The sequence below is a fragment of the Vibrio tetraodonis genome (assembly GCF_003350295.1).
Classification (GTDB): Bacteria; Pseudomonadota; Gammaproteobacteria; order Enterobacterales; family Vibrionaceae; genus Vibrio; species Vibrio tetraodonis.
Genome location: NZ_QLYY01000028.1, coordinates 1 through 57,671, shown reverse-complemented (window position 1 = coordinate 57,671; position 57,671 = coordinate 1). Strand labels below are relative to the sequence as shown.

The 57,671-nt window shown below is 42.8% G+C and carries 57 protein-coding genes, 1 tRNA gene, 1 pseudogene and 1 riboswitch (1 of these 60 running past the window's edge); of the genes and pseudogenes, 22 read left to right on the top strand and 37 right to left on the bottom strand.

Annotation, left to right across the window (positions count from 1 at the left end; genetic code table 11):
* On the bottom strand, window positions 1-1,681 hold the 5' portion of the coding sequence (locus DPF90_RS19290; protein WP_114787933.1) for a DNA topoisomerase III. The gene continues 269 nt to the left of window position 1, outside the view; 1,681 of the gene's 1,950 nt are visible here — the first part of the coding sequence; it begins with the start codon at window positions 1,679-1,681; the stop codon falls past the left edge of the window.
* 90 nt (window positions 1,682-1,771) lie between these two features.
* The gene (locus DPF90_RS19285; RefSeq protein WP_114787932.1) at window positions 1,772-2,110 is read right to left on the bottom strand and encodes a Grx4 family monothiol glutaredoxin; all 339 of its coding nucleotides are present in this window, start codon (window positions 2,108-2,110) and stop codon (window positions 1,772-1,774) included.
* Window positions 2,111-2,378: 268 nt separating this feature from the next.
* On the opposite strand from DPF90_RS19285, the gene sodB reads away from it, so the two are divergent.
* The 3 genes from sodB to DPF90_RS19270 all read left to right on the top strand — a co-directional run bounded on the left by sodB (window position 2,379) and on the right by DPF90_RS19270 (window position 4,464).
* Window positions 2,379-2,963: a superoxide dismutase [Fe] gene (gene sodB, locus DPF90_RS19280; RefSeq protein ID WP_114787931.1), complete on the top strand. Its 585-nt coding sequence runs from the start codon at window positions 2,379-2,381 to the stop codon at window positions 2,961-2,963.
* Between the two features lie 130 nt (window positions 2,964-3,093).
* Entirely contained in the window at window positions 3,094-3,603 is a 510-nt protein-coding gene (locus DPF90_RS19275; RefSeq protein ID WP_114787930.1) for a VC2046/SO_2500 family protein, read from the top strand.
* Window positions 3,604-3,801: 198 nt separating this feature from the next.
* On the top strand, window positions 3,802-4,464 hold the full coding sequence (locus tag DPF90_RS19270) for an SDR family oxidoreductase (protein WP_114787929.1): 663 nt from the start codon (window positions 3,802-3,804) through the stop codon (window positions 4,462-4,464).
* 20 nt (window positions 4,465-4,484) lie between these two features.
* On the opposite strand, the gene DPF90_RS19265 is transcribed toward DPF90_RS19270, so the two are convergent.
* Entirely contained in the window at window positions 4,485-4,946 is a 462-nt protein-coding gene (locus DPF90_RS19265) for a low molecular weight protein-tyrosine-phosphatase (protein ID WP_240314546.1), read from the bottom strand.
* Window positions 4,947-5,036: 90 nt separating this feature from the next.
* Here DPF90_RS19265 and cobO point away from each other — a divergent pair, with 90 nt between their 5' ends.
* Entirely contained in the window at window positions 5,037-5,642 is a 606-nt protein-coding gene (cobO, locus tag DPF90_RS19260) for a cob(I)yrinic acid a,c-diamide adenosyltransferase (RefSeq protein WP_114787928.1), read from the top strand.
* A 64-nt stretch (window positions 5,643-5,706) separates the two neighbouring features.
* Here cobO and DPF90_RS19255 read toward each other — a convergent pair whose 3' ends face one another.
* The 3 genes from DPF90_RS19255 to apbC all read right to left on the bottom strand — a co-directional run bounded on the left by DPF90_RS19255 (window position 5,707) and on the right by apbC (window position 9,970).
* Window positions 5,707-7,848: an AsmA family protein gene (locus tag DPF90_RS19255; protein ID WP_114787927.1), complete on the bottom strand. Its 2,142-nt coding sequence runs from the start codon at window positions 7,846-7,848 to the stop codon at window positions 5,707-5,709.
* Window positions 7,849-8,000: 152 nt separating this feature from the next.
* Window positions 8,001-8,642 carry a uridine kinase gene (gene udk / locus DPF90_RS19250; RefSeq protein WP_114787926.1) on the bottom strand — a complete coding sequence of 214 codons (642 nt, stop codon included), beginning with the start codon at window positions 8,640-8,642 and terminating at the stop codon, window positions 8,001-8,003.
* Between the two features lie 254 nt (window positions 8,643-8,896).
* Window positions 8,897-9,970, bottom strand: a complete 1,074-nt coding sequence (gene apbC / locus DPF90_RS19245; protein ID WP_114787925.1) for an iron-sulfur cluster carrier protein ApbC — start codon at window positions 9,968-9,970, stop codon at window positions 8,897-8,899.
* A 157-nt stretch (window positions 9,971-10,127) separates the two neighbouring features.
* Here apbC and metG point away from each other — a divergent pair, with 157 nt between their 5' ends.
* On the top strand, window positions 10,128-12,203 hold the full coding sequence (gene metG / locus DPF90_RS19240; protein ID WP_114787924.1) for a methionine--tRNA ligase: 2,076 nt from the start codon (window positions 10,128-10,130) through the stop codon (window positions 12,201-12,203).
* 110 nt (window positions 12,204-12,313) lie between these two features.
* On the opposite strand, the gene udp is transcribed toward metG, so the two are convergent.
* The 11 genes from udp to moaA form a co-directional block, all read right to left on the bottom strand.
* A complete protein-coding gene (gene udp / locus DPF90_RS19235; RefSeq protein ID WP_114787923.1) occupies window positions 12,314-13,078 on the bottom strand; it encodes a uridine phosphorylase in 765 nt (254 codons plus the stop codon).
* A gap of 250 nt (window positions 13,079-13,328) precedes the next feature.
* Window positions 13,329-15,632: a zinc/cadmium/mercury/lead-transporting ATPase gene (locus tag DPF90_RS19230; RefSeq protein WP_114787922.1), complete on the bottom strand. Its 2,304-nt coding sequence runs from the start codon at window positions 15,630-15,632 to the stop codon at window positions 13,329-13,331.
* A gap of 57 nt (window positions 15,633-15,689) precedes the next feature.
* Window positions 15,690-17,156 (bottom strand): MATE family efflux transporter, encoded by a 1,467-nt coding sequence (locus DPF90_RS19225; RefSeq protein ID WP_114787921.1) that lies wholly within the window; start codon window positions 17,154-17,156, stop codon window positions 15,690-15,692.
* A gap of 78 nt (window positions 17,157-17,234) precedes the next feature.
* Window positions 17,235-17,651, bottom strand: coding sequence for a CBS domain-containing protein (locus DPF90_RS19220; RefSeq protein ID WP_114787920.1), 417 nt, complete (start codon window positions 17,649-17,651; stop codon window positions 17,235-17,237).
* Between the two features lie 150 nt (window positions 17,652-17,801).
* Complete coding sequence (locus DPF90_RS19215; RefSeq protein WP_162814066.1) at window positions 17,802-20,507, bottom strand: hypothetical protein; 2,706 nt, start codon at window positions 20,505-20,507, stop codon at window positions 17,802-17,804.
* A gap of 531 nt (window positions 20,508-21,038) precedes the next feature.
* The gene (nrtS, locus tag DPF90_RS19210) at window positions 21,039-21,242 is read right to left on the bottom strand and encodes a nitrate/nitrite transporter NrtS (RefSeq protein WP_114787918.1); all 204 of its coding nucleotides are present in this window, start codon (window positions 21,240-21,242) and stop codon (window positions 21,039-21,041) included.
* 38 nt (window positions 21,243-21,280) lie between these two features.
* Window positions 21,281-21,739, bottom strand: a complete 459-nt coding sequence (gene moaE, locus DPF90_RS19205) for a molybdopterin synthase catalytic subunit MoaE (protein WP_114787917.1) — start codon at window positions 21,737-21,739, stop codon at window positions 21,281-21,283.
* Window positions 21,740-21,744: 5 nt separating this feature from the next.
* Window positions 21,745-21,990 (bottom strand): molybdopterin synthase sulfur carrier subunit, encoded by a 246-nt coding sequence (gene moaD, locus DPF90_RS19200; protein WP_114787916.1) that lies wholly within the window; start codon window positions 21,988-21,990, stop codon window positions 21,745-21,747.
* Complete coding sequence (gene moaC, locus DPF90_RS19195; RefSeq protein ID WP_114787915.1) at window positions 21,987-22,466, bottom strand: cyclic pyranopterin monophosphate synthase MoaC; 480 nt, start codon at window positions 22,464-22,466, stop codon at window positions 21,987-21,989. Before moaC ends, moaD begins: the two co-directional genes overlap by 4 nt.
* A gap of 8 nt (window positions 22,467-22,474) precedes the next feature.
* A complete protein-coding gene (gene moaB, locus DPF90_RS19190) occupies window positions 22,475-22,987 on the bottom strand; it encodes a molybdenum cofactor biosynthesis protein B (RefSeq protein WP_114787914.1) in 513 nt (170 codons plus the stop codon).
* An 86-nt stretch (window positions 22,988-23,073) separates the two neighbouring features.
* Entirely contained in the window at window positions 23,074-24,060 is a 987-nt protein-coding gene (moaA, locus tag DPF90_RS19185) for a GTP 3',8-cyclase MoaA (RefSeq protein WP_114787913.1), read from the bottom strand.
* Window positions 24,049-24,185, bottom strand: a riboswitch (molybdenum cofactor riboswitch). It overlaps the preceding gene by 12 nt.
* Window positions 24,186-24,359: 174 nt before the next feature.
* On the opposite strand from moaA, the gene yvcK reads away from it, so the two are divergent.
* Entirely contained in the window at window positions 24,360-25,247 is an 888-nt protein-coding gene (gene yvcK / locus DPF90_RS19180) for a uridine diphosphate-N-acetylglucosamine-binding protein YvcK (RefSeq protein WP_114787912.1), read from the top strand.
* Here the strand turns inward: yvcK and luxU are convergent.
* From luxU to uvrB, 3 genes are all read right to left on the bottom strand, one after another.
* Window positions 25,233-25,571, bottom strand: coding sequence for a quorum-sensing phosphorelay protein LuxU (gene luxU, locus DPF90_RS19175; protein ID WP_114787911.1), 339 nt, complete (start codon window positions 25,569-25,571; stop codon window positions 25,233-25,235). The two genes, yvcK and luxU, sit on opposite strands and share 15 nt — an antisense overlap.
* A gap of 4 nt (window positions 25,572-25,575) precedes the next feature.
* Complete coding sequence (gene luxO, locus DPF90_RS19170; RefSeq protein WP_114787910.1) at window positions 25,576-26,973, bottom strand: quorum-sensing sigma-54 dependent transcriptional regulator LuxO; 1,398 nt, start codon at window positions 26,971-26,973, stop codon at window positions 25,576-25,578.
* A gap of 329 nt (window positions 26,974-27,302) precedes the next feature.
* Window positions 27,303-29,333: an excinuclease ABC subunit UvrB gene (uvrB, locus tag DPF90_RS19165; protein ID WP_114787909.1), complete on the bottom strand. Its 2,031-nt coding sequence runs from the start codon at window positions 29,331-29,333 to the stop codon at window positions 27,303-27,305.
* A gap of 548 nt (window positions 29,334-29,881) precedes the next feature.
* Here uvrB and DPF90_RS19160 point away from each other — a divergent pair.
* Together DPF90_RS19160 and DPF90_RS19155 are read left to right on the top strand one after the other, a co-directional pair.
* A tRNA-Asn gene (locus DPF90_RS19160) sits at window positions 29,882-29,957 on the top strand.
* 579 nt (window positions 29,958-30,536) lie between these two features.
* Complete coding sequence (locus DPF90_RS19155) at window positions 30,537-31,115, top strand: outer membrane beta-barrel protein (protein ID WP_114787908.1); 579 nt, start codon at window positions 30,537-30,539, stop codon at window positions 31,113-31,115.
* 49 nt (window positions 31,116-31,164) lie between these two features.
* On the opposite strand, the gene DPF90_RS19150 is transcribed toward DPF90_RS19155, so the two are convergent.
* The 12 genes from DPF90_RS19150 to DPF90_RS19095 form a co-directional block, all read right to left on the bottom strand.
* Window positions 31,165-31,638: a hypothetical protein gene (locus DPF90_RS19150; protein ID WP_114787907.1), complete on the bottom strand. Its 474-nt coding sequence runs from the start codon at window positions 31,636-31,638 to the stop codon at window positions 31,165-31,167.
* Window positions 31,625-32,350: a winged helix-turn-helix domain-containing protein gene (locus DPF90_RS19145; protein ID WP_114787906.1), complete on the bottom strand. Its 726-nt coding sequence runs from the start codon at window positions 32,348-32,350 to the stop codon at window positions 31,625-31,627. Before DPF90_RS19145 ends, DPF90_RS19150 begins: the two co-directional genes overlap by 14 nt.
* Window positions 32,351-32,612: 262 nt before the next feature.
* A complete protein-coding gene (locus DPF90_RS19140; protein ID WP_114787905.1) occupies window positions 32,613-33,053 on the bottom strand; it encodes a bactofilin family protein in 441 nt (146 codons plus the stop codon).
* Window positions 32,939-33,907 carry a M23 family metallopeptidase gene (locus DPF90_RS19135; RefSeq protein WP_114787904.1) on the bottom strand — a complete coding sequence of 323 codons (969 nt, stop codon included), beginning with the start codon at window positions 33,905-33,907 and terminating at the stop codon, window positions 32,939-32,941. Before DPF90_RS19135 ends, DPF90_RS19140 begins: the two co-directional genes overlap by 115 nt.
* A 170-nt stretch (window positions 33,908-34,077) precedes the next feature.
* The gene (locus DPF90_RS19130) at window positions 34,078-34,524 is read right to left on the bottom strand and encodes a flagellar export protein FliJ (protein WP_114787903.1); all 447 of its coding nucleotides are present in this window, start codon (window positions 34,522-34,524) and stop codon (window positions 34,078-34,080) included.
* A 9-nt stretch (window positions 34,525-34,533) separates the two neighbouring features.
* Window positions 34,534-35,880, bottom strand: coding sequence for a FliI/YscN family ATPase (locus DPF90_RS19125; RefSeq protein ID WP_114787902.1), 1,347 nt, complete (start codon window positions 35,878-35,880; stop codon window positions 34,534-34,536).
* Window positions 35,873-36,622, bottom strand: a complete 750-nt coding sequence (fliH, locus tag DPF90_RS19120; protein ID WP_114787901.1) for a flagellar assembly protein FliH — start codon at window positions 36,620-36,622, stop codon at window positions 35,873-35,875. Before fliH ends, DPF90_RS19125 begins: the two co-directional genes overlap by 8 nt.
* Window positions 36,623-36,625: 3 nt before the next feature.
* The gene (locus tag DPF90_RS19115) at window positions 36,626-37,645 is read right to left on the bottom strand and encodes a flagellar motor switch protein FliG (protein WP_114787900.1); all 1,020 of its coding nucleotides are present in this window, start codon (window positions 37,643-37,645) and stop codon (window positions 36,626-36,628) included.
* Entirely contained in the window at window positions 37,608-39,356 is a 1,749-nt protein-coding gene (gene fliF, locus DPF90_RS19110; protein ID WP_114787899.1) for a flagellar basal-body MS-ring/collar protein FliF, read from the bottom strand. The genes DPF90_RS19115 and fliF overlap by 38 nt, the downstream gene beginning before the upstream one ends.
* Window positions 39,357-39,359: 3 nt before the next feature.
* The gene (fliE, locus tag DPF90_RS19105; RefSeq protein WP_114787898.1) at window positions 39,360-39,716 is read right to left on the bottom strand and encodes a flagellar hook-basal body complex protein FliE; all 357 of its coding nucleotides are present in this window, start codon (window positions 39,714-39,716) and stop codon (window positions 39,360-39,362) included.
* A gap of 13 nt (window positions 39,717-39,729) precedes the next feature.
* Window positions 39,730-41,061 carry a sigma-54 dependent transcriptional regulator gene (locus DPF90_RS19100; RefSeq protein WP_114787897.1) on the bottom strand — a complete coding sequence of 444 codons (1,332 nt, stop codon included), beginning with the start codon at window positions 41,059-41,061 and terminating at the stop codon, window positions 39,730-39,732.
* 2 nt (window positions 41,062-41,063) lie between these two features.
* Window positions 41,064-41,975, bottom strand: coding sequence for a MotY family protein (locus DPF90_RS19095; RefSeq protein ID WP_114787896.1), 912 nt, complete (start codon window positions 41,973-41,975; stop codon window positions 41,064-41,066).
* 414 nt (window positions 41,976-42,389) lie between these two features.
* Between DPF90_RS19095 and DPF90_RS19090 the strand changes: the two genes are divergently transcribed.
* The 8 genes from DPF90_RS19090 to lafA all read left to right on the top strand — a co-directional run bounded on the left by DPF90_RS19090 (window position 42,390) and on the right by lafA (window position 49,692).
* Entirely contained in the window at window positions 42,390-43,202 is an 813-nt protein-coding gene (locus tag DPF90_RS19090) for a FliM/FliN family flagellar motor switch protein (protein WP_114787895.1), read from the top strand.
* Between the two features lie 2 nt (window positions 43,203-43,204).
* Entirely contained in the window at window positions 43,205-43,573 is a 369-nt protein-coding gene (fliN, locus tag DPF90_RS19085; protein ID WP_114787894.1) for a flagellar motor switch protein FliN, read from the top strand.
* A gap of 14 nt (window positions 43,574-43,587) precedes the next feature.
* Window positions 43,588-44,346: a flagellar type III secretion system pore protein FliP gene (fliP, locus tag DPF90_RS19080; RefSeq protein ID WP_114787893.1), complete on the top strand. Its 759-nt coding sequence runs from the start codon at window positions 43,588-43,590 to the stop codon at window positions 44,344-44,346.
* 12 nt (window positions 44,347-44,358) lie between these two features.
* Window positions 44,359-44,628, top strand: coding sequence for a flagellar biosynthesis protein FliQ (gene fliQ, locus DPF90_RS19075; RefSeq protein ID WP_114787892.1), 270 nt, complete (start codon window positions 44,359-44,361; stop codon window positions 44,626-44,628).
* Entirely contained in the window at window positions 44,628-45,404 is a 777-nt protein-coding gene (fliR, locus tag DPF90_RS19070) for a flagellar biosynthetic protein FliR (protein WP_114787891.1), read from the top strand. The genes fliQ and fliR overlap by 1 nt, the downstream gene beginning before the upstream one ends.
* Window positions 45,401-46,528 carry a flagellar biosynthesis protein FlhB gene (gene flhB / locus DPF90_RS19065; RefSeq protein WP_114787890.1) on the top strand — a complete coding sequence of 376 codons (1,128 nt, stop codon included), beginning with the start codon at window positions 45,401-45,403 and terminating at the stop codon, window positions 46,526-46,528. Before fliR ends, flhB begins: the two co-directional genes overlap by 4 nt.
* A 31-nt stretch (window positions 46,529-46,559) precedes the next feature.
* Entirely contained in the window at window positions 46,560-48,620 is a 2,061-nt protein-coding gene (locus tag DPF90_RS19060; protein WP_240314545.1) for a flagellar biosynthesis protein FlhA, read from the top strand.
* Window positions 48,621-48,864: 244 nt separating this feature from the next.
* A complete protein-coding gene (gene lafA, locus DPF90_RS19055; protein WP_114787889.1) occupies window positions 48,865-49,692 on the top strand; it encodes a lateral flagellin LafA in 828 nt (275 codons plus the stop codon).
* Window positions 49,693-49,913: 221 nt separating this feature from the next.
* Here the strand turns inward: lafA and DPF90_RS19050 are convergent, their stop codons facing one another.
* Window positions 49,914-51,014 carry an endonuclease/exonuclease/phosphatase family protein gene (locus tag DPF90_RS19050; protein ID WP_162814065.1) on the bottom strand — a complete coding sequence of 367 codons (1,101 nt, stop codon included), beginning with the start codon at window positions 51,012-51,014 and terminating at the stop codon, window positions 49,914-49,916.
* A gap of 453 nt (window positions 51,015-51,467) precedes the next feature.
* On the bottom strand, window positions 51,468-52,088 hold the full coding sequence (locus tag DPF90_RS19045; RefSeq protein WP_114787887.1) for a dioxygenase family protein: 621 nt from the start codon (window positions 52,086-52,088) through the stop codon (window positions 51,468-51,470).
* Between the two features lie 521 nt (window positions 52,089-52,609).
* Here DPF90_RS19045 and DPF90_RS19040 point away from each other — a divergent pair.
* Window positions 52,610-52,909 (top strand): annotated as a pseudogene (locus DPF90_RS19040) (IS5/IS1182 family transposase); the annotation flags it as partial.
* 42 nt (window positions 52,910-52,951) lie between these two features.
* On the opposite strand, the gene DPF90_RS19035 reads toward DPF90_RS19040, so the two are convergent.
* A complete protein-coding gene (locus DPF90_RS19035; protein WP_114787886.1) occupies window positions 52,952-53,959 on the bottom strand; it encodes an LD-carboxypeptidase in 1,008 nt (335 codons plus the stop codon).
* 451 nt (window positions 53,960-54,410) lie between these two features.
* Here DPF90_RS19035 and DPF90_RS20570 point away from each other — a divergent pair, with 451 nt between their 5' ends.
* The gene (locus DPF90_RS20570) at window positions 54,411-54,569 is read left to right on the top strand and encodes a VOC family protein (protein ID WP_338062882.1); all 159 of its coding nucleotides are present in this window, start codon (window positions 54,411-54,413) and stop codon (window positions 54,567-54,569) included.
* Between the two features lie 189 nt (window positions 54,570-54,758).
* Here DPF90_RS20570 and DPF90_RS19030 read toward each other — a convergent pair whose 3' ends face one another.
* Window positions 54,759-55,040: a hypothetical protein gene (locus tag DPF90_RS19030; RefSeq protein ID WP_162814064.1), complete on the bottom strand. Its 282-nt coding sequence runs from the start codon at window positions 55,038-55,040 to the stop codon at window positions 54,759-54,761.
* Between the two features lie 65 nt (window positions 55,041-55,105).
* Window positions 55,106-55,558 carry a hypothetical protein gene (locus DPF90_RS19025; RefSeq protein WP_114787884.1) on the bottom strand — a complete coding sequence of 151 codons (453 nt, stop codon included), beginning with the start codon at window positions 55,556-55,558 and terminating at the stop codon, window positions 55,106-55,108.
* A 395-nt stretch (window positions 55,559-55,953) separates the two neighbouring features.
* Here DPF90_RS19025 and DPF90_RS19020 point away from each other — a divergent pair, with 395 nt between their 5' ends.
* The 4 genes from DPF90_RS19020 to DPF90_RS19005 all read left to right on the top strand — a co-directional run.
* Window positions 55,954-56,586: an alternative oxidase gene (locus DPF90_RS19020; RefSeq protein WP_114787883.1), complete on the top strand. Its 633-nt coding sequence runs from the start codon at window positions 55,954-55,956 to the stop codon at window positions 56,584-56,586.
* Window positions 56,587-56,603: 17 nt separating this feature from the next.
* On the top strand, window positions 56,604-56,846 hold the full coding sequence (locus tag DPF90_RS19015; protein WP_114787882.1) for a hypothetical protein: 243 nt from the start codon (window positions 56,604-56,606) through the stop codon (window positions 56,844-56,846).
* A 295-nt stretch (window positions 56,847-57,141) separates the two neighbouring features.
* Window positions 57,142-57,324, top strand: coding sequence for a hypothetical protein (locus DPF90_RS19010; RefSeq protein WP_114787881.1), 183 nt, complete (start codon window positions 57,142-57,144; stop codon window positions 57,322-57,324).
* Between the two features lie 131 nt (window positions 57,325-57,455).
* Window positions 57,456-57,671 (top strand): transposase domain-containing protein (locus tag DPF90_RS19005; protein WP_205395164.1); only part of this gene is annotated, 216 nt, incomplete at its 3' end.

The following is a 57,671-nucleotide window of genomic DNA, read 5'->3' as shown; positions in this document are numbered from 1 at the left end:
CTCGCCCCGCAGGTGAGCTCAAAATTGTTTTGCCTTGTCTTTTAAGAAGCTGGCGCTTAAACAAGGTATCGAGGATCCCTGCACGAGTCGCTTCAGTGCCAAGACCATCGGTCTCTTTTAGAATCTTTTTTAACTCTTTGTCAGAGACAAAACGCGCAATACCTGTCATGGCTTGCAGCAAGCTAGCTTCCGTAAAATGTTTGGGAGGCTCAGTTTTACGATCTTTGATTTTACCTTCCCGGCAAGTTAGCACACTGCCTTTGGGTAAAGGAGGAACTGTACCTACCCCTGTGTCTTCTTCATCGGTTTTACCAAGCAGCGCTTTCCACCCCGCAGAAACCAGTTGGCGCCCCTTAGCGATAAACTCACCACCAGCAATATCAAACACCAGTTTGGCTTCGGCATACACAGCCGCGGGATAGAACTGCATTAAATATTGACGCGCAATTTGCTGATAGATTTTCATCTCATTGGCGGATAACGCATTGACTGACGCTTTTTTAGGCGTGGGAATAATAGCGTGGTGAGCATCAACTTTTTTATCATTCCAAGCTTTGGATTTGAGCGTTAAGTCGGCTTGAGAGACGGCTGAATTAAGCTCTTTGGCATTATTGCTAATGGCATCACACACACTGCTTGCTTCAGAGTAATGCCCTTTGGGAAGGTAACGACAGTCAGAGCGTGGATAGGTAATGAGCTTGTGTTTTTCGTACAAGGACTGACAAGTGTCGAGAACTTGCTGAGCGCTCATACCAAAGCGTTTGGCGGCATCGATTTGTAGCGCAGACAACGAATACGGCAGCGGTGCGAACTGCTTGGTTTTTTTTTGTTCTGATTCAACCACCTTGGCTGCCTGATTGGCGATTCGGCTTGCAACATTCTCCACCAGCTTTCGATTGAGTACTCTGCCCTCTTCGTCTTGCCAAGGTCGGCAAGCCTCACTGGGTTTCCAACGAGCACGGATATCAAATTGACGCGCGCCCTCTTGATAAGGGATCAGCGCATCGAGCGTAAAATAATCCCGAGGAACAAAGTTTTCTATTTCTTCATCTCGTCGCACCACCAAGCCAAGTACTGGCGTTTGCACTCGCCCAACAGAAAGGACGCCTTGGTAGCCTGCTTGCTGGCCAAGCAAAGTATAAGCTCGTGACATATTCATGCCATACAGCCAGTCAGCACGAGAGCGCGCCAACGCTGAAATAGAAAGAGGAATAAACTCCTGATTACTACGCATTTGATTTAAGGCGCGTTTTACGGCGGGAAGGTTGAGATCACTGATCAAAAGTCGCTGCGCGCTGGTTTGCTTGGCTTTCGCCACTTTACAGTAATCTAATACTTCATCGACTAAAAGCTGCCCTTCACGATCGGGATCGCCTGCATGGATGATTTCTGTGCAGGTTTTGAGCAGCTTTTTTACCACGGTTAATTGCTTGCTGGCTGATTTTCTTGGTCTAAGCTGCCACTGCTGCGGCACTATGGGCAAATCTGCCATGTTCCACTTTTTGTATCTATCATCGTAGGCGTCAGGCTCTACTTGCTCAAGCAAATGGCCAATACACCAGGTCACCACATCGCCATTACCGCAACGAATAAAACCTTGGTCTTTTTTCTGTGGATTAGGCAGCGCTGCCGCAATAGCGCGGCCAAGGCTTGGTTTCTCGGCGATAAATAGACGCGTCATAAATAATTTCAAGCAGATACAATAAGGGCTACATTAACCAATGTAGCCCTTAGAAATCAAGAAAAACTGTAAATTTAAACAGTAGTTTCTTTACTCTTCTTCGTCTGAGCCTGCGCGCTCTGCCGCTTCTTTGATCAGTGGCTGAAGCTCACCTTTTTGGAACATCTCAATAATGATGTCACAACCGCCAATCAGCTCGCCTTCAACCCAAAGCTGAGGGAAAGTCGGCCACTGAGCGTAGGCTGGAAGCTCAGCGCGAATATCTGGGTTTTGTAGAATGTCAACGTAAGCGAACTTCTCGCCACAAGCCATCAATGCTTGAGACGCCTGAGATGAAAAGCCGCAGCTAGGTAGCTTTGGAGAACCTTTCATATACAACAGGATAGCGTTCTCTTCAATTTGCTGTTTAATTTTATCTATGGTTTCCATTGCTTCCTCTTTATATGGTATTACCGCAAATTATTGGCATATTTTAAACCATTGTCAGAGAATAAAAAGCCTATAATGTTTATGGCTTTATACCACAAGTTTATTTCATATAGAATTCTGCTGTGATGCTTTTAATAAAGTGAAAACTTGCTAAACTATAGCGCAGTTACCAAAACGACGTGGCGGACCATGGTCCACCATGATAATAAATTACACTGGAAGCAATCGAGGGAGTTTAACTCTCTCATATTTAATGGAGAATCGAGCAATGGCATTTGAACTACCAGCTCTTCCTTACGCAAAAGATGCACTAGAACCACATATCTCAGCTGAAACTCTAGATTTCCACCATGGCAAACACCACAACACTTACGTTGTTAAGCTAAATGGTCTTATTCCAGGTACTGAGTTTGAAGGTAAATCACTAGAAGAGATCATCAAGGCTTCTTCAGGTGGCGTATTCAACAACGCAGCTCAAATCTGGAACCACACTTTCTACTGGCACTGTCTTGCTCCAAATGCAGGTGGTGAGCCTACAGGTGCGGTTGCAGAAGCAATCAATGCTGCGTTTGGTTCTTTCGCAGACTTTAAAGCTAAGTTCACTGACTCAGCAATCAACAACTTCGGTTCTTCTTGGACTTGGTTGGTTAAAAAAGCGGACGGTTCTCTAGATATCGTTAACACGTCCAACGCAGCAACGCCCCTAACAGAAGCGGGTACGACTCCACTGCTTACTGTTGACTTGTGGGAACACGCTTACTACATCGATTACCGCAATGTTCGTCCTGATTACATGAACGGTTTCTGGGCGCTAGTAAACTGGGATTTTGTTGCACAGAATCTAGCAAAATAATTCTGCTACCAGTCTCTAACGCTTATTGCGTATCAAAAGCCAGCACTTGCTGGCTTTTTTCTTTTCTGTTCAACCATTTCACTAAAGTTTGTCTGGGTGTCGCCGTTACATAAGCATCAAGCGAGGTAAGATGCAAACTCAGATTCATACATTAGACAAAGCGGGAATAATTAACGAACTTCAGTTCGGTGATGGGATTAACCATGCCGTTCACGAAGGGCGTCGTGCTGACTTTGCTTTGATTCTGTCGATGTTCTCTGATGATGTTAGAGATAATACCCCTCTTGAAATAGTGGAAGAAATAGACACAACAGAAGAGGCCTTAAGACGCCGCTTTGAATTATCACCACCTCAAAAACTTCGCTCCAACCAAGAATCTTATCCAGTAGCGGCCACTCAAGCTGAGCTATTCCACTCTTGTGGCCTGCCAAGCGCCAAACTGAGTCACTACCTCAAACCTGATGCTTTGGCTTATCTACCGGAAGACACATTCAATCTTCCCGAAGACGTCTATCACAACCTATCAGGGCACCAACGTCGCCAATTAGGTGAGACTGGCAGCAAATCTATCATGCCAATCGATCTTTACAATCAGTTGGTCACAGCCCAAAGAAACTTCCAAATTCAAACACAAGTTTAAAGATCTATTCAGATCACAATTACTTTCATATCACTCATTTATTAATCAACAAGTTTCTCATAAATGTGAATGAGCGCAAGTTATTTAATTTAACCCCAAGATATACACAAGTTATTTGACCTTATTCACACCAAACGCACAATTAATCTACCATGATATGTGGACAAACTTTCAAGGCCACCAATGGAGGCACAGTGTATGGACATAAAAAGTGCTGTAATATTAATAACTTCCGCAGGAACTCAACTCGGCAGCACCCTAGCTATGCACTTTGCATCTCTTGATGGAATTGTCATTCTTTGTGATACCAATAAATCCCAATTAAATGAAACTTTTGAGCGATGCAGAAAAATTTCATCGAATATTTATCAGCATGCAATGAATGATCATTCTTTAGATAGCATTAACTCATTGTTTAACTTTATTGATCAATCCGTTCATCAATCCCCTGATGTACTGATCAATGCACTCACCAGCCAAACCATGCCAAAATTTTTTGATGAAAAAGCCAGCGATATTTTCACTCAGCATCTATCTTTGATGGCCGCCACTTTATTTACCTTTGGTCAGGCGACTGCTGAAAGAATGCGCCAAGACAAAAAAAATGGTGTGATTGTCAATGTAATTGCTCACGCGGATTACAGTGATATGTCTGGGTTTGAAAATGCAACCTCTATGGTCGCAGGTTTCACCCAAAGCTGGGCAAAAGAGCTTAACCCATTCAATATTCGTGTTGGAGGAGTGGTGCCTTGCTATGAACAGCAAAATATCCACTGGGCGAAGATACGTGATGAGTTAATTAGAAATACCGAATATATTGTCTCTAACGATTACTTCAGCGGCCGAGTTATGGCCGCCTAGTCAGATATTCGTCAAACACTTTACTGGTTCGCTAAGGTTTTGAGCAGCTTTTCTGAGGCTTGTTCAATCAAATCGACAACCAGTTCAAAGCCATTGTCCCCGCCATAATAAGGGTCAGGGATTTCTTCGTGCTTGGTCTCACCATAGCTAAGAAACAGCTGCAATTTGTTTCGATACTCAACCGGACATTGCGCGTGTAAATCGGCAAGATTGTCCTTGTCAGCAGCCAAAATTAAATCAAAGTAAGCGAAGTCCTCATCAACAACTTGACGTGATACTATCCCTTTAAATGAATAGCCTCGGCGCTCACCAACCGCTTTGGAGCGGGGATCAGGAGGATTGCCTTGGTGATACCCTATCGTTCCTGCTGAATCGACCTCAATATCAAGACCCATGCGCTCAGCTTTCGCTCTTAGAATTGCCTCGCCTGTTGGTGAACGACAGATATTGCCCATACAAACAACGAGTATTTTCTTGGCCATATTTTCCTTTTCCTTACAAAGCCATGGTTTTTTGCACCACTGTGAATGCGTTATCATAGACACAGTTTTTAAAATTAAAAAGGACTTCCCGTGACATCTGATAGCCAGAAACAAGAACGCCATCAGGCAAGACAACAAAAAGTGAAGCAACAAGTCGATGCGAGAGTTGCAGCAGCACAAGATGAAAAAGGTCTGCTACTTATTATTACTGGTAATGGCAAAGGTAAATCGACCTCGGGGTTTGGAACCATAGCCCGCGCCGTTGGCCACGGCTTAACTTGCTCAGTCGCTCAATTTATCAAAGGCACTTGGGATAACGGCGAGCGCAATTTGCTGGAAAAGCTTGGCGTCAAATTTCAAGTGATGGCAACTGGCTTTACTTGGGAAACACAAGATAAAGAACTCGATACCCAAGCAGCGCAGGTAGTTTGGCAAGAGTGTAAACGTATGCTCAGCGACGCTTCGATAGACGTGATTTTGCTTGATGAACTGACTTATATGGTTAGCTACGGCTATATCGACTTAGAGGAAGTGGTTGACGCTCTAAACAACAGACCGCCGATGCAGTCAGTTATTATCACTGGGCGCGGAGCACATCGCACTCTGATTGAAATGGCCGATACTGTGTCTGAGGTTAAGAATGTGAAACATGCGTTTGACTCCGGAGTCAAAGCGCTAAAAGGGGTTGATTGGTAACTGTCTTAAAATAAAAGCGCCCAACTGGGCGCTTTACTCAAAGCTTGTTCGTAACTAATGCAGCTTAGTTAAACAACCCTTTAATCAGGCTGTTAACCGCATCCTTAGTCTTTTGATCTTTTATCTTATCGCCGAGTTTCTCGTCTAGCTTTTTCAAACCACGGTCGACTTCTTTTTCGACTTTCTGTTTCAATACATCGTCAAAAACCAGCTTAAATTTAGGTTTTTCCCAAGAACCAGAAATGTTAATTGGAATGGTCACATCTCTTAGCTCATCAATACTCTTACCACCTTGGCCTTCCAGTGAGCCGACAACCGACGTACTGACCGTAAAGTTAACGGTTTGCTCGATGTAGTTTGCACTGCCATTTCCTCGGATACGCAGCAGTGGCGATTGCATTGATAAATCATTGGTCGAAACAACACCTTTATTAAGTTTTAAGGTCGCTTTCATCGCACTAAAATCGGTTTTTTGTGCTTCTTTAGAAGGCTCGGCTTTTTGGCCTTTAAACTTGGCGTAGTTTTCACGAATCAACTGAGCTACGTTGATGCCATTCACCGCACCATCTGTAAAGTTAATGACCACAGTACCAACTAAATTCTTTTGAATCCCTGTTGGAGTGAGACTTCGGCCTTTAACATCTACATCAATGTTACCTGTACCTTCTAACTTATCATTGTTAGCCACATCGGAAAGCAAAGGCTGAACCTTAACACCTTTTATGCGCTTTTTGACCGTATAACTCGCTGGGCTTTTTCTTGCATCCAGTTTTGCAGAAGCCGTAATAGAGCCCTGGTACAGATTGGAGGAAAAAGACGTCAGCTCAGCAATACCACGATTGACATAGAAACTGGTTTTGACCTTTTCCATCTTGGCGTTACTGGCCTTAAATTTATCAATGGTGATATCGCCTTTGATATCTAGAGACTTAAGTGCGGATAAATCGGGTTCAACTTCTGGTTGAGTTGACGCCTTTTGCGCACTGTTTTGGCTTGGTGCTGCCTCTGGTTTTTCCGTCGATGCTTTGTCAGCCTTTGCTGTATCAAGCCCGAGAAATTCATCCAAATCGATATTTGGGCTATGCAGTGAAAAACGCACTTTAGGAATATCACCTAAGGTCACATTGGCTTTACCATCAAATGCCAAGGCGTTAGCGGTTAGCTTCTCTAAAACAAAACTTAAGTGGCTTTTGGTTAAGTCAAAAGATAAGTCGGAGACCATATCGACTTTCATTGGAGATTGCGGCAGAGTCTTCCCTTTAAACGTTGCATCAAGGGTTAACTTGTCCATCAACACTTTTGAGATCGCTGTGTCGACAGTCAAACTGCCGCTGCCTTGCATTTCAATGTCGAGATCTGCAGCGCGCCCCACCAAGTGATAAGTCAAAGCATTGGCTTTATCAAAATCAAATGTCTCCAAGCCTAGTTTGATCGAGTCAAACTTATTCGCTGGATCACTAAAGCCCGCATTGAGTTCTATGCTGCGCAATGAATACTCGGCAAAACCTTTCGCTAACTTAAATTCAGCGCTCCCCTGTGCATTGAACTTCTGTTGATTGTTCTCACCTTTCACCGCGAAATCAGCACGGGTCCAGGAATCAATAGCAAACTCGGACAAGTTAAGAGAAACATCATACAACTTGGTGTACGAGCCTGCCTGTTTATCCTGAATTTCAATCGCAGTGTTAGATATGGTCACACCGGCAAGGTTAAGGCTCCAGTCGGACGCTGGTTTCTCTGTCGTGTCAGTTGGCGAAGACTCTGCTGGAGTATCAGTGGCAGCCGGCTCTTCTGATTCTGCTTGTTCTGTCTGCGCTTTGGTTAACGCATCAGTGTTCTTGCGGCCATCTTTAAGTGTCTCAAGATAGAACTCCGCACCATCAAGGGTAATATTACCGATTTCAAGTTGCTGGTTTAAAAGCGGTGAAACTGACACATCGATGCCAACCGTATCAACTTTGAATAAATTCGGTTTAGAAAACCCTTGTGGGTTTCTCAGTTCTGTCTTGCCTAACTCAAAACCAAGCGATGGAAAAAACTTCCAGCTGATGTCACCTTCTATTACCAACTCCAAACCAGTGTGTTTTTGAGTTTGCTCAACGATAAGTGGCTTAAACTGATTGGGGTTGACGAAAAGTACCAGCGCTACAATCGCGCCAAGCAGCACGATGATTGGAATGGCAATAAATAGGAACAGTTTCTTCATCAGAATTATCCTTGCTATTCAGAGTTGTCGTAGATTGGCCAATACATCCAAAAGCGAACTTGGGTGATAAGGCTTATTACAGATAAAAAGAAAGTGGCACCTAAGGTGCCACTTCTTACGGAAAAAATAAAGCGCTTGAATAGGATTAAGGCTTAAGCTTTCAAAAGTTTTGCAATATGCGCTTTTAAAACATCAATCGCGATGCGATTTTTACCGCCACGAGGCACAATAATATCTGCGTGTTGCTTAGATGGCTCGATAAACTGCATGAACATAGGTCGTACTGTTTCCTGGTACTGTTTTAAAACAGACTCCATGGTACGGCCCCGTTCTTCTACGTCACGTCTCACACGGCGAAGTAAACAAATATCTAGCGGTGTATCCATAAACACAGTCGCGTGCATAAGTTCACGTAAACGAGGGTCTGTCAGAAGAAGGATCCCTTCGAGAATGATGACTTTCTTCGGTGTCATCAAGGTCGTATTTTCTGTACGCGTATGCTCTGAATAGCTGTATTCAGGCACTTCAACTGCATCACCTTTGGTCAGCGTTTTTAAATGCTCACATAATAAGTCATGGTCTAATGCGTTCGGGTGGTCGTAGTTGGTTTTAACACGCTCTTCCATGCTCAGGTGGCCCTGATCGTTGTAGTAGCAATCTTCCGTAATTACACCAATTTGATGATCGCCTACTTTTTCACGAAGTTCATTATAGATAGTACTAGCGATTAAACTTTTTCCAGAAGCCGATGCGCCAGCAATACCGACGATGACGCATTGATTATTATCAGACATTATTCTTGCACCCGATGAATTGAATTGGTGTCGTGTTCTAATACTCAAACTGGACAAAATATGCCCATAAAGTACTAGTGTGTAATATATAAACCGCCTGATTATAGGGAGTTCGCCTTTGACATGCTAGTGAGGATTTCATCCCAATGACTAATTAGAAGCAATAACGGTAACGCAAACGATTACCGCATATACCTCAAATTGAGTATTGTCCTAAAAGCCACAACAAGTATTAACACTAACGCAAAGAAACATTAATCAAGCATTGTAAACTGAATAGACTGAGGTTTTTCTTTTCCGTGCCAATACATTCTTGTACACACAGACTCTGCTAACTGAATATAGTCCGCCGCTTGTTCTGAATCTGGTCTTGCGACAACGCTTGGACAGCCATTATCTGTGTCTTCTCTTAACGAAATATGTAAAGGGATTTGAGCGAGTAAATCGAGGCCAAACTCGCTAGCCATTTTTTGCGCTCCTCCGACGCCAAAAATGGCTTCTTTTCCACCGCAATGGCTGCAAATGTGATAGCTCATATTCTCAACCAGCCCAATCACTGGTACCTGCACTTTTTCAAACATAGCTGCACCTTTGCGCGCATCCGCCAGCGCAAGATCTTGTGGCGTGGTGATAATCACCGCCCCTGTCACTGGCACCTGCTGAGCTAGGGTTAGCTGGATATCACCTGTACCTGGCGGCATATCAATCACAAGGTAGTCGAGCTCTGGCCACTCGGTTTCATTAAGCAGTTGAGCGAGAGCTTTCGAAGCCATTGGGCCGCGCCAAATTGCCGCTTCATCTTTTGACACTAAATATCCAATAGAGTGGGTATAAATACCATGCGCCAATATAGGCTGCATCCACTTATCATCTTTAACTTGGGGAGAAGCGCCCTGTTGTCCAATCATAAGAGGCACGGAAGGACCATAAATATCCGCATCCAACAAACCGACTTTTACACCGGATTTTGCGATCGCAAGCGCAAGGTTGACGGCTGTAGTTGACTTGCCGACCCCTCCCTTTGCTGAAGTGACGGCAATAATATTTTTAACGCCGCTTACCTCATGACTGACATGAGTTTGCAAAGCCTTTGGCTGCACAATTATTTCATACTCAACTGGGGCAATTTGTCCATTGCAATGTTGCGACTCTATCCAGCTCGATAAGCTTTCTACTAGTGACGATGCCGCAAAGGGTATAGATACAGTGAGCTTGGTCGCTGTGACCGAAACCATACCCGGCACACTAGCCCATTCTTGAGTAAGACTTGGATGCTCAAACTGATTAAGCCAACGGCAAAATTCTTCTGTGTTCGACAATTGACGCATAGGTCCTCCTTATGCCTCTAATCCTAGCATTGCTCTTTAATGGACTGAACCCTGAAAAAACTAAGGTATTCGAGCAGATGATACCTTGGAGTCGTAATGTGGATAAGGTAGTATTAGGGTCAATTTTTTATATCTATCAGAAAAGCGAATATTAAGTATGGCAAACGATCAAAGAAACCTTGATCCAAGGAAACTGCTGGTAACTTGTGCCCTTCCGTATGCTAATGGTTCGATCCACTTAGGTCATATGCTTGAACACATTCAGGCTGATATCTGGGTTCGCTACCAACGCCTACGTGGTAACACGGTAAACTTCATCTGTGCTGACGATGCCCACGGCACGCCAATTATGCTAAAAGCACAACAGATGGGAATCACACCAGAAGAGATGATCGCTGCCGTTAGTGAAGAGCACCAAAAAGACTTCGCTGGTTTCGATATTAGCTTTGATAACTACCACAGTACTCATTCTGAAGAAAACAAGCAGCTCGCGTCACACATCTATTTGGAACTGAAGAAAAACGGTTTTATCTCTAGCCGCACGATTTCTCAGCTATTTGATCCAGAAAAAGAAATGTTCCTACCTGATCGTTTTGTTAAAGGCACTTGCCCTAAGTGTAAATCTGACGATCAGTACGGCGATAACTGTGACAGCTGCGGCGCAACCTATAGCACGACTGAACTGATTGACCCCAAATCAGCGGTCTCCGGCGCAACGCCAGTGATGAAAGACTCTGAGCATTTCTTCTTTGATTTGCCACAGTTTGAAAGCATGCTCCAAGAGTGGACTCGCTCAGGCTCACTGCAAGCCGAAACGGCCAATAAGATGCAAGAATGGTTTGAATCAGGCCTGCAACAATGGGATATCTCTCGCGATGCCCCTTATTTCGGTTTTGAAATTCCGGGAGAAAAAGACAAATTCTTTTATGTTTGGCTCGATGCACCTATCGGCTACATGGGCTCATTTAAGAACCTATGCGATAAACGCAGTGATTTAGACTTTGACGAATACTGGAAGAAAGACAGCACAACTGAGCTTTATCACTTCATTGGTAAAGACATCGTTTATTTCCACTCTTTATTCTGGCCTGCCATGCTCGAAGGCAGTGGTTTCCGTAAACCAAATAATGTGTTTGTTCACGGCTACGTCACTGTTAACGGTGCCAAAATGTCTAAATCGAAAGGCACATTTGTTAAAGCCAGCACTTATCTTGATCATCTCGATCCTGAATGCCTGCGTTACTACTATGCGGCCAAACTCAACAGCCGTATCGATGACCTAGACCTTAACCTTGAGGACTTTACTCAACGTGTTAACGCTGACGTAGTAAATAAAATTGTTAACCTTGCGTCGCGCAATGCTGGCTTTATCACAAAACGCTTCGAGGGTAAGCTTTCTGATGAATTTGCAGAGCCAGAATTGTACCAAGAGTTTGTTGCCGCGGCCGATCGCATAGCCGAGCTTTACGAAACGCGTGAATTTGGCCGTGCAATACGTGAAGTAACCGCACTGGCTGACAAAGCCAACCAATATGTTGACGAAAAAGCACCTTGGGTTGTGGCGAAAGAGGAAGGCAAAGATCAACTGCTACAAGATATTTGTTCTGTCGGTATTAATTTGTTCCGCGTGCTCATGACTTACCTCAAGCCTGTGATGCCTGCTCTAGCCGCACGTACAGAAGCTTTCCTAAATGAAGAGCTAACGTGGGAAGGAATAGCCAAGCCATTAACAGGTCATGAAATCACCAAATTCAAGGCTCTGTTTAATCGTATCGATCCGAAAAAGGTTGAGGCTATGATTGAAGCATCAAAACAAGATGCCGCTGCAGAAATGGCAGCCAAAGAAAAAGCTGAAGCCGCTAAGAATCAAGCAAGCCAAACTGAATTGGATAAAGATCCGATTGCAGAAGAAATAGATTTCGATGCTTTCGCCGCTGTTGATATGCGTATCGCTCGTATTATCTCCTGCGAGGAAGTACCAAAAGCGAACAAACTATTGAAGTTTCAGCTTGATATCGGTGGCGAGACTCGTCAGGTTTTCTCCGGCATTAAGTCGGCATACAAGCCAGAAGAACTTGAAGGTAAGTTGACCGTTATGGTTGCAAACCTTAAGCCTCGTAAAATGAAGTTTGGTATGTCAGAAGGTATGATTTTGGCTGCTGGACCTGGTGGAAGCGATCTTTGGATTCTAGAACCTCATGAAGGTGCTCAACCTGGCATGCGCGTCATGTAATAACGCTTAATAGTATTACTTTAGAGCCCTGCTCTAAATTGAAGTGACCCCCAATAGTTGGACACCAATTATTGGGGGTCACTTCAAAGAGTAAGGCTTAAACTGCAATATTAGTCTTGAAGCATCTTACGCGCGGCCTCAACAACCACTTTAATTGAACGAGCTTCCGTTTCTTTCAAGGTTGAGTGATCGGGGATTTCTTTTTGAGAACGGTTGATAATGACTCCTGCTACACAGCCTGCTTTAAGGCCAGAACTTGCACACATTGTCAGTAAAGTCGCTGATTCCATCTCAAAATTCAGAACACCCATATCTTGCCATTCTTTCATTGAGCCTTGAAAACGTCTTACTACGCGGCCAGAGAAAGTATCATAGCGCTCTTGCCCAGGATAAAAAGTATCACTAGAGGCGGTCACACCCATATGAACTTTGGCACCAGACTCTTCAACTGCAGCTTTCATTGCCGTCGCAACCTCAAAGTCAGCCACTGCTGGAAATTCCATTGGAGCAAAGTGCAAGCTGGCGCCATCTAGGCGAACTGAAGCTGTGGATACTATCATGTCTCCCACCTTCACATGTGGTTGGATAGCACCAGTAGTACCAACACGTAAGAAAGTATTGATACCAAGCTGAGCCAACTCTTCAACCGCGATAGAAGTAGAAGGACCACCAATACCGGTAGAGCAGACAATAACGGGGTTGCCATCAAGCTCGGCACGGTAAAGTGTGTACTCACGATGACTAGCCAAAAATACAGGATTATCCATTTGTTCAGCAATTTTTTGAACGCGAGCAGGATCACCTGGGATAATTGCTAGCTTGGCATCAGCAAGATCGTCTTGAGTGACTCCTAAATGGAATACAGCTTGAGACATAAAATAGCTCCTTTTATAACGAAATAGGTGGCGTTGCCTATCTTTTCGTTTTATTTATTTGGTTGGGTACAGGGCGTAATGTATCCAACTGAACCAATTTTAATGGTGACTCGAGTCACAAATAATTGACATCTCACTATCTTCATTGCAAATAAAATCGTTTTGCATCACACTTTATCGTCTTATTAATGCCTAGATTACATAAAAAAGCCTGAGAAGATCTATCAGGCTTGGTTGTGTAACTAAACACCTATGCTTGTGGCCTAAACTTGAGTAGCCTGAGTGCATTAAGGGTCACGATCGCAGTTGCGCCACTATCAGCGAGAACTGCCACCCAAAGCCCAGTAATACCAAGCAAACTGGTGACAAGAAAGATACCCTTAAGCCCCAGCGCAAGAGCAATGTTCTGACGTATATTGTTGAGCGTTGCACGAGACAACTCAATCATACTAGCCAACTCTACCAAACGATTATGCGTGATAGCGGCGTCCGCGGTCTCAAGTGCCACATCTGTTCCTCCACCCATAGCAATACCAATGCTGGATGCTTTCATCGCAGGTGCATCGTTGATGCCATCACCAACCATGGCTACATTTCCTGTTGATGACAACCTCTCAACATAAGTCACTTTATCTTGTGGTAGCAATCCGGCTTTGTAGTCGATACCTATCAATGAGCTAATGGCCTTTGCACTGCGAGCATTGTCTCCAGTCAGCATAATTGCATTAACGCCAAGATTCTTGAGCGCCTGAACAGCATCCGCCGAGTCTTCTCTCAAGGTATCTTGCCAAGCAATGAGGCCAATAACCGTATTATCACCTTGAGTTGCCACCACCACTGTTTTGCCCTGCTGTTCTAACTGACGCACTTCCTCGGCGACATCACTCGACAATACAAAACCGATCTTGCTTGGCGCGATAGCCTGATACTCAACTCCATCTACCAAACCACGAACACCAAGACCTATTAGCGCTTGTTTGTCATCTGCCTCAGGGATCTCGATGCCAGATGACTTGGCTTTATTTACCAGTGACAGAGCAAGTGGGTGGGTAGAGCCAACTTCAATGGCGGCAATATTGCGCAAAAGCTCTGCTAACTCAACATTACCTATGGCAATAATATCTGTGACTTCAGGTTTCCCCTTTGTCAGAGTACCCGTTTTATCAAAGGCAACGGTTTCTATTTTACCCAGCTGCTCAAGTGCTGCGCCGCCTTTGATTAAAGCGCCTCGTTTAGCGCCAGCCGCAAGCCCAGATGTAATGGCTGCAGGTGTGGAAATCACCAGAGCACACGGACAAGCGATAAGCAGCAAAGCGAGTCCTCGATAGACCCAGGTTTCCCAAGGCTGGGCAAAAAATAGCGGCGGTACAAGAATAACCACTAAAGATACCAACATCATTAAGGGCGTATACCAACGACTAAACTTGTCGAGAAAGCGCTCTAGTGGTGCTTTGCGCGATTCTGCTTCCTCAATAAGATGCAAAATTCGATCAATAGCATTTTCCCCTTGCTTAGAGGTGATCACAAAGCGAACCACTTTATCAACCACTACTGCGCCGGCCATCACTGAATCATTTTCAATACGTTCAACTGGTAGTGATTCTCCGGTTAATGCACTTTCATCAAAACTTGCGGTGTGTCCTATCAGTTTTCCATCAGCTGGGAGCCTAGCCCCTGGTGAAACTTCAATAATGTCGCCAGGTTGTAGTTCACTAGCAGACACCTCAACACGCTCATCATTGATTATTTTTGTCGCGGTTTCAGGCACCAACTCCATCAATGACTGAACACCGCTCCGCGCTCGAGAAGCGGCAAATGCTTCTAAACATTCACCAATCATGAACAGCAAAAGTACCATCGCAGCTTCCGCTGTTTCACCAAGATAGAGAGCGCCTATAGCAGCAACACTCATTAGCGTTTCTATCGCAAATGGAGTCCCTGATTTAGCCAACTGGAGGGCTTTTTTACCAATTGGATATAGGCCAGCTAAACAGGTTAATGTAAACATCCACTCACTGAATACAGGAGATATGGGTTTAAGAAGTGCTGCGATAGCCATAGATAATGCAATCGCAATAATCGAAGAATTTTGTTTAACTACGGATTTCCAACCTAAGTTAGGCTGCGGCTTTGTTGAAGACAAGTCGCTGTTATAACGAAAGCCTGCATCCTGAATGGCTTGTTCAACGTTATCGGCAGTACTTTTGTTATCTAGCTTGACCACAAGTTTTTCTGTGGCAAATAAAACTTTGGCGTCCATGACACCAGCAACTTTATTAACCGCTGTTTCAATTTTTTTTGCGCATGACGGACAGTCCATGCCCGTAATTTTCCAACTGTGAGTGTGACCTTTTTTCTTCACCCCTATGGGATCGCTTTCCTCATCGGAAGACTGAGCTCCACTAGAACAGTTATCTGAACTGCAACATCCAGAATCAACCTCACTGATCCCTTCCATTTGTATGTTAGCTATTTTAGGGTTCGAGCAAGAAGCTTCATGACTAGGATTGAAGGCCACTTTAGCTGAGCGACATGCATGATGTTTAGTGCACATAATATTCTCTCCACTTAATGTACACTGTAATCATAAACCTTGGAGTCTACTCTAAGGTCAACTATTTTTTTCGTCGGTTAATAGACTCTCTTTCCGGCTAGCCACTTCATCAATCAATACTGCATCGTGAGTACAAAAAGGTTGAGAGTTAATACTTGTGATCGACGGGTCTTCTTCCTCCAATTCAAATCTATCACCTTGGGTCAAATCACTGATGTGTTTATGCAATACAATAAGTGCGAGAATACCAAAGACTACCGACCCAATTGCTTGTCCATACAGAACACCAAGCGCGCCAAACCAAGTAGACCCAAGGTATACAAAAGGTAAAGTGCCTAATGTCGCTTTCCCTAAATTTAATGCCGTCGAATAAAGCGGTTTACCAAGATTGTTGAACGAAGTGTTGGCCACAAACTGAGCGCCATTAAACACAAAACTAAACGCCACATATGTACAAAAAGCAGAAACAATAATGGCGGCATCGCCTTGTAAACTAAATCCGGTAATCACAAGTGATTGAGAAAAATAGAGAAGAGTACAAACCACCAGTGTATAAACTGTAGTGACAATTAAAGAGTTGATTAACGTATCCCTAACTCGATCCAACCGCTCGGCGCCAAAGTTTTGCCCAATAATTGGACCAACCGCGCCGGATAAGGCAAAGATTACTGCAAAGCAAACAGGAATAAGGCGCCCTATCACAGCATAGCCAGCAACAAAATCTTCCCCATATTTGGCAATTGATGTGGTTACGATCGCATTGCCAATGGGTGTCGCAATATTGGTAATAATCGCAGGAATAGATATGGTCAGTATCGCTTTGAGGCTACTTTTCCATGCTGACAGTGAGGGTAAGGCAACCAAATCATGATTACGAATAAGAGGGTAAAGCGAGAAGAAGAATACGGTAAACCGAGCAAAAACGGTTGCGACGGCAGCACCTTCAACATTCCAACCAAAGCCAAAAATAAAAATTGGGTCCAATACTGCATTAGTGATGCCTCCAGCTAGCGTTGCCCACATAGACCGCTTGGCATCTCCTGCGGCTCTAAGCCCTGCGCCCGCAGACATAGCAATGGCAATTAACGGCCCACTTGGTAGCAATATTTGTAGGTAAGCTTGCGCACGCTCCGCCACATACCCCTTAGCACCAATGGCAGCGAGAAGTTCGGGAATGAATACATACATCAAAGTGCTAACAACACAGCTGATAGTAAAGGCGGTAAGCATAATGCTACTACTGAGCCTTCTAGCATGGTCACGCTGCTTGGCACCAATTGCTTTGGAAACCAAAGCCCCCATGGCTATCGAAGTGCCAATCGAGATGGATGTAGAGAAAAAGACCAGTGTACCAGCGAATCCTACCGCAGCGGCTAACTCAACCTGACCCAACATACTAATGAAGAGCATATCAAGTAAATCAACCACAAATAATGCCATGAGGCCAACAGACCCTGCCCCTGACATCACCAATATATGGCGCATGGTCGAGCCTTCAACAAACTTCGCGCTCTGATTCTCCATGTTAAGTCTCAACTCCCACTTTTACTCAACAAAAAAGAGGCGCCCAACAGCGCCTCTTTTTGCTATTTACTTTTATTACTATACCGGATGTTTAAAGCAGTCGTCTAGATTCTTAGCAACTGCACGCAATACATCACGACGAGTAATGATTCCAACCAACTTTCCACTATCGATAACTGGGTATACCTTAGGCTTACCAGATTTCATCATGTCCGCTAGTTCAATTATCGATGTCTCTGGCCCGACAGAAAGCACTTGTGAGTGCATACAATCGGAGACAATATGTGTGTCTTGGCAGTAGTAACTCACTTTGACTAACTTATCGAGTAAATCATGACCTGAGAGAAAACCGATAACCTGATCTCTTTCATCAATGACTGGGCCACCAAGATAACTCGATTTCAACATCTTTTCTAAAGCCGCACTTAATGACATTTCAGGGGTAAACTTAACTGCCTGTAACGTCATATAATCTTTCACTTTCAATGACTCCATTTGCGTCTCCTTAGCGTGCAAATCTCATTTTCTATAGTGTAATTGTTGTCTAATTTCTTGATTTTACTAAATTGAAATCAACAATTTTTCCAATAGCTCAGGTCTATCACGCAAAAAGCTCTACTGGCTTTATGAAAATGTAAGCTTACTTTACTGGCTTTGAAACTTATTCGCCCTTAGGTGTACTCCTAACCCTTTTAAAAGCTTCGATTTTAAATCCAAACCAGAATCAGCCTTCGATTTAAACTCCAAATCCTTCCAACGGCCAGTATGTGCTTCCCACCAAGGCGCCGTTTGTTGCTCTAGATAACTTTCTAAACAAGCTTGTGCTTGCTTAAACTTATCCTCATTGTCTTCGTCTTGCTTAAACGCTCTCATGGTAGCGAAGAATTCACCCTGTTGCTCTTCTAGGTTTCTCTTCTCTGTTTGTGGTGCCCTATCAATTAACTCTTTGAAGAAAAATTTCACTTCCTCTTTCATTGGATGCTCACTTGAACCAAGTTTTGCAAACATCTTCTTGTACTCAGCTTTGTTATCTGTGAAAAACTGCTTCCACTCTGCATTGTCGGTGTTTAATTTAGCATCACGATATAAACGATTGAAACGCACCATGGTAAAAGTCAAATCATCACTGGCAATTTTTTCGCTTACTACCGTCGTTTTACTCTTATTGACCCCAACATTAGCCCCTGCATGAGCGCCTACCGCTACCGTGCCAGACCCGCCGACATTAACATTCGCTGATAACGTTTTGGTGGTACGAGAAAACTGTTTGCGCCAACCCTTCTCACCTTTGTAGTCTTCTGCTTTGCTGTAATCGGGCTTAAATGACCGGCTAGTGTATGAAAATGAAAACCCACCACCAATATCAGGAGCGATATCCAGATCTCCCGGTAACTCAATTCCCTGCTCAGCTATCGCTTGTTGTAGTGTGGCTACATTAATCAAACCTTGGAGTGAGCTGGCTACTGAACCTGTAAATACCACATCAATATATCGACCCTCACGAATTCTACTGGGGTGGATACGCTGGCGCTCTACGATATCCAACTGGCCTGAAATTGGACCTGCATTAATTGAGAAGCTCGAGCGAGTATCTGCAACCTGCAAATAAATTTCTTGCTCAAAAGTTGCAATTTTGTCTAAGCGTGACTTTGAATAGTCAATTGATGGATTTTGTACCAGAACGCCCGTTTGACCAATCAAGTTTGACAACTCTTGTTCTCTGTTTGGATTGATCCCAGAAACAAGGTGCTTGTTTGGCATGATGGTACTGGCAAAAAGTGCATGAGATGCGGAAGCAAACTGCAAAAACTGATGTCGACCAATTGCTCCCCAACGATTCTCAATTTGATGCTTTTGGTTTCTTAGCGCTTTTAACTCTGATTTGTTAGCACTGCCAGATGATTTAAAGTAATCGTATTTTTGCACCACCTCACAGTACTCATTCATGTCCCTTTTCAGCAGGTTTAACCCTCCAATTGCAGCTTTAGGATCCTTGTCATTATTACTCATTAGTATTTGCCTAGCGTGATGAGTAAAATTATCTGGTAATTCATCGAGCTTAGCTTTATTTTTGAGTACAACATCGGCAAGCTGGTTGGGTACAAACTCATAAATATCCGTAGTACTTTTCGAGCGATTGGCGCCAAACCCACCACCAAAGTTGACATCCAGACTACCAACATTGAATGTAGTGCCAGCATTAACTGATAGCCCAACATCACCCGCTTTAGTGGTGTAAAAACCCATTAGTGGTTTGGTCCTCTCTGGGGCAGGAGCATTAACACTTGCATTGATCTTCAAAGCAGATTTTAGTAGTTCATTAAGCCGGTGCTGGCTATTAGCCGCGAGTTGTTTTTGTTTCTTCAGTGCCTTGGTTTTTTTGGCGTCAGGGCCATTTTGCGCAATATAGTCTTTTGAGTTGTTCCACTCTTTAAAATAAGTCAGACTACCTTGACCCGACGCTTTTGCTTGTGCCTTCAATCCAACGTTATCCGACAAGCTCGCCTGCACTCCGGCTTTGAGTCCAGAGCTTACACTATGACTGATTTCCTCAAAGACTAGGCCTTCATCATCGGCATTAAAACGTGTCTCTGTTGATATACCTAGTGAAACATCCGCAAAAGGCCCCACCTTAGCGTCAGTACCCGGAACAGCCAATAAACTTGCTCCTGCGTTGACACCGACACTGTATGTTGTTGCTTTCCCTGCTCCAGGCTTTCCTAACTCAAGATACTCGCCTAGCTGCTTAGCTTGCAGTTTTTCATGCTTCATTTGCATCCAATCACACTTAGTATGCTGAGCAAGAATCGCACATAGTTCCTTTAACTCACCTTTAGGTAATTGCTTACTCAACTTCTTAAATGCCACGTGGATTTGCTTGGTATCTTGATAAGATAAATGACCACCTGGCTCTGAATATTCCTCGAGTACAGGTTCAAGCTGAGTGTTCAACACATCTATAGCTTTATGATATTGCTTGTTATTTTCGTCCAATTCATCTTTGATCTTTGAATGAATCATTTTGACATCATCAGCGATGACTCGACGCTCTGGCGTTCCACCTTTATCTGAGCTGCTCAATTTCACCTTGGGTGGTGGCGGGGTTACAGCAGCAGGCGCACTATTTGAGCGAGCTAGACGAATTCGCGTACTCGGCTTACTCTCTTGTAAATCAGAACTCGCGACTTGATGAAGGTTCTTTTCACTTTTACTAAAGAATGAGAAGCCTCTTAGTTGGCTTACTTTTTTTATATTTCTTCCCATTTCGTGACATTCATTTTTTGACTTCAATGCATTGGAAGAATTGATGCTCTCACTTCTATTTGGGGTAAAAACTGCGCTTGCTCTCATGGTAATACAACCCTCTCGCTTCAGGTTACAAAACACTCACTAGTCAAAAATAAAAACTTCTTATATCAATGCAATAGTCAAGTGCCGTGAAATGACATGCTGTTCATACAACCACATAATGAATAAAAATGCACTTTAGTATGTTAACAAGCTGTTTCAAGTGTTAAGCCGAGCCGTATTTCATAAGTTTTCCAAGGTTTTCATAAACAAAATATCAATATTTTTGATAATAATATCTATAAAAACCCTTTTTTTAGTTAATCAGAACAACATAAGATAAATAAGATCTATCATTAGGAGTAGCTATTTACAGCTTCTTGAATTGAATCAGTTAATTTTACTTGTCAAAAAAATATTTACGGGAATTTAGTGGTAAATAAAGCATTAAAAACACTTAACATAATATAAAGCCTTGTTATGCAATTTCTAAACGCAGAAAGGTGAAGGTAAGAGATATGGAAGAATAACACCAAATTAGTCGACAAGTATTATTTCTGTTATCAGGTCCAAAAACACACCAAAGAAGCAAAACTAAGAACAATTTGCCTTTGCATCACGAGCAGCCAGCCAACTACTAAACAAAGAAACACAAAAAGGGACACAGTAAGTTAACAGGGCTTTGACCCAGTTCAACCCACTATCTCCCACAAATGCATCATATTGGTTAATAAGATTAAGCAGCGTACCCACTACTATAGCTATCATTACAGCCCGTTTAATCGTCTGTTTGTTCATATAAACCCCCAGAGACAAAAGTATGTGAACGGCGGGCTCTAGTGGTTTGACTTCCAACGCTGCGCAGCAAGCTGGTCAGAATTGCGCGATTCAACCCACCGAGTCGCTCCATCTATACGTTCCTTTTTCCAGAAAGGAGCCTTGGTTTTAAGATAGTCCATTATAAATTCACAGGCTTCAAAAGCTGCACCTCGGTGAGCGCTTGATACACCCACAAATACGATTTGGTCACCAACATCAAGATCGCCCACACGGTGAATCACTCGAACACCAGATAGCGACCACCTTTGAGTCGCTTGGTCGCAAATTTCCATCAAGGCTTTTTCCGTCATTCCTGGATAGTGCTCCAAAGACAAACCTGTCACACTGTCACCAAGGTTCATGTCTCTAACCTTCCCCACAAATGTCACAACAGCACCTACTGCACTGTTGTCGGCTAGCTTTTCATATTCATAACCTACTGCGAAGTCTTCAGTTTGTACAGAAACGCTATTCACTGGATTTACCCTCCCGTCACTGGTGGGAAAAAAGCCACTTCATCCCCATCAGCGAGGGGATGATTCAAAGACACAATCGATTGGTTAACAGCCGCGAGGAGTTTGCTGGCATCCAAAGCCAAGTCCCACTTCCCCTCCCGGGTAGCAAGACTAGCGCGCAACGCTTCCACTGTATCAAAACAAGCTTCCACATCTAAGGTTTCAACACCCACTAATTCTCGAGTTTGAGCAAAGAATAAAACTTTAATCATACGCTTGCCCTAAAATGACCAGATTTGCCACCCGTTTTTTCCAGTAAACGAACCTGTTCAATGACAATGTCTTTTTGTACCGCTTTGCACATGTCGTAGATAGTCAGTGCTGCAACAGAAGCTGCTGTCAAAGCCTCCATTTCAACTCCTGTTTTGCCAGCTAATTTACACACGGACTCAATACGCAATTTACTTTCTGATGGCACAACTTCAATGTGTACCTCGACCTTAGACAACAGCAATGGATGGCAAAGCGGGATCAAGTCCCAGGTTCGTTTAGCTGCTTGAATTCCAGCAATGCGAGCAGTAGCCATTACATCACCCTTGTGATGCTGCCCAGAAGTGATGAGCTCTATCGTTTCTGGTAGCATTTGCACTAGAGCCTCTGCACGAGCCTCTCTCACTGTTGACACCTTCTCTGAAACATCCACCATGTTGGCTTCACCTGAAGCATTAATGTGAGTTAATTGACTCATAAGGCTACTCACCCTCCAATATGCGGCATAAAGTTACATGGGCGATGTGTGGTATCTAATTGAGGCTCAATGATCTTGGTCCACCCAGTACGACAAGCTCCCGTTGAACCTGGCAATGCAAAAATAACCGTATGATTAGCAAACCCACCTACAGCGCGTGACTGAATCGTCGATGTGCCGATTTCCTGATAAGACACATGACGAAATAACTCACCGAAACCTTCAACCTGTTTATCAAACAGCGGGATCAGAGCTTCTGGAGTACTGTCTCGTGACGTAAAGCCAGTTCCCCCCGTGACCATGACAACTTGTACTTTAGGATCTGCAATCCACTGTGAAACAATGGCTCGAATTGTGTATTTATCGTCAATAACAATCTGTTTATCTACGATAGTGTGTCCTGCTTGAGTGGCACTTTCGACAAGATAAGATCCCGATGTATCATTATCTTCGGTACGAGTATCCGATACCGTCAAAACCGCAATATTGGCGGGTTGAAAACTTTTTTCTGCATGCCCCATTTGTTCACCTATGTTAGTTAAATTTTTATCTTATAGCCGTAACTTGGCCTTTAATTAAATGAAATCAAAACTTACAAAGTCTGCTGTTAGCCACCGATCGACGCAAGATGAGGCGTCATACCTGGATTACCGTCATGAAGAAAGTGACTCACCGCTTTAGTTTGTAATTGGCCTTGAATACGATCGATTAAGGCTTGCTGTTGAGAGTCTTGCCGCAATAAATCGCGCAGTTCAATACCTTGTTCTCCAAACAAGCATAAATGAAGTTTCCCTTTTGCTGATACTCTCAAACGATTGCAACTTACGCAGAAATCTCGTTCATACGGCATGATCAAACCGACTTCCCCCAGATAATCAGGATGAAAGTAGACTTGCGCTGGGCCATCGTGGGATTGTCTTTGTTTGAGCAGCCATCCTTCAGCTATTAGCTGATTGCGAATCGACACACCTGACACATGCTGACTTTGAAATAGTTGATCCATTTCCCCGGTTTGCATCAGCTCAATAAAGCGTAATTGAATAGGCCTGTCTTTGATCCAACACAAAAACTGCGGCAGCGCTCGTGAGTTCAAATCTTTAAGTAAGACCACATTAACTTTCACTTGCTCAAAACCGACTTCAAACGCTCGCTCTATACCGGACATGACTTCAAAGAATCTATTCTCACCTGTGATCTGGTGGAACCTACGTGGATCCAAACTATCCACACTCACATTAATATGGGTTAAGCCAGCATCTTTCCACCTGTGAATCTGCTTTTTCATACGGTAACCATTGGTCGTCATCGCTACCTTAGTTATTCCGTGTGTTTGAGCCACAGTATGAACAATTTCAGCAAAATCTTTGCGTAAAGTCGGCTCTCCTCCCGTGATCCTCACTTTGGAGGTACCACAATTAGCAAAAGCACTAACCACACGCTGGAGCTCGGGGAGCGTTAAAAAAGAATTGCTTTTCCCTGAAGGTTTGTAGCCATCAGGAAGGCAGTACTGACATTTGAAGTTACAAACATCAGTAACCGAGAGGCGCAAATAATAAAATTTGCGCTGAAACTTATCTTCAAATTGTTGCGCCATTGAACACCTTTCCAAATACGGGAGGCCTAGCCATTTCTTGCTATGCCCTGGTGACACCACGTCACTGGCTTAGCACGCATATTCTTGAAGAACTTAGCCTGATAAGCTCGGAGTTATGGCAACTGCTTTTCGTTAGCGACAAAAACAGTAGCTAGCAGTAAAATACTCAATATTGGCCTATCTTGCTACCTTAAAAAGAGAAAAACACAGCGGAGCAGGAAAAACCATGGCATTGAGTACTTTGGGCTAATCTATTAATCTAAGTTATAGATGAATATGAAAAAATAAGAACACATTGAATGACTTTGTATAAACAAAAGAAGGTGGTTGCAATTGGAGGCGGTCACGGCTTAGGGCGTATGCTCTCTGCTCTTAAGGACTTTGGTGAAAATGCGACCGGTATCGTTGCCACAACAGATAATGGAGGCTCAACGGGCCGAATTCGCCACTGTCAAGGAGGGATCGCTTGGGGAGATACTCGCAACTGTATCAATCAGCTTATTACTTCTCCTTCGATTAGCTCTATGATGTTTGAATATCGCTTCAAAGGTTCAGGGGAGCTCGACGGCCACAATCTAGGTAACTTAATGCTCACAGCCCTAGATAATCTTTCTGTTCGTCCTCTAGACGCGATTAATCTGATCCGAAATATGCTCAAGGTGGACATCAATATTATTCCCATGACGGAACACCCTTGTGATCTCAAAGCTCTCGCTGAAAATGGTCATTGGGTAACGGGAGAAACAAGCGTTGATGAAATGCCGGATAAACTGGTTCGTTTAGAACTCTCTCCTCAAGTTCCTGCGACCAGTGAAGGTGTACTTGCTATCGAGCAAGCCGATGCGATTATTCTTGGGCCGGGAAGCTTTTTAACCAGTATCATGGCTCCCTTACTTTTACCGGAAGTTGGTAGAGCAATAGAAGATAACTCAAACGCGAAGCTTGTTTTTATTGAGAATATGTCTGCCGAGCGTGGGCCTGCAGGAAACATGGTCTTGAAAGAGAAGCTAGAGTGGTGTGAAAGATCTTGTCGCGGGCGTAAAATTGATATCGTTGTTGGCGAAGAGGAACATCCAGAGCTCACTGATTGGCAGTGTCTAACAACCTCTCTCGCGTCACCAAACAGAGAATGGCGACACGATAGAGGTAAGCTTCAATCCGTTATAGAGTCATTACTTAGCAAGTAATGTTTGGTAACGCTGCTGCGTTTGTGTCAGTAGCGTTATCATTGCCTCCTGCGTTTCTGCTACGTCAATCACTTCACCAAGTTTAGCCTTGGCATCAATTTCTATGGCAAGTGCACACAAAGATTCGGCCCCAAAGCTTGCAGCACTGCTTTTCAATGCGTGGCAAATCTCTTTCAGATAGGATTCCTGATCTCGGCCCTCGTCCTTTAAAGCTTCGATATATTGAGCCATTTCATTGAGAAATATATCAAGCAATATAGGTACATTGCTGGCACCGATTTCACTCGATAATTGATCAAGTTTGTGTTTATTGAGTAGTTCCATTGGACTATTGCGTTTCCTTTGCTGCGTTCCAGTTCTGAAGTTTACGATAAATCGTTGATGGACTGACGTCCAGATAGCCAGCTGCTTTCGGAATATTTCCGTCACATGCGTCAATAGCTTGTTCTATCGCCTTTTTCTCTGTCATCCAAAGAGGGAATATATCGTTAACCGTGAGCTCACCTTTTTCTTGCCAATCAACCCTAATGTGGTTATCGGTCGGTACATTGAGTGGAGGTGGCAACATATCTATCGAAATATGTTCACCGTTATTGAGCACGACCACATTTCGTAATACGTTTTGCAACTGACGAACATTGCCCGGCCATTCGTATTGTGCGAAACGATTGACAACTTCAGGCGTCAGCCTAACAAAGTCTTTACCTTCCTCCTTAGACATAAAACCGAGCAAAGAATACGCAATTTCTATCACATCATCACCACGATCCCTCAATGGAGGTAGATGCAGCGGGATGACGTACAGTCGATAATACAAATCCTCTCTAAAGCGCCCTTCTTGAACTTCTTTCCATGGATCACGGTTTGTTGCACAAACAAAGCGCACATCGACACTCTTCATTTTTGAAGAACCTACTTTTTGAAAGGTTCCAGTTTGAATAAAGCGTAGGAGTTTAGTTTGTAAATCAAGATCCATCTCACACAGCTCATCGAGAAACAGTGTTCCACCATCAGCAAGTTCCGCAGCGCCTTGCCTGTCAGTCGCAGCCCCTGTGAAGGCACCTTTGACATGACCAAATAACTCACTTTCGATTAAATCTTTCGGGATTGCAGCACAGTTAATTGCAATAAAGGGCTTATCCCCACGTTTGCTTGCCGCATGAATGGCTTCAGCACATACCTCTTTACCCGTTCCACTCTCACCAGTAATAAAAATACTGGCTTTACTCGAGGCTGCGGAATCTATCGTTCGATACACCGCCTGCATGGTCTGACTACTACCAATAAAGCCTTGATAGTTTTGATTTCCGGGGTTATCGGCGGCATTCCTTAGTTTGCTCGCTTTACGAATCGCATTGTTGACGGTGACACGCAGCCTGTCCGCTTCACAAGGCTTGATCAAAAAGTCCTGAGCGCCATGACGCATAGCCTCCACGGCAGTATCGATTGAACCGTGAGCAGTCATAAAAATAACCGGAATATCGGCATTTTTCTGTTTAACCGCGTGTAAGACATTCATCCCTGTCATATCAGGGAGCCTCAAGTCGAGTAAGATGAGATCAGGTGTACGAAAACTAATACTCTCAATCGCGTCTCGACCCGTGCCCACAATATTAATATCGATGCCAAGAGGCGCGAGGTAAGAGCGATATAGTGCAGCGACTGAAGCAGTATCCTCGACCATCAACAAATATTTAGACTTTTGTGTGTCAGTATTTTGATGCATAACCTAGCCAGATTCTTCTTTGCAAATTGTATAAATAATTGCATTGCGCTTTGCATTATGCAAATTTAATACGTAAAAAAAATATAAAACCTTAAAATACAGATGGTTATAAGTTGGCATGTTTAATGCTTTTATCATACCGACCCTAAGGGTCACCTAGCCAACTGACGTTGTTAGTGAACAAAGTATTCACAAGAATAGCCAATAGACACTTTCTACTGGCTTTTTTTTTGCCTCGAGATTTATTGCCTTATGAAAGATAATCTCAAAAACTCTTTCTAAGCTCATAAAATCTCAAACAATATATCATCTCATCACGCTTTGATACATTAGCTATTGGCAATGAACTGCTGGCGGAGTACTTCTATTTCATCACGTTTTTGCGCCGCGAATTCAAATTCTAAATCCTGAGCATGTTGATACATTTGTGACTCTAGCTTTGCAATCTCTTTTTCAATTTCCTGTGGAGTCATAGCCTCATATGACTGTGGCGATTCCGCAACTTGAGACAAGGGAACAGGCTTCGCCGCACGCTGTTTTTTGCTCTTGGTGATATCACCGAGTTCCATAATATCTTTAACATTACGTCTAAGTGCCTGAGGTTCTATGCCCATTTCATCATTATAGGCTTGTTGTTTCTCCCTACGACGATTCGTCTCATCAATTGCCTTACGCATTGACTTGGTAACACTATCAGCATAGAGAATCGCTTTACCATGAATATTACGTGCAGCTCTTCCTATGGTCTGAATAAGGGAACGTTCAGAGCGTAAAAAACCTTCTTTATCTGCATCCAAAATCGCCACTAAAGACACTTCTGGCATATCGAGTCCCTCTCTGAGCAGGTTAATACCCACCAACACATCAAACTCACCTAAGCGCAAATCTCTGATGATCTCTACCCTCTCAACGGTATCTATGTCCGAATGCAGATAGCGAACCTTTACATCGTGCTCAGTTAAGTACTCGGTTAAATCTTCTGCCATTCGTTTGGTCAATGTGGTCACTAACACCCTTTCATCTTTCGCAGCACGGATATGGATCTCAGAGAGTAAGTCATCAACTTGGGTAGACACTGGCCTTACTTCCAACTCAGGATCTAACAACCCTGTGGGTCGAACCACTTGATCGGCAATTTCACCATCTGATTTCTCCAACTCATAGTTGCCTGGGGTTGCTGAGACAAATATGGTTTGCGGGGCCAAGGACTCAAATTCTTCAAATTTAAGAGGGCGATTATCTAGAGCAGAAGGCAACCGGAAGCCAAACTCCACCAAAGTTTCTTTACGCGACCTATCTCCTTTGAACATGGCGCCTATCTGCGGAACCGTCACGTGAGATTCATCGATAACCAGAAGTCCATCGTGTGGCAGATAATCAAATAAAGTCGGCGGTGGTTCCCCCTCATTTCGTCCGCTCAGGTATCTGGAGTAGTTTTCGATTCCCGAACAAAAACCCAACTCCATCATCATCTCAACATCAAATAGGGTCCGCTGAGAGATACGCTGCTCTTCAAGCAACTTATTATTGTCGAGTAAGTATTTCTTTCTCTTTTCCAGCTCAACTTTTATATTTTCAATCGCATCAAGAATTTTATCCCTAGGCGTCACATAGTGAGTTTTTGGGTAGATAGTAAAACGCGGAAGATCCCGTTGTTTTACTGCGCCGGTTAAAGGGTCAAAAACGCTAATACAATCAATCTCATCATCAAACATCTCGATACGTACTGCATCTTGGTCTGATTCTGCGGGAAACACATCGATGACTTCCCCACGCACCCTAAATTGTCCACGCTCAAATGCGACATCGTTTCGACTGTATTGTAACTCTGCCAAACGGCGTAAAATATCGCGTTGATCAATGATGTCGCCACGACGCAAATGCAACATCATCTGCAAATAAGATTGGGGATCACCAAGGCCATATATGGCTGAGACAGACGCGACAATAATCGCATCTTTTCGCTCGAGTAGCGCTTTAGTCGCCGATAAACGCATTTGCTCAATATGAGCATTGACAGACGCATCTTTTTCAATAAACGTGTCCGTTGTGGGTACATAAGCTTCAGGCTGATAATAATCGTAGTAAGAGACAAAGTACTCAACAGCATTATTTGGAAAGAATGCCTTCATCTCACCATACAACTGCGCAGCTAACGTTTTATTCGGCGCGAGTAAAATTGCGGGGCGTTGAGCCTTAGCAATCAAATTGGCCAAGGTAAAAGTTTTCCCTGATCCTGTTACTCCCAAAAGGGTTTGGTGTGCGAGGCCCGAATCTAGCCCTTCATACAACTGCGCGATCGCCGTAGGCTGATCACCCGAGGGTTGGTAATCCGAGATCAACTCAAAAACTTTACTCATCTATACCTCTATCCAATCTGAAGATATGTCCCGTCTATTTTGTCTGTATATATGTACAGATACAATAGTTTAGAAAAGTTTTTCTAACTGATCTTATGGCGACCTATCACTCAAAAATACGAGAAAACTCATTTTATATATAGATAGTTGTGTCCTGCAATGCATGCCCACAGAACACCCTAAAAAAGAGTCACATGTTATCCACATTATTTTCAATGTTTAAAAATCACCCATTCGGATAAATTTTAACTTGTTTACGAAAAAAACATCATTAATCTTACCAATCATCCCACTGGGTAAGGGCTCATAGACCATTATGTTGTATTTATGTTTAGACAAAAATACCTACTCTAAAAGTGGATTTTGATTTCTTCATAATAATCAACATGGTTATCCACAATTTTGGTGGATAACTGAATTGAGCCATTGAGCCAAAAGGCCTAGTAAAAAGTAAAGTACTTTTTACTAAAAAAAATCTTTAGTTAATCCTATTTTCTTGTTGACACCTATCAGACGGATCGCTAATATTCACGGCGCTTTAGAGCAATTCCCCCTTAGTTCAGTTGGTAGAACGGCGGACTGTTAATCCGTATGTCGCAGGTTCGAGTCCCGCAGGGGGAGCCACATTCAGAAAAGACGCCTTTTGGCGTCTTTTTTCGTTTTATCCTATACACAATGTCCTGCTAGTAATTAGCTTCATCCACATCGTGCGAATATCCATTATTGCAACCGACATTCAGTCACAGCGATAAATTCAATAGATATAAAACGCATAATAGTAGAATAAAACATTCCGCCTAGGTACTTTCTACCTCTGTAACCCATCTTAAGTTCCTCTCAATCCACTACGTCGTTTTTCTAAACCGCTCAAGTGCAATCCTATCCCAGAATGTGCGCCGAATTTTTCTAAAAACGCTCGTTACATTTGAGAGCACCGCATTGAAACTAAGTAAAAAACACTTTTTAACCAACAACATAAAATGACAAAACAAACAAAAATGTAAAAAATCATGCTTGAGGTTTTTTCTGCGTGATTCCGTGTAATTCCTTTCTGTTTTTAGACTCAAGGCTCTAACTTAGTCACCACTTTCACCGCTGCGTGAAACAAACATTGATAACAAGATCGATATCGATAACACCATCGATACCGACATTACAACAGAGTTAGCTACTTGTTAGCTTTAGATACTTAGGAAAACCATTATGCAAAACAAAACAGTAAAACTTTTCGCTTTAGGTGCAATAGCAGCAGCAACGACATTTGGTGCAAGTGCAGAAAATACCTATGACTACTTTGTCGGTTTTGATGCGGGTACACGAGTAAGTGGGAAGCTTCATGTAACTGAAGACAACAGCTCTTTTGATGAGTCTGGCGACCTCAAGTCTGAGCCAATTGTTGGCTTTAGCGGAGGCATGATTATTAATAATCATCACCGTGTAAAACTAGGCTTAGTATATGACGACTTCAAATTTGATGACGCCGATGAGGGTGTAGATCGCATGACCACAACTGTAAGCTACGATTACATGCTGCCAATCGCTAACAAACTTAGCTGGACAGTTGGTGGACATATGGGCTACGAGTTTTTTGAAAGCGATGCAGACGATCTAAACAATTTTACATACGGTGTTCAAACAGGCCTAGATTACCAATTAACACAGAAGTGGAGCCTAGGAACAGAAGTCTCTTATACTGCACACGAAGAAGTTGAGTATGGAAGCGTTAATAGCCAAATCGAAGACGACGTGACGATTATGGCTAACGTTCAATACCACTTCTAATTGAACCTAAACACTGTCCTTATCGCTCCCGGCTTTAGCCGGGAGTTTTTTACCTCAACACAGAATCACGGCTGCGAGTTAGCATCACCGAACTTCTTGGCCCCTCGAGCATGACGATATCTTCATCCTGATAAACCAGCACATTACTAGATTTACCCGATAAGAAAAGAGAGGTATAACTGACCGCATGGTAACCATCGACCACTTTTGATGTTTGAATAGGCTCAGTTGAATACGAGAGCTCAAAAGCGCCGTCCTTAGCTTGTGTTACCTCACCATTGACCGCAAATAATGCCACACCTTCAAGCCCATCCCCTTCCACGGAAATGGTCGATTCAATACGCTCACGATCAAGGTTGACCTCTAGTCTCTCTCTCCACTGACCATTGGTGGTAGAATATCCATGAATACGCGCTACATAACGCCCTTCAATCAACAGTTGCTGACTACTAAAATACAAAGAGCTGGCGTACACAAGCAGTGAGGCAATAAAAATCCCTATCCAGACTTTAAGGCTTTTCATTGATTAACTCCTGGGCTAATTGGGGAAACATTGCCTGTTCGACTAAGTAGGTTTCGCTTCGATGAGATGCCTTGTTATGTACCGAGATATGGTAACGGCCAGTATCTTTGTTGCGACCAAAGAAGAAAAGACAGTCACATTTGGATGACTTTATCGCTTCTAATACTGGTTCAGGGATCTCAGTTCCATGCTTGCGAAGCACTTTCTTGCCATCAAGATTAACTATTTCGTAATTAGGATTGAGATAGGAAACTAGACGAGTGTTTGTCACCTTAGTAAATTCAAGTGCGGACGCGCTAAGCAAGACAGCACTGGCTAAGCCCAGCATTAAATTGGCCCATGTAGTGGGTTGCCATTTGTTACTTTTAGGCTCAGGATGTGACTTATTTTCTGCTTCTACCACCCGTTCAGCACAATTGCACGATAGCATATAGCCAACACCCACCACAGTTTTTAATTCAACAGAGTTGGAAATAGCAATCACCAAGCGGATCTTCTGAATCGATTTTTGCAAGGAAGAGTCTGTCACTATGGTGTCAGGCCAACCCGCCGACTTAAGCGCTTCTTTTCCCAATACCTGATTGGCATTGTCTAACAATGTTTTCAGTAATAAACATTCGTTGTAGTTAAGAGAACGACTATGGTGCGTGGTACTCACCGTCATTTTTTCTACGTCAAATATCAAATCATCACATGTATACTGGCTAGTCACGTCTGTCCTTGTTTCTATGCAAACATGGTCTCAAGTTATCCTCCCACAAAGCACTTCTACATCCATCTTGGTTAATCTGAACTGCTGATTATGGGTCGCCTATCATAAAGAGACAGGTAAATTATCTAAACTCAAGACCTTATATATGACAGTAAAATAACATTGCTTAAAGCTTAGCGCAGGTTAATATAAGTAAACTTATCAAAAAGTAAAAAACCGTGTTATCTGCACACGGTTTTTTCCATTTCTGTTGTTATTGCCATTAGGCGTATTTTTCAGCTGCTTTTGACGGTTTTGCTGGTAAGGGTTTGTCACGTTTTTTCACGCTATCTAAGGGCACAACTTCTTCCGTTTTGATGTTTTTTGAGCTGCCCAAGAACACACCGCCTTTTTCAATCGTAAACTCAGTGGCAGACACTTCTCCTTCTATGTAGCCATGCTCAAGTATTTGTAAACTTTTAGAATACACTTTACCCACAAAGCGGCCGTTAACAATTAAACAATCACAACGAATGGCACCTTCCACCAAGCCAGATGTACTTATGGTAACGCACTTATCTGTCTCTATATTACCCTTGACTTGACCATCTATCTGGATGTGACAAGTAAGCTTGAGTTGTCCTTCGATAAAGGTGCCCTCTGCGATGACAGTCTGAGAGCCGTGGCCATTTGATTCTCTATTCTGTTTACTAAGTAATCCCATTGTACATCCTCATTTGATTCAAACATTGCATCAAAGTTATTCATTTCCCACTTGGTAAAAGGCAAAGGATCTAAAGAGCGCCCAACCAAACGAATTTCATAGTGAAGGTGATAGCCCGTCGATAACCCTGAGTTCCCCGTTAAACCGATTAGTTGGCCCTTTTTTACATAGTCGCCACGCTTGACCTTAAAGGTACTTAAATGCGAATACGAAGAGGTAAAACCAAAAGAATGAGCGACACGGAGAAAATTTCCCGAGCCTTTGTTACTCTTTCTGACCACTTCAATTACGCCATCCGCAGGCGCATAAATTGGCGTACTAACATTGACCGCATAATCAATGCCATGATGCATTGCTTTTTTCTTGGATACAGGGTGAAGGCGATATCCATACTGCGATGAAAGATAGCCTGTTTTAACTGGCGGCCCATTGGGTATCAATTGCATCATTTGGTGACGGACTGCAATGGTCAGCGCGACACTGTCTACTCTGTCTCTAAGGTTGAAAGAGTTATCAGATAAGGCTAGCGCAGATTCAATCTCGCTCAGTTTGCCGGCCACATAGCTAAGGTCTTGCTGCTTTAATTGCAAATTAATCTCAAGCTCATCTTGAGATGCGTAAGAGCGACTGAGTGCATTTTCCAAAGATTGCGTCTTATGAATCAAGCGTGTTTTCTCTTGGTTTGATTCAGATACATCGTCTACAAGTAGCGAAATTGCAGTCACCAAGCCCGCAATAAGCATACCCAAAAGTACAAGGCCACATTTAACAGCAACCATTGCCCGTCGAGGAAAATAGAAAAAGCGCGTTCCTTGGGGACTTGGAACCATGACTATAAAATGAGTAGGCTGCATAACATCCTCTATCGCAACATACCGCCACTGGGTTTTATCATCTTCGATTGATTTGCCACTCTATCAATACTGCGCAATAGAAAAAGTGGATTGTTTAGAAATCTGAATGTGTATTCCAGAGGCTCAAACACTATTTAATCTCGAATAAGGAAGTGCCGCCTTTCCATAGTCTAAAACTCAAGAACTTTTCGGGCAGCAAGATTGTTTACCATTTCTTCAAGGATCAACTCTTCTTTTTTCTGCTCAACGACTCTTTGCTCACGTTGCCAGTCTTCTAACTTGGCCTCAAGACCTTTAACTTTGCAGTGTTTTGCCTCCAGTAAACCTTTTAATGAGTGGTATTGAGCATGCATGAGTTGAAGTTCGTGTTGCTGATGGTCGATCATCTTGCTTAACATCCCTTCCACTCGACATTGATTGAGTAACATTTCCCGATGAAAAACGGCATGAGTTACCCCTTGGGAACGAGTTTGCGTCTTCAAGTCTTGCAACTGCTCTATCTGCAAAAATGCTTGGTCGGTTTGCTGGCGAAGTGTCTCAAGTTGCACTGACATAAGATCGCGCTGCTTCTGCGTTAATACGCAAAATTTATTTATTGCCCTTTGTTTAGATTGCATTCCATTGCCCTAAGATGATTGAAAAATCTGCCCCAACTCTACCAAGCTATCGGTAAAACCAGCCGAAGAATCATAGTTTTGCTTTAGGTAGGCAGTGAGTCTTGGCTGCAAAGCCACATAGCTATCTAACTTAAGGTCCTGACCTGGCTGATAGCCGCCCAGTGGAATCAAATCTTTTACTTCAAGATAGCCTGAATAGGCTTGTCTAAACTCACTCGCTAACGCTGAATGCTCCTTGGCAACACATGACGCCATGCATCGGCTGATGGAAGCCCCGATATCAATTGCAGGGTAATGCCCTTGCTCTGCTAGTTTTCGTGATAAGACGACATGGCCATCTAAGATCGCTCGCGCTGAATCTACCACAGGATCTTGTTGATCATCCCCCGCAGCTAGAATGGTATAAATAGCCGTCAAACTGCCCGTTGGGTTTTCTCCATTCCCAGAGCGTTCAAGCAACTGAGGTAAAGCGTTAAAAACAGAGGGTGGATAGCCTCGAGTCGCCGGAGGCTCACCCAATGACAAAGCAATCTCTCGCTGCGCCATCGCATAGCGGGTGAGAGAATCCATCATTAACAGCACATCCTTACCCTTGTCCCGATAATATTCGGCAACTCGGTGGCATAATAACGTCGCTCTTAGTCGCATTAGCGGTGAGTCATCTGCTGGAGCCGCAACAACAATGGCTTTACGGCGAGCATCTATACTCAGGTTTGTCTCAATAAACTCTCGCACTTCACGCCCGCGCTCACCAATTAAACCAACCACGACAACATCGGCTTCGGTATTTTTGGCCATCATCCCGAGCAGCATACTTTTGCCAACACCACTGCCCGCCATTAGACCAACCCTTTGACCTTTACCTACCGTGAGTAATCCATTGATCGCTCGAACGCCTATATCTAAAGGAGAATCAACAGGCCGGCGTTTGAGCGGATTAATCACCTTAGGCTCTAACGAAACCCGATCGCCACCACGAAGCTCCGGGCCATCATCTAGTGCCTCGCCAAGGCCATTAACCACACGACCGAGCCAGTGATCTCCTAACTCGACAGTACTGTCGCCATCCAAAGGGATGACTTTGGCCCCAGCGAATAAGCCACCAAGACGGCGTATCGGCATTAAAAAAGCAATTGTGTGGTCAAAACCAACTACCTGAGCTTCTATCATATCGCCATCGGATGTTTCCACTAGGCAACGCTGCTCAAGTTTGAAGCGACAACCTACTGCTTGCAGCATGTTGCCCGTTGCCTTTACCAGTCTGCCCGTCACTCTCGCAACAGGAATAGAGTCAAGTGACGCAATCGCTTCATTCGTGCGTTCAAAGAGTAATTCAAATGCTTGTGTGTTAGTCATCAGCCTCATCGCTTACTTGAGTCACTTCATCAAGCAAATGCTGCTTTACATTATCCATACAAGCTTGCAGCCTTGAGTCACAACTTGCATCTGCTTCTGCCTCTTCAGTCACTAAATGACATCCCCCTGGTTGCAAATCGGGATTTGCCACCAATTTCCACTCTTTAGCAAGTTCTGAATTAATATCTTCAAGTCGCTCTAAATCTTGTGGATTAAGATGAACCGTGACCTTTTCTGTCTTGCCTGGCATTGCCTCCAGAGTTTCATCCACTAAGGCTAAAATCTGCTGTGGCATGAGCGTTAGCTCGGCGCGAATCACCTGCTGAGCAACTTTTTGCACCAAATCACAAATCACATGCCTTTGCTGCTGTTCTCGCTCCGCTTGCCAGTGCGAAAGTGACTGGTATATGGCATTCACAGGCTTAGTAGCCTCAACAAATGCTTGCTTTCCCGACTGTTCACCGGAGATAAAACCTTGCTGAAACCCTTCTTTTTGACCTTCAAGTAAACCCTGCTGCTGCCCTTGGGTTAATCCCTGACGAAGTCCTTCTTCGTGCCCTTGCTCTAGACCTGTTTGAAAACCCTCTTGCAGCTTTTGCTGCAACTCGGCTTGAGGATCTTGCCATTGGTCGTCAAGAGCAAAGCTATCATCGACCTCTACTGGTTTAGCCAACGGTGGGAAACGGTGAATGCGGTAGTCGGTCGTCGGTACATCAAAAAATTCAGATTTGGTTAGTGACATGGCTTACTCCACTCTAGGTTCATCATACAGAACCAGCTCTACCTCATCGGCTTCATCCAATTCACGCACCATTTGCATGATGTCATACCTTGCACGCTCTACGCGGCTCAATGGTACGGCTCCTCGGACTTCCATATCGTCTTCCAGCGCTTTGACCATACGCTGTGGCATGGCACTCTTAATGGCTAACTGAAGCTGGATTTCGGCACCTTTAAGCGCTAGTGACCAAAGCTCCATAGGCACCTGCTGCACGAGGCGATCCATTGTTTCTTCCGGTTGGCGGCCCAATACCATAAAGTCAAACATGTTCTGCTCAATCTCACTGACCACGTCTTCATCATGCAGTTTGAGCATTTCCATCAGTGAGCCTCTGTCACCCTCAAATCTATTTATAATATCGGCCACTTGTTTGACCCCAGATAGTGGAGCGCTTTGACTGACCGATACTTGCTCAATACAACGTTCAATCAAGTCATTGAGATCACTTGCCACTTGGTGATCAATGTCTTGCATTTGGGCAATGCGGAACAACAACTCATCATGTTCATCTTGCGGCATGCGCTTCAAAACAGCTGATGAGCTTTCTGCTGGCAAGTAAGCAAGAAAGATGGCTTGCATTTGAGGGTGTTCTTTGGCGATAAACCTTGCTAACACATCAGACTCAACCCATTGCAATCTTTGCATATTGTTACTGATTTCATCACCGTAGAGCGTATTGAGTAGCCCTTTCGCTAAGTCGTTGCCCAAGGCTTTGCGCAAGGTTTTAGATAAATACTCTTTCGACGCTCCCCTAATGCCACTGTGTTGACGAAAGTCATCGAAGAAGCTTTGGATAGCACCATTAGCGCTATCGCTTTTGATGCCACTTAACTTGGCCATCGCTTTGGTGACTCGCTGAGTTTCATCTCGAGTGAAGTGGCGCAACACCTTGGCGGCAGCATCTTCTCCCATGCCCAACAACACAAGAGCGGTTTGTTCTACGTAGCTAAGCATTGGCTTTTGCTTTAATTCTGCTGTGTTCATTTACATTCACCCATTGTTTTAATACTTCAGCGACTCGTTCAGGTTCTTCATTCGCGATCAGTTGTAGATGCTTGAGCTGAATTTCTAATGGCGAGCCCGCCGGAGGTAGCATGTCATGTCCCATATCCAGTCCAGATGACACGGAAATACCTTTTTCAGACAGTTTTCGATTGAGCACTTCTTCTCTTTCCCTTTCTTCTCGGGTTTGTATATCGTCAAATACGGTGTCTTGCTGTGGATCCGCAAACTCAAGCTCTCGTGAGTTAAGATCTGAACCAGTTAAATGAAGAATCAAAGGACGTAGAACAAAGAAAATCATTGCCATACCCAGCATACCGCCAATCACATATCGCATCGGTTGCTGTACTGTAGGATCTTGCCACCAAGGAATGCTTGGCGGAGCTTCAATGGCTAAAGGAGTAAAACCAAAGCTCATTAAACTTAGCGTGTCACCTCTATCCGCGGAGATACCTATTGCATCAGTCACCATAGTCGATATTTGTGCTTTCTCTTCGTCAGTCCAGGCTTGCCCATTGGGAGCAACGGCTTGATTGAGTAACACTGAAACACTCAACTTATTTATCTTACCTTGTTGATACTGGGTACGGCGCACGCTGCTACCCACTGCGTACTGGCGGTTTATTTCTGATCGCGCGTTCGTGTTTTGGCTATCATGGGTTGGAGCTTCACCGGTAACAGGGGGTTGGTTACTCAGAGTTCCCGGAACACCTAAAGCGATCTGGTCAATCGAGTTGTTTGTGATAGTGTGCTCATTGCGCACGATTGGACTATCATCGAGAATTTCCTGTGTTTCTTCGACCTGACTAAAGTCCATATCAGCCGCAACTTGAACACGGAAATTACTCGGCCCAACAATAGGAGTCAGCATATCCGATGCACGTTGGATAATCTGCTTCTCAACATTACGTTGATACTCTAAATACTTGGCATTCACTTTCCCCGCTTCGGCAGAGCCCACATCCGCACTGAGTAGACGACCGTACTGGTCAATTACGGATACTTGCTCTGGTTTCATTGCAGTGACACTGCCCACAACCAAGTTAATAATGGCTTCAACTTGTTCTGGTTTTAAGTCCTCACCGGGTTTAAGTTCCAGCATCACTGAAGCAGAAGGCGCTTCGCTATTTTGTCTGACAAATAAGGTTTGGCGAGGTATGGCCAGATGAACCCTAGCATTGGATACCGCATTGAGCGAGATAATAGTACGAATCAACTCCCCCTCAAGGCCATGCCGATAGCGCGCGGTTTCCATAAACTGGCTAGTTCCGAGTGAACTGTCTTCTTTAAGTGAGTCTAGGCCTGTTGGCAGCTTAGCTTTAACACCCTTAGCGGCTAATAACATCCTTATCCTAGCAACCTCACCTTCCGGCACTAATACTTGACCATTTTGTTCTTGCAATCGGTAATTGATCCCTTCAGATTCAAGAACAGAAACGATCTCTCCTGTATCAAACCTCTCTTGCTGACTGTATAAAGGGCGGTAACTTTGTGTTGAACTCCAAAGCGCCACCACAATGATCGCGGCAACAATTGCTGCTAACACCGCGGACAAGACTAAATTTCGTTGGCTGTTAGACCAAAGCTGCTTGAGTTTATCCGTGAAATCTTGAATCCCTCTTTGCGAGGAGGGATCAGAACTCGGCACATTAAGTGCTGCGCCATTGGCGACTTGTGTGGTTAATTCTGACATGGGCTACACCGGCATCTTCATGATGTCTTCAAATGAGGTCACAACCTTGTTACGAACTTGCATCAAGGAATCGAAGGACAAACTCGCTTTTCGACTGGCTATCATGGCACCAACGAGATCGTCACTCTGGCCTGTTTCAACCGCGGTCATTTTCTGACTGGCGACAGATTGATATTGATTCACTGAATCAAGAACATTTACCATGGCATCGGAAAATGACAGAGACGATGTAATATTATGCGTATCGAGAGGGTTCGCTGAGATAGCAGGTTCGGGCTGAATAATGGATTGCATCGCTTCCATTTTAGACAACATTAACTGCTCTGCGCTTATCGCATTATGGATAGGGTGACTTGCCATTAATTTTTCTCCTTTAAGCAGCCGAGCCTATGGCTGACTGTAAATCAATGCCTTGTTCACGCATTGCGGCTAGTTTATATCGTAATGCGCGCGTGGTAACACCAAGGGCATTTGCTGTTTTGGTGCGGTTTCCGCCAAAATGACGCAGTTGTTCAAGGATGTACTGGAACTCTGCCTGCTTTTTGATTTCGACATGCCCCATGCTTTGTGAAGGTGCCGTTTCCTGTGTAGAGGAAAGTAACTCCATTGGTAACATAAGGTCCTGAGCAGTAATGTAATCACCATGGCGCATAACAAGTGCACGTTGAATAACGTTTTCTAGTTCACGAATATTGCCTGGCCAGTTGTATTGACATAAAGCCGTTCTGGCATCATGGGAGAGGTGGCATCGACTACCATCCTGATATTTATTGATAAAGAATTGGCTGATAGGCAAGATGTCTTCGCTTCGTTCTCGAAGCGGAGGCCAATGTAGAGGTAAGACATCTAAACGATAATAGAGATCTTCACGAAACTGACCATTTTTTACCTCCTCGCGCAAATCTTTGTTGGTTGCAGCAATGACTCTAATATCAAGCTTAACCGCTTTGTGGCTACCAACACGCTCTACTTCGCGCTCTTGAAGTACACGCAGTAATTTAGCTTGTACAGATGGTGACATCTCACCTATTTCATCAAGAAAAATAGTGCCCTGCTCAGCCTCTTCAAACTTGCCGCTTTGCGACTGAGTAGCCCCGGTGAAGGCTCCTTTAACGTGTCCAAAAAGCACCGCCTCAAGCATAGACTCTGGAATAGCGGCACAATTGACCGCGACAAAAGGACCGTCTGCCCGAGGTGAGTGCTGGTGAACATATCTCGCAAGAACTTCTTTTCCCGTGCCAGACTCCCCGGTGATGAGAACACTGGCTTTGGTGCATGCGGCTCTGTGGGCTAGTTGAAGAACTTGCTTACTGCGCCAAGATTCAGCAACAAGGTTTGCTATCGGTTTACCGACCACTTCAATGCGGCGAAGTAAACTGAGTAGCTGGCAACTTTCAAACGGTCGTAATAAATAATCAGTCGCACCCGCTTTCATGGTTTCTGCCGCAAGTAACCCTTGGTTTTGCTCGACAATTGCAATGGCGACACCAACTTCGGCCTTTTTATTGTGACAGTGGACAAATTCACGTACACACATATCAGGCAAATTGGAACTCACCAAGGTAATGGCAGTGCTGGGTTCAAGTAATGCACTGCGCCCTGTCCGAACATGAGTCACTCTGTATCCAGACGGCTCGAGTACTTTTATGATCGATTGGGCAAGTTCATCCTTGGGCTCAACTAACAAAATACTTGTGCTTGTCATTTTTAAGCCTCTTCCATGTCGTTAATTGTTTGAGTATTTTGAGGTACTATTTTTTCATCACTGCGAACTAACCTGACGGTCACACGCCGATTCTTCGCCTGTCCTTCGGCCGTATCATTATTCGACACCGGATAACGAGAACCATGTGACCGTATTTGTATCTTTTTTTTCGAAATGCCGTAGCTCGAAAGAACATCAGCGATTGCATTTGCTCTTCGTTCAGATAGAGACAAGTTGTTTAAGTCGGAACCAATATTGTCGCTGTACCCATCGATAAGAATACGGGAAACACTATCGTCTGCATCAAGATAGGTAGTATAGGCATATAAGGTCTTTTGCTGAGTATTATCAAGGCGATGCTCTCCTGCAGGAAAAGAGAAAGTAAGGTCTCTTGCGGTCACATAAGACATATGAGGGAGGCGAGATAAGCACCGCTGAAACTGTGCAAGTGGCTTTTGAATATGGGTAGTTGGAAGTAGTAGAGATTGAAGTTCAGAAACTTGTTTTCCGCTGAAGCTGAGTTTGATCCAATTACCTTGCTTTATCTTATCTAAAAGAAGGTTTATATCTTGATTGAATATCAACTTACCATCCATAATAGGCACATGGTGGCCAATCCCCCTAAAACTATTATTTTCACTCCATGGTTCAGGAGCACTATATAATTCACCATATTTAAAATGGTGATTATTGCCTTCCAAATTAACTTTTAAATTGGTCTTACCTATTTCCTCTGACCGGAAAGAAAACTTCCCATAAGAAAGGCTATTGAAAATTAAACTACACTTTAAGCTACTTCCACGATAAATCCATTTGACTTCATCCATTGGTATTTTTTGCTCAAAGTTTGCCAAAGCAGATGAGAAGTAGAAAATAATAAGAAATAAATATTTTTTTTTGACTTTGATATTCATAACTATTCTTTTAGAACCAACTTATTATTGATGCATTTATTTTTATGGGTATTATTTAGTATGGGCGACTGTAAGAGTCATAATATTTAACCAATAAGCTCAATAGCTTAAACATTTTTCAATCGATGCCGCCAATTATGTAACAAATCAGTAAAAATCATTTAAAACCAATTGAATACAAGAAATTTATATGCATCAGGTTTCAAAATAAGACATTCATCATTTGCATGTATTGCAAACTAACCTGTTTTATTTTTAATGAAAAGATGTGAATTAGGAATTCAAATCAACATATGGAGTAAAGTCACAAATTTAATAAACAAGACTTATTTGCAACAAAAAAATCTATGAATAATGCAATAAATTAAGGTAGAAAATTATATAAGCGATTTGTCATGAAATGGTAAAATATAAATGGAACCTCTCAGAAAAATATCTATTCCAGACTTTCAAACCCTAGGTGTTGAGTCTCTAGGAAAGTCAATTCACATAATTCGAGATAAGCTGGATTATCTAATATCAAGCTCATGCAATATTTTAACCTATGAACTTCAGAACTGGTTAAAATCATATAACATCAAATGTAATATAAATATTGTTTCACTTCACACCTTCTCAGTGGATGAAATGAACAAATCCGTAATAAGTACATTTAGTCATCAGTCTGGCGGTAAGATTTTCACCTCTATTGATACTCCAACCTTAATTAAATTTGCCGATAGTTTTTATGCTACGAAATTAGAGCGAAGCTGTAGTGAGCTTAGTAACAGCGATCTGCGCCTTCAAGAAAAAGTCGGGACCATTATCGCGACTTGGTTGGCACCGCAGAAAATGTGGACTCGGTGTGAATTTGAACCAGCTCAAGGAACGGGGCTGTATGCCTCTATCAGCATCAACTTCGACGATCACCAAGGTAACATCCATATCAAGCTAGATGAAGCACTCGTCGATACGCTAACTCAAGAGTTAGATTTACAACCTAAGGAATCCATGTATCTTCCTTTTTGCCAATCTCTCGAGTCCACACCAGTCAAACTCAACGCTTTACTGTGTCAAAAACGCATGCTCCTTAGTGAACTGTTATCACTAAAGCCCAAGGATATATTGCCCGTAGAGTTACTCTCCTCGGTTCCTGTCAGTATTGGGCAGCAGCATTTATTCAATGGCACAGTCGCAGACAATGACGGTCAACTAGTTTTAATTCTTAACCATGATAAGGAATCTTAGTAATGAGCGAGTCAACGGATATCCCAGCTTTTAATACCGATGAATTAGACTTCGACGATTTTCAACTAGAGGAAACACCTAACGAAGACTTAGATTTCACCTCTCACACTCCAGAACGTGACTTAAGTTTTTTCAAAAACATCCCTGTTACCGTCACATTAGAGGTCGCCAGTAAAGATATTGCTCTTGGCGAGCTGATGAAAGCAGGCTCAGGAAGCGTTATTGAACTTGATAAACTCAATGGAGAACCGCTTGATGTCAAAGTCAATGGTTCATTAATGGGACATGCTGAAGTGGTGGTGGTCAACGAAAAATATGGCCTAAGACTTATTGATGTTGTCGATTCAGCTCTTGCCTCTGCGATTCAGTAAAGGCTAAGACAAAAATGACTAAATCTTCTTCTTTGATGAGGTGGATAGCGCGTATTGGTTGGTTAATTCTCTTCATTGGTTTCCCTTGTGCTGCCAGTGAATCTGGCTTAACCATCCTCTCTGTTACAGATGGTACATCACAGCAAGAATACAGCGTTAAATTGCAAATTCTGCTTTTGATGACTGCGCTAAGTTTTCTGCCTGCTTTTATTCTTATGGCCACCAGCTTCACGCGCATAATCGTCGTACTGGCCATTCTTCGTCAGGCACTTGGCCTACAGCAGAGTCCTCCCAATAGGGTGTTGGTGGGTATTGCTCTGGCACTTTCTTTGCTGATCATGCGACCTGTTTGGACCGATATCTACCAAAATGCTTTCCAACCGTACGATAAAGGTGACATCACTTTAGTAGAAGCCTTTTCGATAGCAGAAAAGCCCGTTAGACACTTCATGCTGGCTCAAACTCAGCAAAACTCGTTAGAGCAAATGATGCGCATCGCTAATGAGCCCTTAGACTCACAAGTTGAGGACATTTCACTGGCTATCATTCTTCCAGCCTTTGTGATTAGTGAACTCAAAACTGCGTTCCAAATTGGCTTCATGCTGTTTATTCCTTTCTTAATCATAGATCTGGTTGTGGCGAGCGTTCTAATGGCGATGGGGATGATGATGCTGTCACCACTGATTATTTCTTTACCCTTTAAACTGGTTGTTTTTGTCTTAGTCGACGGATGGGCCATGACAGTGGGTACCCTATCGGCCAGTTTTGGATAGCAAGGAGATATCATGACACCAGAAATGACGGTTACTCTGTTCTCCAACGCAGTATGGTTAATCATCTTAATGGTTGCGGTATTAGTTTTACCTGGGCTGATTGTCGGACTGGGTATTGCTATTTTTCAGGCTGCCACACAAATCAACGAGCAAACCCTGAGCTTTTTACCACGCTTGCTTGTCACTCTGCTTATGGTGATATTCGCAGGTCACTGGATGCTCAGAAAAATCATGGAGCTATTTGATTACTTGTTCCATAACATTCCAGGAATGATCGGCTAATGGATATTACCTTTGCAGACATTTCACGCATGATTGGCCAATTTTGGTGGCCATTCTTTCGAGTGGGTACAGTGTTTATCTCAATGCCCTTCTTTGGTGATGCTTTGATACCTGTCTGGGTTCGCAGCCTATTAGCGCTATCGATTGTGGTGGTTGCAGCCCCTCTAATGCCTGCAATGCCTGCAGTTGACCTTTTTTCATTCACATCGCTTTATTTGGCTTTTGAGCAAGCAATTTGGGGCCTGTTCTTTGGTCTAATTCTCCATTTACTCTTTAGTATTTTCACCACTCTAGGCCAAACTATTTCAATGCAAATGGGGCTGGGCATGGCCATTATGAACGATCCTGTTAACGGTATGTCGGTCGCCATTCTCGGTCGTTTATTTCTGATCTTCAGTACCTTGTTGTTTCTGTCTCTAGAAGGGCACCTTATTGTTATTGATGTTCTTATCCAGAGTTTCACCTTATGGCCCGTCGGCTCTGGGCTAACCTCTGCCTCACTCAAAGGGGTGATCAACATTTTTGGGTGGATGTTTGCTTCAGCACTCGCACTCGCTCTCCCTGCGATTGTTTCCATGTTACTGGCAAACATCAGCTTCGGCGTCATGAACAGAGCCGCGCCTTCCCTTAACGTCTATGCTCTCGGTTTTCCTATGACTATGCTGTTGGGTTTGTTCAGCGTCTTAATTTCAATTTCTGGCGTGCCAAGTCGTTACACCATATTAGTCAACGATACGCTGAGATTCCTAAACCAATATATGACGGGGGGCGGATGAGCGAATCTTCTTCTCAAGATAAAACGGAAAAAGCCTCACCACAAAAGATTAAAAAAGCGCGTGAACAAGGCCAAGTTCCTAGAGCGAAAGAGTTTACGACCGCCGCGCTATTTCTGGTGGTTGCTGTGTACTTTGATAGTCAAGTCTCCGTTATCTGGAACAATATCGCCGGGATCTTTCGTTTTAATATGTCCCTGACAAGGCAAGATCTAGAAAATCCAATGCAAATGATCGAGCAACTTGGACATAGCCTCGGCGTGATCATTACTTTGCTCCTACCCTTGTTTGTCGTCATTATTTTAGTGACATTAGCCAGCACTATGGTGCTTGGGGGCTGGATGTTTCGAATGGCCAATACGCTACCAAAACTGAGTAAGTTGAACCCTGTTACGGGTATCAAAAGAATGTTTTCGAGCCGTTCCTTGGTTGAGCTTATCAAGTCATTTATTAAAGTTTTGGTTATTTTCTCCATTCTTTATGCCTATTTGAGCAATCACCTTCAACCTCTGCTAGGTATGCAAAGACTGCCTCTTACACAAGGAGTCATAAATGTCATGCAAATCTTGTTCGACGGCCTATTACTGATGGGACTCGCTCTTCTCATATTTGGTGTGTTCGATATTCCTTACCAAAAGTGGGAGCATGGGAAAGAGCTCAAAATGACAAAACAAGAACTAAAAGAAGAGTTTAAAAACAACGAAGGTCGACCTGAAGTCAAGCAGCGCATCCGTCAAATTCAACAGCAATTTGCTCGCCGTAAGATTAATAAAATGGTGCCAGATGCTGATGTCGTGATCACTAACCCTACTCATTATGCTGTTGCGATCAAATATGATTTAAGCCGCTCAGATGCGCCCTTCGTTGTAGCAAAAGGTATCGATGAAACAGCATTGCACATTCAAAGGGTTGCGCGCGATAACCAGGTTGAAATCATCAATACTCCGCCCCTGACCCGTGCCATTTACCACACCACAGCGATAGAACAAGCGATACCAAGTCAGTTATACGTCGCTATTGCTCATATTCTTACTTACGTGATGCAACTAAAAGCATTCAAAACTGGCAAAGGTGAAAAGCCAATGCCTTTACCTCATTTAGCAATTCCTAAGCACTTACAACATTAATCATCCGTTATTAACCCAAGGACACCCGCTCATGCTCAATCGGATAGCACAGATACAAAACTCCACCAAAGGCTATGTCGGTATACCGCTGGTCTTACTCATGATATTGGCGATGGTTATCCTCCCCCTTCCACCATTGTTACTTGATGCACTATTTACCTTTAACATAGTGCTCGCCATTTTGGTTTTACTAGTAAGCACGACAGCTAAGCGACCGTTAGACTTTTCAATTTTCCCAACTATTTTGCTTATCGCTACGCTACTCAGGCTCACCCTCAACGTTGCGTCTACTCGTGTGGTATTGCTGGAAGGTCATAATGGCGGTGATGCTGCTGGTAAGGTCATTCAGGCTTTTGGTGAAGTCGTCATTGGCGGTAATTACGTGGTGGGTATGGTTATTTTTGTCATTTTGATGATCATTAACTTTGTTGTTATTACCAAGGGGGGAGAGCGCATTTCAGAAGTGTCGGCCCGCTTTACGCTTGATGCCTTACCTGGCAAACAAATGGCGATAGATGCGGATCTCAATGCAGGACTGATTGATCAACAAGGCGCTCGTCGGCGCCGACAAGAAGTCGCCAATGAAGCCGATTTTCATGGTTCTATGGACGGTGCATCTAAATTTGTAAGGGGTGACGCCGTTGCTGGTCTATTGATCTTGTTCATCAATATTATTGGCGGTATCAGTATTGGGGTTTTTGAGCATGGGCTTGCCGCCTCTGAGGCTTTTAAAACCTACGCTCTACTGACGATTGGTGACGGACTGGTCGCGCAAATTCCCTCGCTGTTGCTTGCAACCGCTGCTGCAATCATAGTGACTCGCATTAACGATAGTGATAACGCGCTATCAGACACTATGCAAAAACAATTGCTAGCCTCTCCTAAAACCCTGTTTACGGTCGCGGCAGTAATGCTGATTATTGGCATGGTACCAGGCATGCCGCACCTTGCTTTCTTTAGCTTCGCGGCGGCATTAGCTTTTGCAGGTTGGCGACAAAACAAAACTGCTTTTTACGATCCCGAGCTTGAGCAAGTTGAAGTCATGACCCAAGCGATGCAGCAAGACGAAACACCGCTGAGTTGGGAGGATATTCCGCACGTACACACACTTTCTCTCTCGCTTGGCTATCGTTTGGTTCACTTAGTTAACAAAGAGCAAGGCGCACCACTCACCCAAAGAATAAGAGGTGTGAGACGTAACCTTTCAGAGCAAGTTGGCTTTTTACTGCCTGAAGTTCGTATCCGTGACAATCTAAGCCTTAAGCCAAATCAATACACGATAGCCCTAAATGGAGAAGTGATTGAACATGGTTTGATTGAGCCTCAACGCTTAATGGCGATTGCCGTTGGAGAAACCTATGGTGAAGTGGATGGAATTCTTGGCAGCGATCCCGCCTATCAACTACCTGCGGTGTGGATAGAGAACAGTGATAAAGCCAAAGCACTAAATATGGGTTATCAAGTCGTTGATGATGCAACCGTCATCGCAACTCATATAAGTAAAGTCATTAAAACTCATCTCTCAGAGCTATTTAATCACGACGATGTTGATGCCATGATACAAAGGCTCACCCAACAAGCCCCCAAACTAGCTGAAGCTTTAGGGGCAGCATTAAATCCAGCTCAGCAGCTAAAAGTATTTCGTCAGTTACTGCTTGACCAAGTGCCTCTGCAAGACATTAGAACCATAGCCAACACTATGCTTGAGTCATCAGAAAAGACAAAGGACCCAATATTACTGGCTGCCGATGTTCGCTGTGCATTAAGGCGAACTTTGGTTAGTCTCATCGCCGGAAACAACGATGAGCTAAAAGTCTACACCTTATCTGATGAATTAGAACAGATGCTGATGACGTCGCTCCAGCAAGCACAGTCTAATGGTAGTGTGAATCTAGATAGCTTTCCGGTAGAGCCCAATATTCTTGGGCAATTTCAGCAAAACTTGCCTTTGATTAAGCAGCAGCTTAAACAAGCAAGGGCTAGCACCTATTTTACTTGTCATGCCGCAGCTTCGCCCATTACTTGCCAGATATGCTCGTACTTTTTCAGCAGGTTTAGCTGTTTTATCTTACAACGAAATTCCCGAAACTAAGCAAATTAATATTGTCGGAAACTTAGGGTAATCGAGCTAATCTATCGAATCTCAATCTCCATTAATTGGTCCAAACAGGCCAGTTAATGGAATGAATATCACTAAAAACGTCTAATAATCATCAATTTTAATCGAAAGTTAAATTTTTTATTAATTTCAAACAAGCAGCGTCCGCCTCTTGTTAGTGACCAGGGGAAATCCTGAAGCCAACATCTGAGTATTGTTACCAACCAAGGAGACCAAGATGGCTTTATCAATGCACACTAACTACGCATCACTTGTTACGCAAAACACGCTAAGCAGCACAAACGACCTATTGACAACTGCGATGGAGCGCCTAAGTACAGGTATGCGTATTAACTCTGCATCTGACGATGCAGCTGGCCTAACTATCGCTAACAAACTTGAAGCGCAAACTCGTGGTATGTCTGTTGCTATGCGTAACTCTCAAGATGCCATTTCTATGCTTCAAACTGCAGATGGTGCTCTAGAAGAGTTGACTAACATTGCATACCGCATGAAAGATCTTGCAACTCAAGGTGCGAACGGCACAAACGGTACCACTGAGCTTGCTGCACTAAACGCAGAGTACCAAGAGCTTGAAAAAGAAGCTGTACGTATTATGGGAGAAACGACCTACGGCGCAGGTCAAAAGCTACTAACTGGTGGTAAACTCGCTGGAGCAATTGATTTCCAAATCGGCGCATCGGGTAGTGAGAAGCTCACCGTTGATGTATCTGCTGCACTAGGCGGCATCGACTTTACTTCAACTGGTGACCTTACTTCTAATGCTGACTCTAACGCTCAAATCGCCACTGTTGATGGTTTATTCGACCAAATCAACACTGTGCGTTCATCACTAGGTGCCAATATCAACCGCCTTGAGCACACAATTAACAACCTAGCAAATATCTCTGAAAACACAGCAGCGGCGAAAGGTCGTATTACTGATGCAGACTTTGCTGTTGAGTCTTCTAACATGACGAAGAACCAGATGCTGATGCAAGCAGGTACAACAGTACTTTCTCAAACTAATCAGCTACCTGGAATGGCAATGTCTCTACTTCGTTAATAGACATCCATACCCTTCTAATATTTACTCCGTAAACTTGTTACTCCGCATTCTATCATACCCGTTGAATGCCTCAGGTAACTTTGCCCTCAAGCTATGCTTGAGGGCTTTTTTCAATCTTATTGCTGAAAAGATTAATCTCTTTAGGGTCTGTTGACCCTTCATAGTTAAATTTTGTCCAAGTTCTATGCCTTTTAATCGCGGCGCAAGGTCAACAGCCCCTAATTTATGTATTCAATGATCCAAGCGCCTTGGTTCACTGGTGTACCGGGACGCCACGTAAACACTCTGCGTCGGTCTCTATCGAAAGGTTGGAAATCAGCAGCGTACAAGTATTCATTTTGATGGGTGTTTAAAATACGTACCTCACCATTGGCTATGTTTTCAATTTTCCATTGACCTTGAACGGGTGCATGACCTGGTCGCCATGTGAATACTCGTCTTCTGTCTTGATCATAAGGTGCGAAGTCAGCGGCGTAGAGGTATTCCTGTTGATGAATGTTAAATAGGCGGACCGTTCCATTCCCGATATCTTCTAACCGCCATTCTCCACTTGTGACAGGTGTGCCCAGAATCCAGGTGAATACACGGCGACGATCGGCATCAAAAGGTGAAAAGTCGGCTGCGTATAGATATTCTCCTTGATACTTATTGAAAATACGAACTTTAGGTCCTATTGCATTGGGAATATTTATGGTTGTATCTAATGTTGCCCATACTGCTTTGTGATCAGAAATCGGCTCTCCTGAATCATAGTTACCTTGAGCTAAAACCTGAATCGAAGAACAGACGTAATCAACCCATTCATTCTTACACTCTAAAGATGGAAGCTCCTGTTCGGCATGATGGCGATACACATTAAAATCACCTGCAAGAATCACGTTTCTTGTACTCGAAAAGTCCGAAGTATTGAGCCTGTTTTTCACCCAAGCAGCAAACTTGCGCATTCCGGTTCGCTCCCATTGGCTGCCATTCTTATGAAAATTAAACGTATTGTGATAGTGGAACAAATTTAAAGTGTTGCCGTCGCCGATATTCAGGACGACATGCTGAGCATTGCGTTCCCATTTATCCATTGCTGGATCCGTTTGTATCAGTTCACTGTAGGTCGACTTAAAAGGGACTTTAGACAAAATCATGATGCTGGCTGTTTTAACGTTAAAGGATGATGCCGTTGTTGAATTGGTTGTTGTATATACATAAGGGTAGTCAGAGTATTGGTCACGAGTCTTCTGAATGTCATTAACCTCCTGTAGAACAACTACCTCCTCGCCACTTAAGAATTTTTTGAAGTCTGGAATTTTCTCTGTTCTCCCGTTCATATTGAATGACACCACACGTAAATCAGCGTATGTTGAAGCGCTAAAAAAGAACAGTAATGTAAATAATAAATACCAACAATTATTTGTATTTTTCATAGAAAATCTAAGCTCCACAATTAAAATAAATTGAATAGGCTTTCCAAGATGGATATATTCCAGTTTTATTCTATTTACATCAAAGAGGACTGGGAAAGCTAATATAACTTGGATTGCCCAATTCGATACTAGAGGTTAGAAGCAACTGAAAGAATAGACTTCTACTTAAAATAGATTTTTGTTAATATAATTATCAATAGTAGATCTTGGTTCAGGTAATGTCTGAGGAAATGAATTTAAATGGATGATTGATTATTTTATTTCTATGATTTACGTGCCGGATAGGGTTAATTGTAATAAAAATTATTATACCCAAGTATCTCGAGACCACTTGGGTATAGAACCGTATTTCACCTATCACACTACGACATCAACGCGAGTTTCAACTCTGTCGTTGTTTTGGTTAAATACCATAGAAACGCTATCGGCTTCTTGTTTCGACATACGGCGATAAAGACCATCAGACTTATTGCGATCATCACCAGAAATATAGAATTGTGTTGTCAGTAACTCGCGTTTCTGATCAAATACTTTTACATGAATATGGGGTGTTCTTCCTGGGTATACCGTGGGTTTTATGGTTCGGAAATGGTAGTTCCCGTCGGCATCGGTAATGTCGTGCCCAAATCCTTGAAACCCTGTATCATACTTTACATCTCTATCATCACCGGTATGTAAGTACTTGCCACTCACATCACATTGCCATATTTCGATTCTGTGCCCCGCCAGTGGCCGCCCATCTTTCGACAGTATTTTTCCACTCAGATGAATGATCTCACCGCCAGCTTCTTTTACTGCGTTCGACACTTTGACCAAGTCGTTATCGATGTCTGGGAATCGCATGGATGATGGAGGGTAAAACGGTCCCTCTGTGGCACTGGGGGTAAACATTGCAGATACAGCACTTCGTGAATACATAGGCAGCGCAGTTAATGCTGCGAGCCCTTTAACTATGCATCTTCGGCTTACAGATTTCATGATACGGCATTTTCCTTACTTCAATACCAAAACTTATTTGGGTAGTTATAAAACGAATGGGTATACAACAAGAAGTGTAGTTCAGATCAAACACAAGACATCACGTGCACCATTACAGAAATCTGACATTGAAGATGAGAAAATAGTTCAGTAAAAAAGATTTAATAAACGAATATTATGTAATTCTGCTATTCTAAATAACGAATATCCAATTGAATTATTGAAATTTTTCTAAATAAAAAAACCAGTCGATAACTTGAAAATTTTGAAGAAATGATATGTTTCGCAAGGAGATTTATTAAAAAATAGAGATTCAAGATATTGCTTCCTGTTGTTGAGTTGCATATGTAGGATTTGTCGTATTATTTGTCTTGTTGCACTGAAATGCTATTTCAAAGTTGAAAAATGAATAATAACTCACTAGGTTATTTCTTTTTTAACAACCAATGAAAATAGCAGGGACCAAATGAAAATAAACTTTAAGAAAACTAGGGCATATTGATCTTTCGTGAGTATTTTTTGAACAGCTCGATGCCGTTAATACCATAGTTTGTGATAAAGGATATGACAGCGAACCTTTTCGTACGTTTGTTAAGGAACATGGCGGAGAAACGGTAATAGCTAAACGCCATTACGGGTAAGATATAGACAAAGCCAGTATGGATTGGTGCCTGTACAAGTATCGTCACCTGGTTGGAAATGCCTTTGCGAGAATTAAGCATTATCTTGCTATTTTAGTTAGATACGACAAGCTAGAAAGGAATAATGCCAGCATGTTATCGCTGGCATTAATGTTAATGTGGCTACCGATATATTACTGAATACTAAATGTACAGCAAAGATCAACACGCCCTAGAATTAGGTCAATTTATTTTCTGCTCTAGAGCGCAGTATTCATTACCATCATCACATTGTAACGAAACCCCTGATCCTAAGATTAAAGGATGATTTTCTCTACCATGACCAATAGCTGGATAATAATAAACTGGCTTGTTGAATTTTTTAGCGAATTCAGCAATCACGGTTTTATATATGAGCCTGTTGGCATCATCGGCTTCTAAAGGATAATACTGACCGAACACGATACCGCTGACATTGAAATCATTCAAAAAGAGCAACTGTTGAAGCGACCTATCAAGCTGGCGATAAGACACACCTACATCCTCTAGAAACAGAACTTTTCCATTAAAATCTGGCGAAAATCGAGTGCCAATCGTTGCTGCAACAAGTGTATGATTACCACCAACCAATACGCCTTCCACGGGTGTCATTTCTGCAGCTTGGTTCATCGGCAATATTTGATCATAGTAAATACCGTCGGTGTGAATGCGATCAATGTTTGGTATAGGTTCCATGTCATTAATACGAGGCTTTGAGTCACCAGAGGGATCGACCTGTGTGTCCAGCACATTTGCATTAAGCATTGCCACAACACCGTGCAACGAATTCCAACCCAATTTCTCATTCAAATAGTTATGGATCGCAGTCACGTCACTAAAACCAACAATTATTTTGGGTTTTGCTTTGACTAATTGGCTATGTGCTTGCTCTAAATATGGGAGAAGATTCATTGCCCCCCCTCCACCTAAAACAAACCAAACCACATCAATATCATCATCGAGTAAGGCATCGATTAAATGTTTTGCTCTCGATCTGTCACTGCCAACATAACCAAAATCTGAGACAAATTGATTTAAGTACTTTGTAGAAACTTGGTAATGACACTCCGTCAATGATTCTTTAATTTTATCTACTTTTTGGACATTATATTTAGACGACACTGAGACTAAAGCTACTTTTTTGTAATCGGCAGAAAATGAAGGGGATGAGCCAATAAAAAAAACTAATAATACTAAAATTACTCTATACACTTACAAACCTCGTTACTATTTATACTATATGTTTTATTTAATTCTTTACAAATCTATTATTTATAATGTTATAAACTTTCTGTCATTAATTGCCAATTAATCACTTAGTACGCTTACTAGCCACAATCTTAGTAGTAAGGGAACATCAATACAGGTCTAGTGCACCCCAGAATCTAGCTTAATCATTGTTTTTATTAATTTAATAGGAATAAAAGAAAACCATCAAATTACCACATCAATAGTGAACAATAACTCAGGTAAACACCTGATATTTAGAGTAGTAAAAGTCATTTATATAGAGCAATGTTCATGGTTTTATTTTCACTATTTAACTTTGCTTAATTAGATCTTTTATTATATTTTATTGCATGACGTAATAATGATTTAACTTTATATTAAAATTTAAAAAAAACTTATCATAAATTTAATCTTGTCAACATATTACACTTAAATAGGAAACAATAATGGCAATAAAAAACTTGGTCACATCAATATAGTCGTTGAGGATATTGATGAGGCATCTAAATACTATTGCTCACTGCTTAAAGGCACACCCGTTCAACGCTTCGATCATTTTAGATTTGACGAAGGTCATACTGATATCGGTTAAAGCCCTTTAGACACTCTCGACCAAAAACACCCAGCGCTACTTTCCACGTGGCGCTTTTTCGCTATCGCTCCGAAGTCATACATACTTCTCCAATCAATAATCACTGCAACTAATGATCGTGGTTAACTTTGAACAATCTAAAAGACTTAAAACTACTTATCATGCCAATATGAAAAAAAATAGGAGTATTTACCTACTTTGGGCTAAGGCCAGTATGTTCTCTTTTGAAATTTCTGCCTCAAGCTCTGTCTTTGCTTGATTAAATATTTCATCTACCGATGAGCAAGTAAGTAGCTTTCCATTGACAGAGATATTAATTTTCTTACAATATTCATCAACTATGCTATTCAACTCACGATGTATAGCGATAAACTGCTTTTGAGTTAAAGAATTTCTTACATTCTTGCGCAAGTCTTTAAATTCAAAACTCAATGTAATATCAGTCAAGTTATATTGACCCAACTCTGTCATGGTAGCACTCTCTAGCGCACTTTTACCAGCCCCCGAGCTTACATTTAACCAAGTGGACACTTCACCTAATACTGAACGTTTCCTATCTTCAGATGCATATTTGCGTGCCAATTGGGGGAAAGCTCTGCAAGATACAAATCCCATTTACGGGCAGCATAACTAATCAAATGCTGATTGACTGCATCTTTTTTGGTCTCCAATTCCTTATCTTGCCTTTGCTTCTCAGCTTGTGATGGTTTAAACATACTCAAGGCTCTGCTCTTAAACCCCACCTCTTTTTCTTTCCCTAGATCTTCAAAGGCCTTTTCGCAAGCTGATTTTACGATCCTAACGCCGTCACGACTGAGCCAGAATTTATCCGAAATGACAGCAGGATCAGGATCGTTGGCCCCATCAAGATCACTAAACGAGCTGTTTCTGGTGAGTTTCACTGTGTCCTCAACAGGATCTGTTAATTGGTCGGACAAATTATATTGGCAAGATCGATGAAATAAGTGTGTAGATGGAAACCAACTCATAATACGGCCTCATTATGTTTAGCAATCGTTACTAATAAAGAGTTTATCTTGGTGGTGAACCCTTAGTTCCCAGTGAAACTAGCACTTAACCGGATACGATTTAATCAGGTGAAACCCTGACATTATTCGCTAGAAACTTATTTGATCTTATTTTCTACCCAAGACCTAACTTCATCTCACAATTTGCTTAGGCCAGTTATTCTAACACTCGACCCAAAATCATTAATGACTATTCTACAACCTCCCAACAAGAGTCAAATAGACACTTGAAGTCATAAAGACACTAATTAAAATAGTCATAATGACACTTAATTTGTAAGGAAAACCATTATATACATAGATTTAGAACATGGCATGAAATATGTAAGTTAACTATCAGAATAGGAGACTTTGCTATGAAATTTGAACATAAACATTACCAACCTAATAGTATTTCAGAAAAGATTGCGTTGCTGGTAACCAAGCTGCTTAAAAAGACATTAAACCTTTTCTACGGCGGTAAGTATGCTCGACGGGCTATGTTACTTGAAACCATTGCAGCCGTACCCGGTATGGTCGCTGGTGTATTTAATCACCTCAAAGCACTACGCAGAATGAAAGACGATGGTGGTTGGATAAAAGAGCTACTTGACGAAGCCGACAACGAGCGCATGCATTTGATGATATTTTTACGCATTACTAAGCCTTCAATCTTAGAACGTGCGTTAGTGATGTTGATACAGTTCTTCTTCGTTTTAGTGTACGGCGTCATTTACCTTCTCTCTTCAAAAACCGCACACCGTATCGTTGGTTATTTCGAAGAAGAAGCCTGTAACAGCTACAGCGAATTTATCGAAAAGGTATTGGATGGCACAGTTGAAAACTCCCCCGCTCCAGAGGTCGCTGCTCGCTATTACCAGTTGGGTGAAAATGCAATGTTGTTAGATGTATTGGAGTGCATCCGCCAAGATGAGGCCAAACATAGAGATAAGAACCATGACATTGCTGATGCCTACAAATTTCAAGACCTTCCAGAACATCAAAGCTAAACAGTATTGGAGGCAGTATGACAATAAACAATCACCATATTGATGAAGCTGAATTTGGACTTTCAGTGGGTATTTCACACTTGATGATAGAAAAAGGAGAACTTTTCTATGCCTCTATACCGGCTCAGAGTATTGAAAAAAATTGGCAGCACTGCACCGCTCAACCCCCTGAGCCAATAAGCTCGCTAAGGATGCAAGCTCGTAAACCAAGTAGGTGTGCATCATGGTTATCTGCCTTAGCTAAAAAGCTATTTTCATAAACAGTACTACAAATGGGGAAAACAAAAATGAGCAAGCCGATTGTCATCATCACGAGAGCGCATTCAAGCATGAAGTCGGTGTTGTAGACACCCTTTCATTACCAAAAACAAACTATCCAGATAGATAAACACCCTAATAAATAACAATAAATGGAAAAACATGATTACTATTACTCCAAGCTCACTAAACGTTACCATAGACTTACTGCTATCGATTTACTTCAATCATCATTCAGTTTTTTATCATGACTACCATCGTACCCATTAAGTCATTGATTTTAAAGCATATACAGCAATGGGAGATGAAGGGGACTCTCGAGAATATAATTATGAACTGGTTCTAGTTGGAACAAGTAACCTTAAGTTCAATATGATTGATGACAAAGTCAGGCTTGCTCCATCAAGCAAAGACGACTTTGATAACACGGCTTCGGATGTGATGAGTATGCCACCTGAGATAGCCAAATATAGTTTTTAGTCACTGACTGCCATTATACTTTATATGTTTAAGGCCTGACACACATCGTCTAATGCCGATCGGTTTAGAGACTTGAACGATCCTGGGATCGTATGATAATCCCCACTAACTTTGTTAGTGGGGATTTTTCTATGTTGGCTGAAGAGTTAGTTCTAGCTCATGATACTATTGAAGATGGCAAAAATTATGAGTCTGTAATTAATGCCATTCAACTTGAATGGATAGAGCAAGCTCTCTATGAAACATCTAAAGCGAGTATCAGAAGGCGTCGGCTACCAGCCCAACAAGCCGTATGGCTCGTCATTTGGATGGGATTGCAGAGAAATAAATCCATTAAAGAGGTTTGC

Excerpts from the sequence above, each read along its gene's own strand:
- nrtS (WP_114787918.1), bottom strand. The coding sequence starts at position 21,242 with ATGAACAAACAGACGATTAAACGGGCTGTAATGATAGCTATAGTAGTG.
- yvcK (WP_114787912.1), top strand. The coding sequence starts at position 24,360 with ATGACTTTGTATAAACAAAAGAAGGTGGTTGCAATTGGAGGCGGTCAC.
- DPF90_RS19155 (WP_114787908.1), top strand. The coding sequence starts at position 30,537 with ATGCAAAACAAAACAGTAAAACTTTTCGCTTTAGGTGCAATAGCAGCA.
- DPF90_RS19100 (WP_114787897.1), bottom strand. The coding sequence starts at position 41,061 with ATGACAAGCACAAGTATTTTGTTAGTTGAGCCCAAGGATGAACTTGCC.
- DPF90_RS19090 (WP_114787895.1), top strand. The coding sequence starts at position 42,390 with ATGGAACCTCTCAGAAAAATATCTATTCCAGACTTTCAAACCCTAGGT.
- flhB (WP_114787890.1), top strand. The coding sequence starts at position 45,401 with ATGAGCGAATCTTCTTCTCAAGATAAAACGGAAAAAGCCTCACCACAA.
- DPF90_RS19095 (WP_114787896.1), bottom strand. The coding sequence starts at position 41,975 with ATGAATATCAAAGTCAAAAAAAAATATTTATTTCTTATTATTTTCTAC.
- DPF90_RS19285 (WP_114787932.1), bottom strand. The coding sequence starts at position 2,110 with ATGGAAACCATAGATAAAATTAAACAGCAAATTGAAGAGAACGCTATC.
- fliF (WP_114787899.1), bottom strand. The coding sequence starts at position 39,356 with ATGTCAGAATTAACCACACAAGTCGCCAATGGCGCAGCACTTAATGTG.
- fliP (WP_114787893.1), top strand. The coding sequence starts at position 43,588 with ATGACTAAATCTTCTTCTTTGATGAGGTGGATAGCGCGTATTGGTTGG.
- DPF90_RS19150 (WP_114787907.1), bottom strand. The coding sequence starts at position 31,638 with ATGAAAAGCCTTAAAGTCTGGATAGGGATTTTTATTGCCTCACTGCTT.
- uvrB (WP_114787909.1), bottom strand. The coding sequence starts at position 29,333 with ATGAGTAAAGTTTTTGAGTTGATCTCGGATTACCAACCCTCGGGTGAT.
- DPF90_RS19255 (WP_114787927.1), bottom strand. The coding sequence starts at position 7,848 with ATGAAGAAACTGTTCCTATTTATTGCCATTCCAATCATCGTGCTGCTT.
- DPF90_RS19115 (WP_114787900.1), bottom strand. The coding sequence starts at position 37,645 with ATGAACACAGCAGAATTAAAGCAAAAGCCAATGCTTAGCTACGTAGAA.
- DPF90_RS19225 (WP_114787921.1), bottom strand. The coding sequence starts at position 17,156 with ATGGAGAATCAGAGCGCGAAGTTTGTTGAAGGCTCGACCATGCGCCAT.
- udk (WP_114787926.1), bottom strand. The coding sequence starts at position 8,642 with ATGTCTGATAATAATCAATGCGTCATCGTCGGTATTGCTGGCGCATCG.
- moaD (WP_114787916.1), bottom strand. The coding sequence starts at position 21,990 with ATGATTAAAGTTTTATTCTTTGCTCAAACTCGAGAATTAGTGGGTGTT.
- fliH (WP_114787901.1), bottom strand. The coding sequence starts at position 36,622 with ATGTCACTAACCAAATCTGAATTTTTTGATGTACCGACGACCGACTAC.
- DPF90_RS19125 (WP_114787902.1), bottom strand. The coding sequence starts at position 35,880 with ATGACTAACACACAAGCATTTGAATTACTCTTTGAACGCACGAATGAA.
- DPF90_RS19010 (WP_114787881.1), top strand. The coding sequence starts at position 57,142 with ATGGGAGATGAAGGGGACTCTCGAGAATATAATTATGAACTGGTTCTA.
- DPF90_RS19020 (WP_114787883.1), top strand. The coding sequence starts at position 55,954 with ATGAAATTTGAACATAAACATTACCAACCTAATAGTATTTCAGAAAAG.
- metG (WP_114787924.1), top strand. The coding sequence starts at position 10,128 with ATGGCAAACGATCAAAGAAACCTTGATCCAAGGAAACTGCTGGTAACT.
- luxO (WP_114787910.1), bottom strand. The coding sequence starts at position 26,973 with ATGCATCAAAATACTGACACACAAAAGTCTAAATATTTGTTGATGGTC.
- DPF90_RS19220 (WP_114787920.1), bottom strand. The coding sequence starts at position 17,651 with ATGGAGTCATTGAAAGTGAAAGATTATATGACGTTACAGGCAGTTAAG.
- moaC (WP_114787915.1), bottom strand. The coding sequence starts at position 22,466 with ATGAGTCAATTAACTCACATTAATGCTTCAGGTGAAGCCAACATGGTG.
- DPF90_RS19060 (WP_240314545.1), top strand. The coding sequence starts at position 46,560 with ATGCTCAATCGGATAGCACAGATACAAAACTCCACCAAAGGCTATGTC.
- udp (WP_114787923.1), bottom strand. The coding sequence starts at position 13,078 with ATGTCTCAAGCTGTATTCCATTTAGGAGTCACTCAAGACGATCTTGCT.
- apbC (WP_114787925.1), bottom strand. The coding sequence starts at position 9,970 with ATGCGTCAATTGTCGAACACAGAAGAATTTTGCCGTTGGCTTAATCAG.
- DPF90_RS19050 (WP_162814065.1), bottom strand. The coding sequence starts at position 51,014 with ATGAACGGGAGAACAGAGAAAATTCCAGACTTCAAAAAATTCTTAAGT.
- fliQ (WP_114787892.1), top strand. The coding sequence starts at position 44,359 with ATGACACCAGAAATGACGGTTACTCTGTTCTCCAACGCAGTATGGTTA.
- DPF90_RS19275 (WP_114787930.1), top strand. The coding sequence starts at position 3,094 with ATGCAAACTCAGATTCATACATTAGACAAAGCGGGAATAATTAACGAA.
- DPF90_RS19030 (WP_162814064.1), bottom strand. The coding sequence starts at position 55,040 with ATGACAGAGTTGGGTCAATATAACTTGACTGATATTACATTGAGTTTT.
- DPF90_RS19230 (WP_114787922.1), bottom strand. The coding sequence starts at position 15,632 with ATGTGCACTAAACATCATGCATGTCGCTCAGCTAAAGTGGCCTTCAAT.
- moaB (WP_114787914.1), bottom strand. The coding sequence starts at position 22,987 with ATGGGGCATGCAGAAAAAAGTTTTCAACCCGCCAATATTGCGGTTTTG.
- luxU (WP_114787911.1), bottom strand. The coding sequence starts at position 25,571 with ATGGAACTACTCAATAAACACAAACTTGATCAATTATCGAGTGAAATC.
- lafA (WP_114787889.1), top strand. The coding sequence starts at position 48,865 with ATGGCTTTATCAATGCACACTAACTACGCATCACTTGTTACGCAAAAC.
- DPF90_RS19025 (WP_114787884.1), bottom strand. The coding sequence starts at position 55,558 with ATGAGTTGGTTTCCATCTACACACTTATTTCATCGATCTTGCCAATAT.
- sodB (WP_114787931.1), top strand. The coding sequence starts at position 2,379 with ATGGCATTTGAACTACCAGCTCTTCCTTACGCAAAAGATGCACTAGAA.
- DPF90_RS19135 (WP_114787904.1), bottom strand. The coding sequence starts at position 33,907 with ATGCAGCCTACTCATTTTATAGTCATGGTTCCAAGTCCCCAAGGAACG.
- DPF90_RS19045 (WP_114787887.1), bottom strand. The coding sequence starts at position 52,088 with ATGAAATCTGTAAGCCGAAGATGCATAGTTAAAGGGCTCGCAGCATTA.
- DPF90_RS19140 (WP_114787905.1), bottom strand. The coding sequence starts at position 33,053 with ATGGGATTACTTAGTAAACAGAATAGAGAATCAAATGGCCACGGCTCT.
- DPF90_RS19270 (WP_114787929.1), top strand. The coding sequence starts at position 3,802 with ATGGACATAAAAAGTGCTGTAATATTAATAACTTCCGCAGGAACTCAA.
- fliN (WP_114787894.1), top strand. The coding sequence starts at position 43,205 with ATGAGCGAGTCAACGGATATCCCAGCTTTTAATACCGATGAATTAGAC.
- DPF90_RS19215 (WP_162814066.1), bottom strand. The coding sequence starts at position 20,507 with ATGAGAGCAAGCGCAGTTTTTACCCCAAATAGAAGTGAGAGCATCAAT.
- moaA (WP_114787913.1), bottom strand. The coding sequence starts at position 24,060 with ATGGCGCAACAATTTGAAGATAAGTTTCAGCGCAAATTTTATTATTTG.
- fliR (WP_114787891.1), top strand. The coding sequence starts at position 44,628 with ATGGATATTACCTTTGCAGACATTTCACGCATGATTGGCCAATTTTGG.
- DPF90_RS19015 (WP_114787882.1), top strand. The coding sequence starts at position 56,604 with ATGACAATAAACAATCACCATATTGATGAAGCTGAATTTGGACTTTCA.
- fliE (WP_114787898.1), bottom strand. The coding sequence starts at position 39,716 with ATGGCAAGTCACCCTATCCATAATGCGATAAGCGCAGAGCAGTTAATG.
- DPF90_RS19265 (WP_240314546.1), bottom strand. The coding sequence starts at position 4,946 with ATGGCCAAGAAAATACTCGTTGTTTGTATGGGCAATATCTGTCGTTCA.
- DPF90_RS19130 (WP_114787903.1), bottom strand. The coding sequence starts at position 34,524 with ATGCAATCTAAACAAAGGGCAATAAATAAATTTTGCGTATTAACGCAG.